The organism is Spirosoma validum (genome assembly GCF_014699035.1).
Taxonomy (GTDB): domain Bacteria; phylum Bacteroidota; class Bacteroidia; order Cytophagales; family Spirosomataceae; genus Spirosoma; species Spirosoma validum.
On record NZ_JACXAA010000001.1, the window covers coordinates 115,343 to 173,013 of the forward strand.

Here is a 57,671-nt window from a genome sequence, read left to right on the forward strand (position 1 = left end):
ACGTTTTCTGGGAAAATTAGACGCGGTTGAAGAAGTTCTATCCGTAGCCGATCTGTTTATTATGCCATCCGAAAATGAAAGTTTCGGTCTGGCAGCTCTGGAAGCGTTAGCTTGTGAAGTTCCGCTCATCACGTCCAATGCCGGCGGTTTGCCTGAGCTAAACTTACAGGGCGTAACAGGCTTTCTCAGCCCCGTAGGCGATGTGGACGATATGGTTAAAAATGCGCTATACGTCCTGGATGATGCGAATCTTCCCACTTTCAAAGAAAATGCACTAGCCAGGGCTAAGGAGTTTGAGCTATCGCGTATTTTGCCCCTCTACGAAGCCCATTATGAACGTGTGCTACAGAGCGTGATGAACAATGTGTAATTTATAATGTATAATGAATTGAATGACTAGTACTGCCATTCAGTGTCTATGATACATTATCCATTCGTTAACTATGAATCCAAACATACCTCAAACAGACCGTAAGCGCGTCGTTATTGTCGGTGCAGGTTTTGGTGGTCTTAAACTGGCTCGCAAGCTATCGCGTCGAAAGGAGTTTCAGGTCGTTTTGATCAATAAACAGAATTACCACGAGTTTCAGCCCCTGTATTACCAGGTAGCCACGGCTGGTCTGGAAGCCAATTCAATTCTGTTTCCGTTACGGTCCGTTTTTGGAAATTGTAAGAATGTTCACATCCGTGTTACCAGTGTAACGGGTATCCGACTGGCCGACAAAGCTGTTGATACGGACCTTGGTCCTGTTACGTACGATTATCTGGTGATGGCTACGGGTGCTGATACCAACTTTTTCAACCAGCAGAATATCATCGAAAAAGCCTTACCGATGAAATCGGTATCTGAGGCCATTGCCTTACGAAACCGGGTTTTGCAGAATTTCGAAGATGCGCTTAGTGTCGAAACGCTGGACGAAAAAGAAGGCTTAATGGACGTAGTGGTCGTAGGCGGTGGACCAACGGGCGTTGAACTTTGCGGTACGCTGGCCGAAATGCGCAAAACAGTTCTGCCGAGAGATTACCCGGAGCTGGATTTCAAGATGATGGACATTTACCTCATCGAATCGGGCGCGGAACTACTCGGGCCCATGTCGGTACAGTCGCAGCAGCATTCACTGGATTATCTGCAAAAACTGGGCGTAAATGTTCGGCTCAATACGCGGGTGAAAGATTTCGATGGACGAACCGTGACGATGAACGACGGCTCGACGCTACGTACTAACAACCTGATCTGGGCAGCAGGCGTCAAAGCTAATCCATTAGCGGGTTTACCGCCCGAAGTCATCGGACGCGGCAACCGGGTATTGGTTAATCGATACAGCCAGGTGCAGGGGTTCACCGACATATTCGCCATTGGCGATGTAGCGATGATGACCGAAGAGAAATGGCCCAACGGACACCCGCAGGTAGCACAGCCAGCTATTCAGCAAGGTAAACATCTGGCCAAAAACCTGTTGCATTGGATCAATAATGAACAACCTGAAGAATTTACGTATCACGATTTAGGCACGATGGCCACGATTGGCCGGGGTCTGGCAGTAGTCGATTTGCCTTATTTAAAATTTCAGGGATTTTTTGCGTGGCTAACATGGTTGTTTGTACACCTGATGTCAATTGTCGGCGTTAAGAACCGGCTGTTCATCTTTTTGAATTGGATGGCTAATTACCTGACATACAACAACTCACTACGTCTGATCATTAAGCCAAAGCTCCCAAAAGGTGATGTAAACGCTATGCAGGAAAAAATAGCTGACCAGGTAGAGGTGAGTAAGACATAACCAAGATAGTAAACTAAATTTACTATACTGATTAATGAACCCATTTTCCTAGTACTTTTGTACTCATAAATTTGATGTTGAGCTGTTTTTAGTATTTATTTGAGCAACCCGTTCGTTACTCTGTCAATACAGATCAACATCAACGTAATTGTATTATTACTTTTTTAATCGATGTACTCCCCTATGGAATCAACCACTGAAAAGCTACAGACTATGGCTGGACACGGTAAAACCCGGCCTAAAAATAGCGGTACTAAAAAGTTGTTCGATAATCCAATATTAGAAGCACTTTCCCGTACGCACATTATGGTGCCTATCTCGATGTGGCTCATTCTGTCAGCCTCTCTGGTATGGTATGCTTTTACCTATACGGACATGGATAACAGCACTATTGGGTTATTATTTTTGGCTGGATTGTTTGTATTTACGTTGTTCGAATACGTTCTGCACCGGTATTTATACCATTTAGCCCCAACAACACCCAAGCGGGCCAAAATTCAGTATACCTTTCACGGCGTTCACCACGAATACCCGAAGGATAAAACCCGGCTGGCGATGCCACCAGCATTAGCCATTTTTGTAGCGGCTTTCTTTTTTGGACTGTTTTTTGTCATGATGGGCGAAGCTGCCTATGCGTTTTTCCCCGGCTTTCTGGTTGGCTATACGGGCTATTTAGCCACGCACTTCATTGTGCATGCCTATGCGCCACCGAAGAATTTCTTTAAGCAGTTGTGGATCAACCATAGCGTTCACCACTATAAAAATCCCGAAAGCAACTACGGCGTATCCTCTCCCATGTGGGACTACATTTTTAAATCGTTCCAGAAATAGCGGTACGTTATTTTGTACCAAAAAGCCCAGCCAAAACTATTTTGGCTGGGCTTTTTGGTACAAAAGAGTCTTTGATGCTATGCTCACTCACCGCGTAGGCGCTTAATCTACTCCACCAGCAGCACAGATTGGGATACTTAAGCCAACCATCGCGGTTATGGGTTATACGTAGCGTGGACTAAAACCTGTGCTACGTTAGCTTTTCGTTGGTCAAATGCCGGGTTGCGTCGCGAATATTCTTCTTTTCCAAATTCTTTTGAAAAGCTTCCGTTAAGTCAACGCCTGTCTGGTTAGCAAGGCAGATGAGCACCCACAGCACATCGGCCAGTTCGTCGCCAAGGTCTTTATTCTTATCGGATTCTTTTTCAGACTGTTCGCCATAGCGTCGGGCAATAATCCGGGCCACTTCACCGACTTCTTCAGTCAGCTGAGCCATGTTGGTCAGTTCATTAAAATACCGGACACCAATGGTTTTGATCCAGTCGTCAACGGTAGTCTGGGCGTCTTTTAAGGTCATATCTAGTCGTCAGTCGATAGCCAGGAGTCTTAGTGTACCATGCCAGGTGTTTACTAACGACCCCTGACTGTCTTATTTTTCCGGCACAAACGTCAGGAAACTGAATTGATTCTCATCAAATGATTCCTGCGCGAGGGTTTGTAGTTGCTCGGCCGTTACGGACTTTATATCATTAAAAATATCGTTCAACGCTTCAACCCGGTTAATGTCGAGCAAACTTTTGGCCATCATCAGCATGAAGCTATTGTTGCTTTCTTCGGCCATGGCCAGTTGCCCGATCAATTGCTCTTTCGTCTGATGAAGTTGTAACGTAGTAAGCGGCTGTTCACGGAGTCGCTTCAGCTCTTTCATGATCAAACTTTGCGCCTTATCAACTTTTTTCGGATCAGTTCCGAAATAAATGCCTAGAAACCCAGTATCTAAGTAAGGGGTATAATTTGCATCAATCGAATAGACCAGGCCATATTTTTCACGCAGATTCAGATTTAGTCGAGAGTTCATGCCTGGCCCGCCGAGCAGGTTAACGAGGATAAAAAACGGTAATCGTCGCGAGTCCGTAAGCCCATAAGCAGGTCGACCAAGCGCACATTGAGCCTGCGTAATAGGACGCTCCACACGTGTCTGACGAGGTAAGTAGTCAGTTGGTTTCTGGCGCTGGCGAGCGGTATGTTGAGCGGGCACGTCGCGAAAATACTTTTCAGCTACTTTCACAACCTGTTTGAACGGCAGTTTGCTAACGGATGCAAAGACAATCCGGCTGGTATCATAATTTTCCAGAATAAACCGTTGCAAATCTTCACGTCGAAACGAGCCAACGGTCTCCGTAGTACCCAGAATATTACCACCGAGCGCATGGTTCGGGAATACCAATTCGTCGAAATCATCCTGAATCGCGTCTTCAGGCGAATCATAATACATCGCCATTTCTTCCAGAATAACCCCCCGTTCGCGTTCAATTTGCTTCTCCGGAAAAACGGAGTGGAACGTAATGTCGGATAGCAATTCAGTTGCTTTTTCAAAGTGAACATCCAGTACCGACGCGTGAAAGCAAACTTTTTCTTTCGTCGTATAGGCATTTAGCTCTCCACCAACCGTTTCCAGCCGTGTGATAATGTGGTAGGATTTTCGTTTCTCCGTACCTTTGAAAGCCATGTGTTCCCAAAAGTGGGCCAGTCCCTGCTGATGCGGCTGCTCGTCGCGGCTACCGATATCAAGCATAATCCCACAATGGGCAATCTGCGTATGCGGTATTTGTTTGTGCGCAATCCGAATTCCGTTGGGCAGGGTATAAACTTCGTAATCTTCCATTCTTAGTGTTTACGCCATAAGCGTACTAATGATAACCGCAACCAATTCGCCCCGGTTCCTGATTATTCAAACCGCTTTCATCGGCGACGTGATTCTCGCCACAGCTCTGCTTGAACAGATCCATGCCGCCTATCCCGATGCCAGACTGGACGTGCTGGTACGTAAAGGTAACGAGGGCTTGCTGGCTAATCATCCATTTTTGAATGACGTGCTGATCTGGCATAAAAAGGGGACCAAATATCGGGATTTATGGCGACTGTTACGTACCGTTCGAGCTCAGAAATATAGTGCCATTCTCAATCTGCAACGCTACGGTACAATGGGTCTACTAACGACGTTATCGGGCGCGAAATACACACTTGGCTTCGATAAAAATCCGTTTTCACGATTCTTTACGCATCGGGTCAGGCATCGATTCGAACCAGGCGTTCATGAAGTAGACCGTAATAAAGAGTTACTAAACGTACTGGAGATAAACGGAGATATTCCTGGCCGACAACCGTTACCTCATCAGTCAGTCGTCCGGCCAAAACTGTATCCTTCATCAGCCGACTACGATGCCATTCGAAACTATCAAAGCCAACCGTACGTGTGCATGGCTCCCATGTCGGTCTGGTTCACGAAGCAGTATCCCGCCGAACGCTGGGTGGAGTTGATTCAGGCTTTACCCAAACAGCTTACAGTTTATTTATTAGGAGCACCAACCGATACGGCAGCCTGCGAAGCCATCCGAACGGCAGCAGAACGTAATGAAACGACAGTGAATCTGGCGGGAAAACTAAGTTTGCTGCAATCGGCAGCACTCCAACAAGGCGCTGTTATGAATTATGTGAATGATTCAGCTCCGCTTCATTTATGCTCAGCCATGAACGCACCCACGACGGCTATCTTCTGCTCAACCGTACCTGAGTTTGGTTTTGGCCCGCTGGCCGATGGATCACGCGTGGTACAAACGCCGGAACAACTTGATTGTAAACCCTGCAACCTTCATGGCCGGAAAGCTTGTCCATTAGGGCATTTCCGCTGTGCCTGGGGAATTCAGGTGGACGAGTTGGCGAAGCTGACTTTATAAAATTCCTTTGGCGGATAAAATTCGATTGTGGTGCATAAGCAATTCGGTCATGGCCCTATATGTCTGCTGCTGCTCGAGTGAAGATTGGTGCATGGTTTCAGTACGTTCTTTGAGACCAACCAAGGCGTCCTCATGTTTATCCAGCCGCTTATCGTTTTCCTGAAGTTTATTAACTATGAGCTGAATTAATTCGCTATGGCGGTCAAACTGTTCGCTGTGTCGTTCGATCTGTTCGCTATGGCGATCAATTCGCTGGAGCGTTTCGGCAAGTAGCTCTAAAATACGTTCTTCATTCTTCATGAGCCAAATGTAACGACCATTTTGTCGAATGCAAAGAAACGAAATACAAACAATTGGTTACTATTGTTTATACTCGGCCTTTCAAGCTTTTCGCTCATAAACTCTTCAAATACGCCAAGCTCTTCGGCACTTGCTGTTCGGCGTCTTTACTCTCATCTTCGAGGTAAAAATGCTCAATTGACGTGTTACGGGCAGCTTTCAGTACAGCTGGCCAGTCGATTTGCCCCGTGCCCAAGACAACGGATTTTTCGTTGGGCATACCGCCTTTATCGCTGTGTTCAACGTCTTTTGCTACGTCTTTCAGGTGAATGAGCCGAAACCGCTTTGGGTATTTTTTCAACAATGCTGCCGGGTCCTGTCCAGGTAAGTAGGTCCAGGTTACGTCCATCTCGTAGCCAACGTACTCAGGGTTCGTTTGTTTCACCAGGTAATCGAACAACGTACCATTCTCATAAGGTTGAAATTCAAACCCATGATTATGGTAGCAAAACATAAATCCCTTGTCGTGCGCCTGTTTACCGAACCGGTTAAATACCTCAGCGGCTTTTTGCATCATCTCTAGTGTTGCGGCAGTTTTGTGTGGTATGGAACCGATACGTATGTAATTAACTCCCAAGGCTTTCGCGTTCTGCAGAATCGAATCAGATTTTTGATCAATAGCATCATAGCTTACACCATAACTGCTGCACTTCAGACCACGCTGATCGAGCAGGGCGCGCAGCTCGGGAGCTGTTTTACCAAACAGACTCGAAAACTCAATATCGGTAATGCCCCAGGCTTTGATCTTATCTAACGTACCAGGAACATCCTTACCAAAACTATCCCGCAACGTATACGAAACGATACCCGGCATTTTCTGAACCAGTTTACCGAATGGTTGTGCCTGACTAACCGACGTAACGATTAGTAATACGATTAACAAAAAGGTTGTACGGATCATATGGATCATATCGAAATAGATTCTGAAGTCAGTAATGGGAACGCTACGTAGCGTCGATACAGTCATAAGGAAACCTTGACCGGTTTTCTACTTTGTCCTTTACTTGCATAGCTGCTACTGTCCCGAATGCCTATTAAGTAATTTATAAGGTAGTGATGGACCGTTCACATATAATTCAACCGCTTACTAAATCATTCTAAATCAAGCCCGATGAAATTTATTAATTTTCGGCTCATGCCATTGATGAGCCGGAACTGGCGTCTGCAGGGTTTACTTAAGCCGTAACAAAGACGTTGTAACATGTTTGCCAGTAGCCGGTGTTTTTTTGGCAATCGTAGTACGTAGTGCTCTCAAAACCGTATAACTATCAGTACGCTTTTGTTATTCGGACGTATCTGTTCTATAATCTTTATCAGTATCCATTTTTTTACCTCATAACTCTCCATTCAATCATGTTTTACAAAGTAAGCCTCTCCATTTCACTATTCGCTTTAACAGCCTTCCTGATTACGGGCTGTCAGGATCACCAAAACCCGGCTCCCCCTACGCCTTCTCTCACATCTACTACGTTAGCAACAGGCTTAAAGGGGCTGATTGGCGTAGAAACGGACAGTCAGGGTCGCGTCTGGATAACAGAATCTGGCTCAGGTCAAAACGATGGCCGGGTTTCGATGGTTGGACCTAACGGAACTGTATACCCAGCGATTACAGGCTTTGATTCAGAAATATTTCAGGGTGAACCAAACGGATTGAATCACCTGCTATTTGCGGATGGCTGGCTGTATATTCTTGGTTCGCACAGCCGCCTATACAAGGTTAACGTATCTGGCTTTAAACCCGGCGATCCGTCTATCCTGGCCTCTAGCCTGGTGGTTGAAGACAAGAAGCAATTTTTGCTTGACTACAAGTTTACCAACGATCCAAGCCATTATTTAAAAGACACCGAGGATACGCACTTGTATAACATGGTTCTTGGCCCCGATGGCGCCTTGTATTTCACAGATGCAGGCACCAACGCCATTATCCGACGATCCAAAACCGGCGACTGGAGCGTAGTAGTCGAAGTTCCGGGCATTGCTAGTCCGCTTGCTCCTCTTCCAGCTTTTGTTGAATCGGTACCAACGGGCATTACGTTTAACGGAAAAGACTTCATCGTCACTACGTTGCTCGGTTTTCCTTTCCCGGCTAATTCGTCAATTATTTACAAAATGAGTACCTCAGGTGTTCTGACCACTTTCCCGATGAAGTTCACCAGTCTGGTCGACGTAGAAAATGATGGAAATGGAGGTATGCTCGTGCTTCAGCACGCCGTGTTTGGCGCAATGGGATTTGCTGACAATACGGGTAAGTTAATTCGGACTAACGGAACGACCAGCACCGAGCTGCTTACTGGTCTGAACAAAGCTACCGATCTAAAAGTAGTTGATAGTCATACTGCCTATCTAACCACGTTAGAGGATGGCAAATCAGGTATATTACGAAAAATCACGTTCTAAGTCAGACCATCACTAGTACTCGTAATCTGATAAAACAAATGAGCCATTGATTGTCAATGGCTCATTTGTTTTATCAGACCTTACTTTTTTATCTGTGCTGTTTCTTCGTATAGACCAATCTACGGTCTACGGCTGTTAGCAGCGATTAATTCAGTATCACCGTTTTTTCTTACCAGAATAGTTGCTTTTAAACTTAGGCTTGCCGGCATTTTCTTTCTTCTGGCTTCCCAGCAGCCGTTCGGCTAAATCCGGGCGATCGAGCTTACTCAGACGATTGCGAATCCAATCTTTATATTCCGGTTTGTACCAGAAGAAATAGCTGTTTTGTGCCTGCTTCTCCTCTCTGGTTTTAGCCGTTTTCACCGGTTTCAGTGTATATGGATGAACGCCCGAGTAATAAATGACTTCGGCCACCGTCATGGGTGTGGGCGTAAAATCCTGTACCTGTTCGAGCTGAAAACCCAAATCTTTGGTTTCTGCGGCTAAGTTAGCCATATCCTGCTCCTCACAGCCCGGATGCGACGAAATAAAGTACGGGACCAGCGGTTGTTTAAGATTATGCTTCTCCTGAATCTGATCGTACTTCTTCTTAAACTGCTTGAAATACTTAAAGGACGGCTTCCGCATAATCCGCAACGTATCGTCGGACGTATGTTCGGGAGCGACCTTTAACCGACCCGATACGTGGCGCGTGGTCAGCTGCTCCAGGTATTCATCGTGGTTACCGTCGGCGTTGTTTTTGTTGAAATCATCGACCAGCAGATCATACCGTACACCCGAACCAACAAAGGCTTTTTTGATAGCCGGATGAGCATCGACCTTCCGATAGATCTCCGTCAACGGTTTGTGCGACGTATCGAGGTTTGAGCAGATAACCGGGTGAATGCAGCTTGGACTCTGGCAACGCGCGCAGATGGACTCGTCTTTGCCCTTCATCTTGTACATGTTCGCCGACGGACCGCCCAGGTCTGAAATGTATCCTTTGAATTCCGGGTGCTTCGTGATTTCGTCTACTTCTTTCAACACCGACTTTTCGCTCCGCGACGCAATAAACTTACCTTGATGGGCCGAAATGGTGCAGAAACTACAGCCTCCAAAACAGCCCCGGTGCATATTGACCGAGAACTTGATCATGTCATAGGCCGGAATCGGTCCCCGCTTTTTGTATTTCGGGTGGGGCATTCGGGTATACGGCAAATCGAACGACTTATCGACTTCAGCCTCGTCCATTGTTTTAAATGGCGGATTAATTACCAGCACCTGATCGCCAACTTTTTGCGTGATCCGGTTGGCCTGCCATTTATTCGACTCAACTTCGACAATCTTAAAATTAGCCGCGTATTTGATTTTATCTTCCAGACAATCCTCGTGACTAGCCAGCTCGACGGTGTTCCAGCTGTTGTAATCGCGCAGATCGGCGCTGGCATCGTGCAGAAAAGCTACCTGATTAATGTTCCGCATCGACGAGAACGGTACGCCTTTCTGTGCCAGTTTTAGAATTTCGCGCAGAGGCTGTTCGCCCATACCGTACACCAGCATGTCGGCCCCGGCATCTACCAAAATAGACGGCAACAGCTTATCCTGCCAGTAGTCGTAGTGCGTAACCCGACGTAACGAAGCCTCGATACCGCCGAGTAGTACCGGCACATCAGGATATAAGGTCTTCAGAATATTCGTGTACACAATGGTAGCATAGTCGGGACGGAAACCCGCTTCGCCACCGGGCGTGTAGGAATCGTTGGAACGAAGGCGTTTGTTGGCCGTATAGTGATTGACCATCGAGTCCATACACCCCGCCGTAACGCCAAAGAAATATTTTGGCTTTCCAAACTTTTTGAAATCGCGCAGATCGTCCTTCCAGTTGGGCTGAGCGATAATGGCCACCCGAAACCCTTCGCTTTCCATGATCCTTCCAATCACAGCGGTTCCAAAGGCAGGATGATCGACATAGGCATCTCCAGATACGAGCACAATATCAACTTCATCCCAGCCTCTTTTTTCGACTTCTTTCATCGTTAGAGGCAACCAGTCTGTCAGGGGTCTTTCAAGCATGAGTACACGAAATTATGTATCAGAAAAACACCGATTTCGATAAATAATTCAATGAATGACAAGGAATCGTGTGTGCTGAACTGGATAAACAAGGATTCTACCCACTGATCGTAACCTGTTTTCAGGGTAACGTAGTGTGGATAGTTAAACCAACTTCTCACAAGTCCGCAACGTAGTAAGCGGCCGTGACCACAAGCCTAATTGCGAACGTATCGTTTCCGCTCACTTCTCCTTTTACTACGTTCAAGTGACCGGTGTCGTGTTTGATCTGGCCTGACTGAATGAAGATAATTACAATAGATACCGTTCACTAATTCATAGCAAACAGAACTACTGATTATTAATAACTTAACACCAATTACTTCTTTTAGCCAAAATCAATAGACAGACCATGCCAACTACCCTTACCCTTACTGATTTTCAACAGGCTGCTGCTCGTTTACGAACGGGCGTAGCCGAGATTAAAGCGGTTACTGAAGTTGAATCCAATGGACGCGGCTTTGATTCGGTCGGGCGAATTATTATCCGCTTCGAACCGCATAAATTTCACGAGTATACGAAAGGTAAGTATGACGGAACGCATCCCAGCCTATCGTTCCCTCAGCGCCGAAAAAATTACCCCGTTGATCTGAATCAATCCTGGGACCTGTATAACATCGCTAAAACGCTGGATTTAACCGCTACACGCCTGGCAACCTCGTTTGGCATGTTTCAAATTATGGGGTCAAATTTCCCATCCTGTGGCTGCAAAACGGTAGGTGAGTTTGTGACAAAAATGTGCAAATCAGAAGCCGTACAACTCGATCTGTTTTGCCGATTACTACTGGATTGGCGGCTGGACGACGAATTACGGAATCATCAGTGGGCAACCTTCGCCAAGTTTTATAATGGAGCCGGCTTCAGGCAGTTGCATTATGATACCAAATTACAGAATGCTTATGCTAAACATCTGTAACCCCCAACAAGTGACTCTCGTATCATTGCTCCAGGTGAAATGAACTTATTTACCCATCCATTCTTTGAAGGGAGTGAGCTTTTCCCGGCTTACGATAACTTCTTTATCCAGGAGCGGCTTAAGCCTCAGTGTTAGTCGATTACCGAAATACGTCTGAACTTGTTCGACGCTCTCAATAGAAATTAAAAACGAGCGACTCACGCGAAAAAACTGATCGGGGTCTAACATTTCCTCCAGTTCATCGAGGCTGTAATCCACAATCATCTTTTTACCGTCCGTCGTTCGGATCTGATTCATCCGATTATCCGTAAAGAAATAAGCAATCTGATGGGTATCGACCGACATCAGTTTCGAGGCATACTGGACCAGAAAACGCTGCCGATATTGTTTCGGCAGCAATTGTTTTTGCAACTCTTTCAACAGATTATCAACCTTCAAAGAGGCTTCGGTACCCTTCGCATGATACATTTTCTGGCTCGTAAACTTGTTGAGGGCAGCCCGTAGCTCGTCTTTTTGGATGGGTTTGAGCAGATAGTCGATGCTATTGACTTTGAACGCCTTTATGGCATACTCGTCATACGACGTAGTGAAGATGACTGGAACGTCAACCTCGATTTTTTCAAAAATCTGAAAACTCTGTCCATCAGCCAGTTCAATATCCATTAAAATCAGATCAGGTGCTGTCTGCTGGTTAAGGCTGTGATCCTGTAGCCAATTTACTGTTTCTCGAACGCTGGTCGTAACGGCCAGCACCATGGCCGCCGGTTCAACAGCAGACAGCGTTTTGATTAGCTTTTTGGCCGCTATGTCTTCATCTTCAACAAGTAAGATCTTCATGGCGAGTTGGTTTGGTGGATGTCAGGAATGAACAAGGGGATTACCGGCAGCGATGAGCGGAATAGTAACTACAAATTCATCAGGGGTCTCGTCAACCAAAATATCGCCTTGATTGAGTAGCCTGAATTTGGTGGCAATGTTGCGGAGACCAATTTGCGTAGAGGGTAACTGCTGAGGTTTCTTTTGCAGGTTGTTTTTTACAATCAACCGAGCCTCTGACTGCGTCATTACGTTGATCGTAAGCGGCTGCGTCTTGTCAATCACATTGTGTTTCACGGCATTCTCGATAAGCAGTTGCAGTGTCAGAGAAGGCAACAGGTACGTTTCATACGGCGGTTCAATAGCCAGATTCAATTGGATATTATCGCCGTAGCGGGTTTTAAGCAGGTGGAAGTACGAACGAATGAACTGAAGCTCCGTGCTCAGGTCGGTTAGCTCATGTTCGTTGGAACGTAGCAGATAACGGTAGACTTTACAGAGCTCATCTAAGAATTCTTCGGCTTTTTCAGTGTCATCTCCAATCAGATACGATAACGTATTCAGACTGTTGAACAGGAAATGGGGATTTACCTGCTGTTTCAGGCTATCCAGTTGAGTTTGCAGATTTTCTTTTTTAAGAATTTCCGCTTCCTTTTCCGATTTAAGTAGCCGATTGAAATAATACACCGCTTCCTGAATGCCTATTATAAGGCCGCTGAAAAGTAAAGCATTGGGTATAGAATTAATGAAAGCCTCAATTGGGTACGCTACATGATACGCTGTACTATTGACAACCTTCATATCTGCCCAATCGATCAGAATAGACGTCAGCCAGCACAATGGCAAACTGATCAGGATGCGAGTGCGTGTTTGGGAAAGGTGCGGATACCGCCGTCGGAGCCAGAGCAGTATCCAGCGGATTACTTCCCAGGTAGCGGTTGAGAGAACCAGAAACTCAGCTGAATATTTAAGCGTAGTGAAATTCAGGGGTCGGGCAAAGAGTCCATACGAATACACGTCGAGCAACCACAGCAGGCTAATGCCGCCAAGGCGAATCCACAGGTCATTATCCGCTTTTATGTAACGCACAGCTAAAAACGATTATCATCCAAAGCTATGCATGAATAATTCGCCTTGAAACGCTCTTCAAACTGATCTGCACAGAAATGAAGCTGAATTGCGTGAACATCGGGCTCAACCGTTTGCCTAACAAAACCAGAGAACTATACCCGGCCGACTTTTAACCGGCAAAAAGTAGGCTGTACCCTTCACTATAATTGCGCCAAACTATTTATACTTGAGAACAACTATTTGTCTTACCCGCAAACGATTTCCCGTTACGTTTTGACGATCAGTAAGTAAGGCAAAAATTAACAGAATTGCACTGGCTTATCGGTAAAAATAGACTATTGTAGACGGTGACTATATAAAGCGAACCGAGTCAAAAGATTTGAACAAATTAGAGTTAATCAATAATGCATTTTTGGTAGTGTTCTTCAAAACGAACGATAAAATTTAGTCAGAAGAAAACCTAAAAACTTACGTTACTTTCCATTTATGTAAATGACGATGAGCGTTGTATACAATTGCTTCTTCTTTTAGAAAATTAATACGGCAAAGCGAGATATTGGCTTTTTCATTAAATTTTAATCAGGCCTTTTTACAGTTCATAAGCGCTTTTTTGCGGTTCATGACCTTCTCTATACCGTTAATACAATTGTTCTTTGAGTAGAGTGCCGTTGCTGTTTACTTTTAGCTTATTGATTTGCAGGTGTACCAAAAAACTTTATTAGTCCACTACCAGTTATGTAATTCTTATCAGTGAAAAGCCATGAGTGTAGTTATTAAACCAACAGTTAGCAACATTATCAATCTTTGGTTCGGAGTAGACACGCCAATTCGCCAATACAAGATTAAACTGAACCCAGATTTGTGGGGAGCTTGCCAGAAAGCGAACCGCGATTTCCGTCCACCCTCCAAAAGAAAGCAGGTTGAACTCTATCGGAAATCGGATAAAGTAGCCTTTGCCAAAGCCGTACAGGAAGAATTGGACCGTGCCAGGGCAAGAGCAATTGCGAACACAGGCAGTCGAGAGTCAGTTATGGCAGTGGCTAATCAGATGCGCTGAATCAGCTCAGCTACTTTGTGAACCTCCCGACCCATAATGTGATCAATGATGGCCTGGGCATGTTCCCGGCCATTTTCGATAAACACTTTCTCGGTATAGATACCCGCTAGAACCGTTCCGCAGACGTATAGACCAGGTACGTTTGTTTCGAACGTTTCTTTGTCATAAACCGGCACCTGGGTTTCAGGGTCGAGATCAATACCACAACGCTGCAAAAGTTCAGCATCGGGTATGTAGCCTGTAAGAATAAATACGAAATCGGCGGGGATATGTGCTTCTTCGCCGGTTTTGATGTTTATAGTCGTTATATGGTGTTCATCGATCTGCGTAACACACGAGTCGAATACGGTTTTTATCCGCCCTTCTTTCACCCGATTTTTCACATCGGGCACCAGCCAGTATTTTACTGTTTTTCGGAAATCTTCGCCCCGATGCACAATCGTTACGTTCACATCATGTCGATACAATTCCAGAGCCGCTTCAACCGCTGAATTTGATGCACCAATAATCACTACGTTCGTAAATGAATATTTGAAAGGTTCGTCGTAATAGTGCGATACGTGAGGCAGGTCTTCGCCCGGAATATTGAGCCAGCGAGGACGCGTAAAATAGCCAGTGGCCATAACCACTTTGTGAGCTTGGTAACGGTCGCCCGTTTTCGTCGTTACAGTAAACACGTCCCCATCTTTTCGCACATCCCAGACTTCCTGAAACAGCTTAAAATTCAGGTGATAATAAGCCGCAGCTTTGCGGTAATACTGGAGGGCTTCGTTACGTCCGGCTTTTACGTCAGAAATAGCGAATGGTAACCCACCAATTTCAATATTTTCGGCTGTTGAGAAAAACCGCATCCGGCGCGGGTACTGCCGAATGGATTCGGTCAGGCTTCCCATTTCCAGAATTAGATGACTCAGACCAGCTTTGGTCGCTTCGATACCAGCAGCTAGTCCACAAGGACCACCGCCAACGATAATAACGTCGTAAAGTTGCATAGGGTAATGCGGGTGAAGACCCGCGAAATAGGCGGGTCTTCACCCGCATTACGTTAAGCTAACAGTTAAAAAGCGGGCAAAGGTTTGATTCGTGTTCCCTTTTTTATCAAATCAGGAATTCGCCGGGTCAACGCGGGGTTTTCCGTATATTTACCTGACGTACTGCCCATCATTACTCCGTGGAAAACCAGTTCCTCACTCTTTTCGCATCGACTGAAGCCGAAGAAGTCACCTTCTTTGCTGATTTAATTCTGCCTATTCCGGTCCCAAGGTTATTCACGTATCGGGTACCGCGCGGTATGGCCGAGATTCTTAAAATTGGCGCTCGGGTAATTGTGCCCTTCGGCAAAAACAATGGTCGTGTCCTGACAGCCATTGTCGCCCGATTGCACAATTCTCCTCCTACAGCCTATCAGGCGCGATACATTAGCGAAGTACTGGATGAATACCCACTGGTTACAGGTTATCAACTGGAGTTGTTCCGATGGATGGCTGAATACTATATGTGCTGCATTGGCGACGTCATGAACGTTGCCCTTCCGTCAGGCCTAAAAATTTCGAGCCAGTCGAAAGTGCAGTTTAATCCCGATTTCGATTACCCCGAACTATTGACCGAATTTGAAGAAACGGTATTAGCCGAACTCAAAAAACACCCGGCCCTGTCGTATGAAGAATTAGGTCGGCTGGCGGGCGCAGGTTCCAACGTACCGGCGTTGATTAAGTCGCTGGTGGGTAAGAAAGCGATCATTGTCTTCGAGGAAGTAAAGGAAAAATACATTCCGAAAATGGTGCGGAAGATTCGCCTGCACCGTACCTACGAAGAGCGAGAGCAGTTATTGGTTCTGTTACAGCGGCTCGAAAAACTGCCTAAACAGCAGGAAGTCGTGATGCGGTATCTCCGGCACGTACCGATGCAGCGCAGTCCGGAACTAAACCAGAAAGGCCTGGACAAAACCATTCTGAATCAGGATGACGAGCTTTCGCAATCTTCCCTGTCGACGCTCATCAAGAATCAGGTATTCGAGACGTTTGAAGTAATCCAGCCTCGTTTTTCGGATAATCTGGCTCCGCAGGGTGAAATTCGACTTACCGATGCGCAACGAGTAGCCTCACAGCAGGTTATGACGCAGTTTGAGCGACAGAACATTGTGCTGTTTCATGGGATTACGGGTAGTGGTAAAACGGAGGTGTATATCGACCTGATTCAGCAGGCCCTCGGCAGCGGTTCTCAGGTTTTATATCTGCTGCCGGAAATTGCCCTGACGACTCAGATTGTAGTACGTCTGCAACGCGTATTTGGCGATAAGATGGGGATTTACCATTCGAAGTTTTCGGATAACGAGCGCGTCGAAGTCTGGAAAGGTGTCGTCTCCGGGCAATATCAGTTTGTGGTGGGTGTTCGGTCATCGGTATTTCTCCCATTCGATAATTTGGGGCTGATTATCGTGGACGAAGAGCATGAAACAAGCTATAAACAACACGATCCGGCTCCTCGCTACCACGCCCGCGACGTAGCGATCATGCTGGCGCACTGGCAGCAGGCCAAGGTATTGCTCGGATCAGCCACGCCCTCACTCGAAACGTATTATCAGGCCAAACAAGGCCGCTATGGATTGGTAGAGTTGTTTCAGCGATTCGGCAATGCTACGTTGCCCAATATCATGCTGGTGAACACTCAGCAGGAAAAGCGACAGAAAACAATGAAAAGTGAATTTTCGTCGGCTCTGCTTGGTGCGCTGGAAATGAATATTGAGCGGAAGGAACAAAGCATTTTGTTTCAGAATCGGCGAGGCTATTCGCCTTACATGCAATGCGAAGATTGTGACTGGACAGCTGAGTGTAATAACTGCGCGGTGAGTCTAACGTATCACCAGCGGGATGCCGAATTGCGCTGCCATTATTGCGGCCATAAAGACCCGGTCCCTCGTATCTGCCCGACCTGTGGTTCTACGAAGGTCAAAACGATTGGCTTTGGGACCGAAAAACTCGAAGACCAACTTCAGATTTTCTTTCCGCAGTCGAGGGTGCTACGTATGGATCTGGATACGACCCGTGCCAAAAATGCTTATCAGCAAATCATTCAGGAATTTGAAGGCGGACAGGTCGATATTCTGGTGGGCACGCAAATGATTACGAAAGGGCTGGACTTCGATAACGTCAGCCTCGTCGGAATTTTCGATGCTGACCGGCTTATTCATTTTCCCGATTTCCGGGCAACGGAGCGCGCTTTTCAGATGATTACGCAGGTCAGCGGGCGGGCAGGACGGCGGGCAGGCAAGCAAGGCACTGTGCTGATTCAAACCAATAATCCGCAGCAACCGATTCTACAGAAAGTCATCGAAAACGATTACAAAGGGCTTTATGAAGAAGAGATTCAGGAACGACAGAATTTCAGCTACCCTCCGTTCGTTCGACTCATTAAGCTAACCGTTCGTCATGCCGATAAAACCATCAGCTACCGGGCCGCCGAACGTCTTTCTGCTGAACTAACGGATGCGTTAGGTAGTAGCCGCGTACTGGGCCCGGAAGAACCTTTAGTCGAACGGATCAGAAACCAGTTCCTGTTCGATATTCTGATCAAGATTGAGCGCGATAAAGTGAATGTAAAGGCCGTAAAAACGCACATTCAGGACCGTATCAACGACATTCTGACCGACAAAGGATTACGACAGGTAAGCATCGTGGCCGATGTAGATTGTTTATAAAAATAAGTTGAACGGACATTTTTCCTGTGAAGAATGTCCGTTCAAACCATACTACGCTGTACTTTAGTCATTGAATAGGCGGCAATCGCAGAAATACTCCTACAGATGCATCTGATGCTTGCAGTTCAGATAAAATAGAGTAGCTGTTGTTGCAGTAAATATGATTCCATAAATCCTGAGAATCTTTCCAGGGTTTGGAATCACTTTTATTGCACGAGGATAATGCCATAACATTACCGTGAACATTACCAGAAGATAATAAAGCAATCCAGATAGTCCCGACATGTTTTTAGCCAAGCAAAGTGAACAATATGGCCTTGAACATCCATTTTTTGCGTCAAATAAAGTTCAGGTACCTGAAGACGATTTTGGCAGGGAAAACCTGACGGGTAAATTGAAACGACAGGCAACGGCTTTCCCCTGCTGCTTACCGGGTATCCAATCAGGCATACTTTTGATAAGACGTACCGCTTCAGCGTCTAACGCCAGGCTGACACTTCTTAATACCTGGACACTATGGATAACTCCTTGTTCACTAACAATAAACGTAACGATCACCATGCCTTCCTGATTGGCTTTTTGAGCAGCCTCGGGATAACGCAGGTTTTTTTTGATGTAATCATTCAGTTCTCTTAGGCCACCCGGATATTGAGGAGTTTCCTCCAGCACTCTATATACTGGACGGTTTGGGGTTGACATGGTGTCCAGTTGATTTTGTTGGGCATGGAGCGGAATCCAAAGAACACTAAACAGTAGCAGACTATACAAGAAAGTGGTCATTACTATAAATTTTTCGGACTAGAGATTTATCAGATAGAACTCATAACATTGAGGCTGTTCAAAATTTCCCAATTTTTGAAAACTGACTGTTTTCAAACAGTTTTTCAGGAAATTATAAACAGTTGGCCTGTAACATTAGCTATCAGGCTTTTCGGATACTAAGAATTTTACTATCGCGTCTGAGTTTAGAACAGAGGAGATGACATTTTATTCGTACAAAACTCTACAGGTTTTCGAGGACCTTAAACGATTCTTCAAGATCATCGGAAACACAGTTACTGTTAAGGCATAGGTAGCTTCCCTAAGAGCGGTGTTTTGCCAAATTACTTTACTGACTATTTCTATCTGCCTGAAGCACTACGAGCTTTTTCGTAGGCATCCACCCTGGCTTTCACTTTCGGTAAAAAATAAACGTGATCATACAATTGTATAACTAGGAATGCAGTGACAATCGCAAGAATTACCATAGCCATGCCTCGATGACGCTTTTTCAATTCTTCCATCGTTTCCTGACGTGGAACGAGTTGGTAAATTACCGCCCAGACGATAGTCAGTGCCAGTAAGCCATACTGAACCAAATCTTTTTCCTCGTTACTTGTCTCCGCTGGTAAAACATGATTGCTAATCATAATCAGAAAGGCCAGTACCCAAAACACATATTTTGAAGCCCGCTTATTTTGAGCTAACCAAACTATCTTTTTCATTACGCAAGTTATTTTTTTAATTATTTGGTTGAGGTATTCCTGTTCGCACCTCCGTAGTGCATATATCGAAGTCCTGATAAGCACTTTCTTTGCAAAAATAATTTTCAACTATGGATTCTATAATCAGCGTTAATGCAGCGGGTACAGCTTCACCCATGGCCGCTGCAGCGGCCATCTTAGTCGCAAAGCTTCTAAAACATCTTTCAAGTGCGATATTAAGGCTTTGGCTACATTTTCCCATAGCGGTCATAGTTGGATCACCTTGATAACCGATGCCGACACCGCCACCACCATCATTAAGAGCTTCGCAATATGTCTCGCCTGTATATCGACATCCGTCTGAATTACACCAGTACCAGTCTATACACATCTGTAAACCATTCGTCTGCGGACCGCCGTTTCCGGGTTCCAACTGTAACCCATCAACGCCACCCGCAGCCAGACGTGCGGAGCCTATGGTATCTGAAGGTGATATTTCTTTACTAACCGCTTTGGTCCGATGCAAAGCAAATTTAATCCAGTTGTCAGGATTTTCCGAATTGCCCACACAAACGATGGATGGGTCTCTATCACCCAGCACGGTGACATACCCGTCCTGAGTCACGCGATAGCCTGCTTCCAGGGTTTGGTCTCCTTTGCGGGCAACCTTGTTCAGACGTGTAATAGATCTGCTAACTGGCTGCCCGGCGGTGTCGAAAGCTACAATCCCAATAAATGCTCTTGATTTTGACTGCTTTTTGACCAGATTTACCACACCGGGTGTAATTGCCAGGGTCGACGCAAAGACCGTTGACCCGGCAGGTATTGATTCACTCAGCGATGACGTTTTCTCCTTTCTGGTTTCCAGAGCGCCGACGACAAAACCAGGCGTGACTACTTTCGCTATAGACGTCCAAAACTGACGTCCGCGTTGGGTTTTGCCAAGTATGGTAGTCGATATACTGACAGAATCACCCGCCTGTACTGGAATACGCCTGATTAATACTTGATCAGGTTGATACCGTTGAGTGGTTTGCATCCGGCCTGAACCAGACGCTGTGGCTTCTGAAAACCGATCAGTCGTCATAAGAGAATCGCCCCCCGGAGTCTGCGCCACGACGGCCAGTGCAGACACCCACAAACTCAGGCTTATCATCACGGTGTGTACTTTTTTTCGCATAGTCTTAATTTTTGTACCCTTTAATCAAATTACCGTGACAAATATCTTCTGCACATGTCTAATCTTGCAGTAACTATCAGAACCAAATAGTTACTGCTGGTTAACGAAATGAAACTTGGCGAAAAAATTAGAGTACTGAGAACGGTGAAGGGCTACTCGCAGGAGGTAATGGCGGAATTACTAAAACTATCCGTTACCGGGTACGGTAAAATCGAACGCGGTGAAACCGAGGTAACTGTAGCACGTATCGGTCAAATTGCCATTATTCTGGATCTAAAGGTAGAAGACATTCTACAGTTCAATGGTACTGATATCCTACCAAAACAGCCTCCTTTCTCCGCCAACAACTCGAACCAAATCAACAACAGCTACTTACTATTGAGGAGATCCTGTCCATTTGTAAAGCCATCTATGAGAGCCGTCTTAGTCTACTTGAACGTGACGTTAGGGAACTGAGGCAGATTCTTTCCGAGAAAACGAACCTGACGGACTAACCTAATTAGTACAGTAAGTCCGATTAAAGCCACATGCAGGACGGTATCAACGACATGCTAACCGGACAAAGGACTGCAACAGGTAAGCATCGTGGCCGATGTAGATTATTTGTGAGTAGGATTATGGACAGGGTACCACGTTCTCGGCAAACCACGCCCGGCATTCCTCTAAACTCGACTGGCCGGAAGCAACTTTGAGAATGAAAGCGGTTAATACGTCATCCTTAATGGATACGTTTATATCAAAACCATTCAGATTTAGAAAAACCAATCCAGCACCTAAACCAGTCCGTTTGTTGCCGTCGGTAAAAATATGGTTGCAGATGATGTTGTAGCAATAAACGGCTGCTTTATCAGCTACAATCGGATATAATGATTCACCAAACATTTCAGCCTGCACTGCCTCAACCAAATAATCAAGATTTTCTTCGTGCAGGAAGTTATGTGGAGGTGTAAAATTGCCGCCATGCGCCCTAATTCCACCTAATCAGTTGCACTTTAGTCAAATAATGGTAAACCATCAGGCCAAGGCTTTAAACGTAGCATCAAACCGGCGGAAGTTACGTTGAATCAGTTTTTCAAACGTATTCTCTGACTGGATTGATTCTTCGTTTAAAATTTCCTTAAATAAAAGTCTGAAGGTTTCAGGTTCTTCGCGAATCAGTTCACGAAGGGCTTCTTTTACAAGACTTTTGTCAATAAATAAGTCCATAATCTTGTCCATTTAATACCTGCGCAAAGGTAATGAGTCTGTGTTTACTATGCTGCAGGATCGCTACCCTTCAGGCCTGTGTAGTAACACAAAAATCCTAAATCTATTCACATGACGAGTTCAGCTACTTAGACAGTTGCCTGACTCATGGTAAAATTTATGTAAAGACCACGGTTTATTAGACCATCCGGTTATTTTTGCATTGGCTAAAGGCAAATTTTGCCCAATTTTTTCCGTCCCTTCATGTCTAAGAAAACCAAGATCGTTGCCACTATCGGCCCGGCTTCCGAAACGAAAGAACAATTGCTGGCATTAGCCCGAGCCGGTGTGAATGTATTCCGGCTCAATTTCTCACACGGTACGCACGAAGACCATCTGATGCGTCTTAACCGCATTCGTGAAATCAATGAGGAATTTAATCTAAACCTTTGCGTATTACAGGACTTACAAGGCCCCAAAATACGTATTGGCAACGTTGAAAATAAAGACGGTGTCATGATTGTTCCTGGTCAGGAGCTGGTCTTTACCAACGATGATATTATCGGTACGTCCCAACGCGTCAGTACGCCTTATAAAGACATGTACAGAGACGTACACCCCGGTGAGCGTATTTTGATGGACGATGGGAAATTAGAAGTCCGCGTGCTTCGTAAGGAAGGGACTGACGTCGTCACCGAAGTGGTTTATGGCGGGTCTATGAAGTCAAAAAAAGGCGTAAACCTGCCAAATACCAAAGTGTCGATGCCCGCCGTGACGGAAAAAGACTGGGCCGACCTGGAATTTGGCCTCGAACACGATGCAGAATGGATTGCCCTCTCGTTCGTCCGGGAAGCCTCTGAAATCATTGAAATTAAAGATTATATCAAATCGAAGGGCAAGAAAAGCCGCGTCATTGCTAAAATCGAAAAGCCAGAAGCGATCCAGAATATTGATTCGATCATTGCAGCAACCGATGGATTGATGGTGGCGCGGGGCGACCTCGGCGTCGAACTTCCTGCAGAGGAAGTTCCGATGATTCAGAAGATGCTGGTAGAAAAGTGTAACAAAGCGGCTAAGCCGGTCATTGTGGCTACGCAGATGCTCGAAAGTATGATCGACGCCCCTCGCCCAACCCGCGCTGAAATTAATGATATTGCCAATTCTGTTATGGATGGTGCCGATGCTGTAATGCTCAGCGCCGAAACAGCATCGGGTAAGTATCCAATTCTGGCCGTTGAAAGCATGGCAAACACCATTCGGCAGGTTGAGACGACTACCGACAAAATTTATTATCGGTATCACGCTCATGTTAACGAAGAGCCAACTCAGAATGTGATTAATGATAACGTAGTGATGAGTGCCTGTCGACTGGCTCGTGATACGAAAGCAAAAGCGATTATTGGTATTACAAACTCGGGTTATACAGCCGTACGGATATCGCATCACCGCCCCAAAGCTGATCTACTGGTTTTCTCAAATGATGCTCAGCTACGTAACACGCTTGGTCTATATTGGGGCGTTCAGGTAATGCCTTACGAACCCGATTTAAGCTTGACGGTCGATCAAACGGTAGAAGGAATCAAGCAAACCCTCATCAGTCAGGGTAAGCTGGCTTCCGGCGATATTTTTATCAATACGCTTAGTATGCCCTTAACACAGGCTCGTCGAACAAATACAGTGAAATTAAGTACGGTAGATTAACCCGCCTGTTCGTTAATTGACTCGGTCTAAATACGAAAAAGCCGCGAACCAAAGGTTTCGCGGCTTTTCTGTTCTCACTGAAAATGAAGATGTTTAAGTTCTTTACTACCAGTATGATATAGTAACTGTATTAAGCTTTTTGTGTTTTCTACTCTTTGTCAGCCTTAGGTTCTTCGATGGCCGATGCTTCCGCCACTTCTGGTTCGTCAGCTTTTACTTCTTCAGCCACTTTCTCAAACACTTCGGGAGCAAACTGACGTAGGATGCCGTACCAGATAATGAGTTTCTTGATATCAGTCGTCCGGACACGTTCCCGATCATACGTTGGAACAACTGACGCCATAAAATCAGCGAGCTGATCGTTCGAACCTTTGGGATCAACGGTCAGCTGATCACCATATTTTTCGTTAATCGCGGTTAATACATTGCCCAGTGGTATAGATTGTTCCTCGCTGTTGTCATCGACGTAAATTGAAATGTCATTCAGAACCGAGACACGGGCTGTTGGACCCATCATGGTTTTGGCTTTTTTATCGTCTAACGACTCGACAATAACGCCCGCCCGACCAGGTTTTAAAATTCGGTAAAGGCCGCTATAACCAGCGACATTGGCAATCTGTTTTAATGCTTCCATAGAGTGATTATGTAAATAGGTAACGTGTGTTTTGTTGAGTGTATTGCCCTTTTAATGAATCAAAGAGTGAAACAATGAAGCGTATACCGTTATTTCCTGTTTTTCCAGTCTTTCACCTGTTCATTTTTTCGCTCGTTAAAATAGTCCTCATTTAAGGGTCGGATAAACGCCAGAATATCTTCCCGGCCAACGGCTGTAACCGCCGACGTGACAAAGAATTGAGGAGCTTCCTCCCAGGATTCGAGTAGTTTAGCCCGGTAGGTTTCGAGCGCTGCCTGTAATTTTACCGAGCTTAGTTTTTCTGTTTTTGTAAAAACGATCACAAATGGCAGCCCTCGTTCGCCTAAGTTGGTCATGAAATCAAGATCAAGCTTTTGCGGTTCGATGCGCGAATCGACCAGTACAAAAATACACAGCAAGTTTGGGCGACTGGTCAGATAGCCATCAATAAGGGCGGCAAATTTTTCCCGTTCGGTCTTGCTGACCTGCGCATAGCCGTAGCCTGGCAAATCGACCAAATACCATTCATTATCGATAATAAAATGGTTAATCAACTGCGTCTTACCTGGTTTTCCCGAAATCTTGGCCAGCGCAGAACGGCCCGTCAGCATATTTATCAACGATGATTTACCGACATTCGAGCGACCGATGAACGCATATTCAGGGCGATCAGGTTTTGGGCATTTGTCCGGATCGGAATTGCTGACGAAAAATTCGGCTTGCTTGACAGGCATCGTAGTAACTGGTATAAAATGGTCGCAAAGTTCGGAAAGATTAAGCAGAATGGCACATAAATACTTATTTGCGATTTTCCGCTACGTCGACTAATTTGCCTAAACAATGCATAGTTTGGAAACGAAAAACGCCTGTCATTACGTTATAATCCCGAAACCATAAAGACTACCGGTATTCCGGTTCAATCATGAAAAAAGTATTCTGGCTGCTCACGATGCTCCTTGTTGGATTTAGCTCCGTATCAAATTATGCTGCTCTCTCCGAACCGGCAGCTCGCAATACCGGTGGTGTTAAGCCCGCATCTACTGATAAGAAAGCCGATGGTATTCAATTTACAGAGGTTTCCTGGCGGGAAATTCTGAAGAAGGCGAAAGCAGAAAAGAAAATAATTTTTCTGGATGCTTATGCGAGTTGGTGCGGCCCCTGCAAAATGCTTCAGAAACAAGTTTTCACGCAAAAAGAGGTTGGTGATTTCTACAACAGCAAGTTTATTAACGTAAAAATGGATATGGAAAAAGGTGAAGGTCCGGCTTTATCGCAGGTTTATCCGCTCGAAGCTTATCCAACCCTGTTATTCATCGATGGTAATGGACGGGTACTGAAAAAATTCATCGGCGCTCCCAAAGCTGAAGAATTAATCGCCATCGGCAAAAGCGTGAAAAGCCAAATTCTATAGTTTAAAATCAGACGATTGTATCGTTATAGGATTCAATACATATTGTAGGGTCGGTTTTTGCCGACCCTTTTTTATGGCCTTTAAGAAATGTATTCTCACAGTTGATGCTTAGTTAATTACCGTCGTGCTGCCTCTAGTGTCTGTCGAATTTGACGGGCCATTGCCCTACTAATCGTTTTACGTTGAAATCGTGTTATGAAATCAACTCTTTCTTCCGTTCGATACGGTACTTTATGCAACTGGCTCGCCAGACTTTCTACGTCACCAGGGGTAAATAAGATACTATTCCTAAGATTTTCACGCACAAATGAAGCCGCGAACCCTGTCACTCCCGCCAGAATAGGTTTATTGGTAGCCCCGTAATCAAATAGTTTGGAAGGCAATACGTGTTTACAGACGCCCAGTTTACTCAGATGCACAAATAAGTAATCCGCTTTCTGGTATTCAACTATCAATTCCTGTCGACCAACTGGCTTTCGCAGGTCAACGTTTCTTATAGTATTATCCCGAATGGCCTTCTCCAGTTTAGAACGAGCATTACCTTCGCCTATAACGACGAAGTGATAACGGTCGCCCAACCGCTGAGCGGCCTGTGGTATAATTTTGTGGAGTGCCTGTCCGTCGCCGATGTTACCAGCGTAAAGAATAATTTTGACCTCACTTTGCTCCTTCATTTTTTGAGACGGCGGAGTTTGCTCACTAGTCAAAAATATATCATCGACCCCATTCGTGAAATAGCTATACGTAGCTTGAGGATAGGCTTTAAAATAAAACTGAAAGCCTTCCGAAACTAGATTGATATGCGTGGCCGAGCGAAATGTAAAGGATTCAACGAAGCGTACTATGGGATTCAGAGCCAGTTGAATAAAGGGGTTTTTATGCAGATCCAAAAGGCCCTTCCGGAATAAATCACGAATATCCAGAAAAAGAGGAGCCCGCATAGAATGCGCTAACGTTGCACCAAGAGAAGCCGTAAAAAGTTTGGAAGAGGAGGCAAAAACCAGGTCATAGGCTTTGCCCTCACTACGTTCATACGTTGCTCGGATGTATGTAAAAAAAGCACGTATCTGAGCAAACTTCCTACCCGAATGCGCTGGCAAAGCTACTCGATCAATCGTAATCCGGCAGTTGTCCTGCAGCTTTTCCTCCCGTTCTTGTGCCCAGGGTCTGTAGGATTGATACCGATTCGGCTGCGTTGTGATTACGTGAACATGACTTCCCTCGGGCAACTGCTGGCACAATTCATTCACTAAAGCAGTATTTCGGAAAGAGCCGGGGCTAAGGTCGGGCTCAAAGTAAAAGGTCAGGTAAAGTATGTTCATGTAGTGAGGTTATGGTGGTTTTTAAGGAATCGGTGAAGAAGACTTCAAGGCACTGCCCCGACCATAGCTGATTAAACCCTTCAGCCATCTTATATCTTGTGACGGATAAAGCGGGTTTAGTTACTGATTTAAACGTCAGTTCAATAGAACCAGCCATCACAATATTATTAACAACTTTCAAGGTGACATTCGGATGAAAATGAAACCGGGCTACTGCAGGCTGCTTCGATAGCCTTTTACTGTTTACGTCCAGCAATTGGTCAACAACAGTCAGTTTAGCGGGTTCAATGGACCAACTTCGTTGATGAATGACACCTAGTTGCTGATACCCATCGTGCCGGGCTGTCAGTGTTCTTTCGGTGTTCTGCACAAGGATCACTTGCGCCCGGCGCCCTACGCGAAAACCAGCCCATACTTCGGATGAATTTATGCTGGCAATTTCGATAGTATTGTGCGCTGCTGTACTACGTTCCCTGGCCCGCCGTTGGCCGATCTGATACGTTGACGTACCACTATCCACAAGTACAGGCTGGTTATCCACATGCAGTATAAACGAAAACGTATCGGCATGCGCATGACCCGGCTGATGATTGGGACCAACTGCACCAACATCAACGAAAAGCTCGTATCGATTTTGACGAAACATACGATAGCCGCTACAGCCAGCGCCTTGTTCTTCGTTGGCAGGCTGTTTGGTAGCCAGAAAATTCATCCGGTCCGCTTTTATACGAAGTTGTGCGCTTGTTGGGGCAACCCTAAAAGCAGCATCGTTCACCATAGGCACGTCACCATTTCGGAAGGTAATGGTAGTGAGCCAGTTGAGCATCAAATCCGCTTTTCGGGTCATGAAAGGAATTAACCACAATTCGGTATGCCATGTATCGTGCTGTAGAGAAAACAGAACGGTTAGCAATCGGTCAAGTAAGATCTGATGATACATTGGGCTACGCTCATCATGACATCCATCTGCCAGAATCTGCGTAGTGAGTTCAGTACAGATCAGTTTTATCGCTTTGGCAAACCATGGTTTATGCTGGAAATACAACGATCCAATGAGTAAGGCAAAACCATTTTCCAGCAAATGATTCCCCGCCAGATGGTATTCCAGGCGACGGCTAAGCAGTTGCGTTTGTGCAAACAAATGAGCGTTTATCGGATCGTCCTGGATTCGATGGCGACTCAGAAATTGTATCCAATTGATGATACGTAACGATGTCGGATACGGCTCCAGTGACTCTTGCAACGAGTTTGTTTGTCCCATAAATGCATGAATCAATTGCAAACCATCAGTAGGCGTTACGTTGGGCTGATTCAGAAAATCGAAGTAGTTGAGATTATACGTCCATAGCTTTCCTTTTTCGGCGTAATTCCAATCAATCTCGCTTTCAAAGTCGACACGCTGGTTTAAAAATGTGAATGCCTGACCTTCCCAACTTATGGGTTTATCAGCCTCAGGAACCACTAGAAAATAGGTTATCGGAGTAGCTTTTTGAAAACGAAGCTTAGGTTGTCGACGACATCTATTCCAGATCTGGTAAATAATCTGCCTTGGCTTTAGATGCCGTACGGTTCGCCAGAAGAGGTCCACTTTATCGATCATTTCTCTGAACGTAAAGACGGCCGATGCACCATGCCGACACCCGCTACGTCGACCCAGCACTTTTCACGCAAACTTCGTAAAGCGGCCAGCGTGGTTTGCGTTGTATTCACAATATCAGCGAATGGAATGAGGGTCTGTGTCAAGATGTTGCTATGGTTCGATTGGGTATGTAGTTGCTCAATCAATCCTTTCATCTGCTCAGTATGACCTTTATTCTGGCGACCTGACATCTGCGAAAAGCCTTTGAATCCATAAGCCGTCAATTGCCGGAAATTGTCCAATACCAGCGTCCGATCCTGTGCATACACTTCTATACGCTCTTTCGAATATGCCTTGCTGCCGTTGCTAAAGTAATTTATTACACCCGTTGAGCCATTCTTGTAACGTAGTAGTAAGGAAGCCGAATCACTCGTTTCAGAGGCCTGATTACCCATTGCGTTCATACACACACTCGTTACCAGGCTTCCGGTCAGAAACGTAATTAAGTCAATAAAATGGCAAGCTTCACCCACGATACGTCCACCCCCAATTGCTCGATCCTGTACCCATGAGTTAGCCGGAATGAAGCCCGCGTTGACCGTTACCACTACGTTCATGGGTATTCGTTCATTAGTCGGTGATGAACGGCTTAAAAGCATTTTCATTTTCTGGCTATACGGCGAAAACCGTCGGTTGAAACCAACCATCACAAAGCGTTCTGCTGTCTGTTGTGCTTCGATAATAGGGAGTAAATCCTGTTCATAGATTGCTAGAGGTTTCTCGACAAATACATGTTTGCCCGCTTTTAATGCTTCGATGGTCAGTTGAGCATGGCTATTATGGCGTGTTGTGATGACGCACAGGTCAATATCCGGGTCGTTAAGAATCTGCCGATAATCAGAGGTGCTTTGTGCAATCCCATGTTTTCTTGCCAGCAACGTAGCGTTCAGTCCGCCCGCGCTGGCAATAGTTTTGAGGTTCGCACCCGAAGCCTTTAGTGCAGGGAGTAAGATAGAACTCGTAAAATTTCCAGCTCCAATGATACCAACTGTGCTGCCACAGGCTGTATACTGATAATCACGTAGGTAAATTATCGGTGAATGATTTACCCGTTCCGGATATGTAAGCAATGAGGCTATTCGCTTCGGCGATTGCATATTGCCATAAAGTTGGTTGTATTCGGCAAGCGGGACCTTCTCCGTAATAAACGGCGTTACGTTCAACTGACCACTGGCTAGTAGTTGAAGAATTGTCTGAAAATTTCGGTTTTCTGTCCAGCGAACATACGCCAGTGGATAGTCTTGGCCCTGCTGTTCGTAAGCCTCGTCGTACCGTCCGGGACCATAGGAGCACGACACTTGGAAAGTTAACTCTTTCTCATAAAAATCGGCCCGATTCAAGTTAAGCCCAACCACACCGACCAGTACGATACGTCCCCGTTTGCGACACATGCGGGCCGCCTGCGTTATGATCTCATCATTTTTCGCTGACGCTGTGATGATTATGCCATCGGCCCCAACCTGATTTGTGAGTGATAAGACAGCTTTAACTGAGTCAGTATTGGCTAATGGATTTAGCGTTATAATGCCCTGCTGATCGGCTAACTGACATTTCGTCTCATCAATATCCATGCCGATGACCCGACATCCATTCAGACGTAACAGTTGAGCCGTCAGCAGACCGATTAAGCCTAGACCGAACACAACAACGGTTTCTCCCAACGTCGGATTCAGTAATCGAATCCCTTGTAAACCAATGGCACTAATAACTGTAAAAGCCGCTTCATCGTCACTAACTTTATCAGGAATTGGCGAAACCAAGTTGCGCGGCACGCATACTACCTCGGCATGAGGCCCGTTTGACGCGACCCGATCACCAACACGTAGGTCTGTTACGCCTTCACCCACAGCCAATACCGCACCGACGTTACAGTAACCGAGTGGCAGCGGTTGATCGAGTTTACGGAAAACGGCTTCCAGCGTCGGCAGCAGCCCATCCGATTGAATCTTCTCCAGTACTTGCTTTACTTTATCAGGCTGCTGACGAGCCTTGGCGATCAGGCTGGCTCGCCCAAATTCAACCAGCATCCGTTCCGTACCCAACGATACCAGCGACCGACGCGTCTGAATCAGTACGTGTCCCCAGCGCACTTGCGAAGTCGGTACATCTTCGAGTCGTGTTTCGCCGGTTTTAAGGTTTTGGATTAGTTGTTTCATTGTTTGCTGTCTGTATTCCTGGGCTGTACCAATCGACCACTGGCGGTTACGCCTTTTTGATACGTATCGGTGTGTTGTGCATTATTTCTGCGATTCTTCCGGCAGTTTGTCCATCCCACAAAGGTGGAACAGAACCCATTTTAGCACGACCTTCCAGAATTTCAGTCAGCTTCTGTCGTACTGTTTCGGGATTCAGATCAGCCAGCAGATGATTTGTGCCAAGCTCAACCGTTACGGGCCGTTCGGTGGAGTTGCGAAAGGTCAGGCACGGAACGTTTAAATAGGTTGTTTCTTCCTGGATACCACCCGAATCGGTGATGATCGCCGTCGCGTGTTCCATCAGGTTCAGGAATTCCAGATAGCCCTGTGGTTCCAGCAATCGCACGTTCGGAATTGCCATCAATCGCATCATCAGACCATTCCGCAGCAAACTAGCTTTTGTGCGTGGGTGCAGCGAGAACAAGACCGTTTTCCGACAAGCTGTTTCTTCCACGATTTTGAGAATGCGGTTCAAGCCTTCTTCGCTGTCCACATTACTCGGCCGGTGCATAGTCATCAATACGTAACTGCCCGAAATTAATCCCATCGCACCAACCGTATCAAGCTCATTCGCTTTCTGCCGATACTGCGCTAACGTGTCAATCATTACGTTGCCGACGAAATGAACTCGCCCGTCGGAAATTCCTTCACGACGAAGATTATGGAGTCCTGCCGGTTCAGTTACGAAAAGCAGCTCGGCAAGGGCATCTGTTATGGTTCGGTTTCGTTCTTCCGGCATTTGCCGATCACCAGACCGTAACCCTGCTTCAACGTGAGCAATACATACACCCGCCTGCGAAGCCGCTAATGCGCAAGCCAACGTACTAGTGACATCACCAACGACAAGAATCCAATCAGGTTGTTCAGTCAACAGGACCTGTTCAAATTTGAGCAGAATATCAGCCGTCTGACGGGTTGGCGTCTCCGGGCAAACGTTGAGTTGATAATCAGGCTGAGGCAGATCGAGCTGGTGGAAGAAAATATCGCTCAGTTGTGTATCGTAATGCTGACCGGTGTGTACAATTTTTGACTCGATAGCCGGATAGGTGCGGAACGCTTTATGCAAGGGAGCAACTTTAATGAAATTAGGCCGGGCACCAACAATGTTCAGGATTTTCATACACTTATACTTACTGAGTCTTAGCCACTTCTTCCCCGCTTCCGACATACCACGACAAACAGATTGTTGACGTATTGATCAGTTAAAAACGGTTTCAAAATTCTTGAGATCGGATCGTGGTTCGAGAAATAAACCCTTTCCAGTACGTCGAATCCGCTAGCCGTCAATTGCTGCCTAAACCGTATTTCCGTCGAACGATTTCGAAGATGAGCAACGTAACGTGGTCGTTTGATCAATCGAAAAAGTATACGTTCAACTCGTCTATATATACTTGTTTCGTTGGGAATAGAGACGATAAAAAGACCGCTTGGTCTCAGCAGATCATTAACTTGTCGGATTATTTCCTCCGCATCAGCTATGTACTCTAACAGACTTGACATGAGGACGATATCCTGGTTGTGGTACGGAACTGAATCGATTAAGGGCAGGGATTGTCTTACATAGTGTACATTAGCCGACGTTTTCTTGCTATTGCAGAGATGGATCATGGCGGCTGATCCATCAATGCCAATCACCTGACAACCTTTCGTACCGAGGTAATTACTAAAAATGCCGGACCCACAACCGAGGTCGATAACCTGATCTGTAGGTTTTACATACCGCCTGAACAGATCCGTCCAAACCTTGAACCGCTCCCGAAACGCTGCGGATGATTCATATTTCTGATCAAAATCAGCAGCGATGTCGTCATGAAAATCAATGGCCTGATTACTACTCATTTGTCTGCCTACTTTTTCAGCTCATTCCGCATGACCACCCGTTCATAAACTTGCTCCCATATTGCTACGTTTGTCATAATGTTGTAGTCACGCTGAACCAACTCGATTGCCCGTTGGCGGTAACCCAGATAGGTTTCTTTCGGCATTGTCAAGAAGGTTTCGATAGCTTGCCTGAGGTTAGCCGGGTCATTACTGGTCCAGAGTCCAACCTGCTCGGTTTCGAGCAATTGCCAGGGCGCTCCGGTCGACGCAATGACCGGTGTGCCCTGCGCCAGCGATTCAATAACGACGTTCCCAAAATTTTCCGAATGAGACGGCAGAATCGTTACGTAGGCATTGGCGTAAAGCTGCTCTTTAGCCACACCATCAACTGAGCCGATAAATAACACCTTGGCTGTCAGATTCAGCTTTTTTACTTGCTGACGCAGTTGTTGAGCGTATACTCTGCCGAAATCGGGCCCAGCAATGCGCAGTGAATAGTTGCTTTTCCGAAAAACGGTCGATGTGCTTAGTGCGTCAAGCAGTCGATCAATGGCTTTGATGGGATGTAGGCGACCGATAAATAGCAAATAAGGATGACTTGTTGACGATGGAGTCATAAGCGTTGGCAACTCCATCATGTTCCGCACGCTAACAATCGGCACGTCCTGCCCGAATTGCCCTCGAATGTGGCTTGCTTCGGCGTCACAAGTTGCATGAAAACAAATCACAGAACTGAGTCGCTTAATGATTTTCAGCAACCATCGTTTCATGCCTGAACCATAGCCTAGTGCTTCCGGGCTCAATTCGCCATGCGGTGACCATACAACCGGTTTTCCCATTAACCGACTCAGGAGCGCCCACATCAGCGACGCCGGATAAAACAGGCTATTGATGTGAACAACGTCGGCCTTCCGAATAACCTTCCAACCGTACCAGATTTGTTTGACAGGCAAATAAAAGTGTGGATTTTTTGTGTAGATCACCCGGCCACAATCCAGCGTTAACCACGCATCTAATTCAATCTCCGGCGGCAAATCCTGCGACGTAGCCACGATGGTTATGTCGTGGCCAACCCGCGTTAGGGCCTTTGCCTGCCAGTAAATTGCATTGCTGGGACCGCCCATCTGTGCGGGATAAAAACAGTCCGCCGATAAGACAATCCTCATGAAACAGACTGAGTTGAAAGTTTGCGTTGGTCGAGCTGTTTATAGAGCCCTACGTATTGCTCAGCTATAGCTTTGGTTGTATAGCGCCGGGCATTTTTCAGACCAGCGTTAACCAATCTTTGTCGATACGTAGCATCATGAATCAACTGAAGAACACCCTGTCGAATAGCAGCAACATCCGTCGGATCAACCAAATGAGCGGCTCCGCCCGCCACCTCACGCATAGGCGATACATCAGACGTAATGACCGGTCGGCCGATGGCGTTGGCTTCGAGAATAGGCATGCCAAAGCCTTCATAAGTCGAAACGAACGTCACGATGTCGCAGTCGATGTAGCCTTGTACTACGTCTGTACGGTCCAGATTAACGTAATTCCGATAGTCGATTCGCCGTTGTTTCAGGTTGTCAATGAGTATTTCTGTCAGTGGACCGATGATTATTAATCGACAGCGGATTCCTTCGATGGCAGCCAGCAGACGAGCCAGATTCTTGTGCGGAGCCGTACCAATCTGGAGCAATACGGGCGGTTCGTTTTGAACAGAAGCGGGCTGATAGGCAAGTGCGGAATCGTAACTATTCGAAACAACAATGGCCTTTCTGGCAATCGGGCCAACGTACTGAATGAGTTCCTGCCGGGTCTTTTCTGAAACGACCGTCACCACAGCCGCCTGCCGAATAGGCAGATAATACCAAAGCAGCCAGAATATCGCGTAACGTAGCGGCCGATTGTGGTTATTTTTCAGGGTAATACAATCATGAATTGTCAATATAGTTCGTGCGCGGGGCAACGCTAACACGGCGTAATGAACATCGCCCGTGACGTGAACTACGTTAGCCTTTAACCTGGCGACGAAACGTAAATTTCGCCAGACACTACGTAGTCCCTGGCTGATAAATGGCAAACTGATAGCCATTGGTAATACGTCCGGCTGTCGCTTAATTTCAGGCAGAAGACTATTGAATACTCCTTCAATACTATAGCCGGTACCGGGACTGCGAAACAGGTAGGTTACGATCATTAGCGTAAGATCGTTTTGCTGGTTTCAGTCATTCCATAGCTCGGCTGACGCGGCTCTGTTTTCCAGAAAAACAACCGGGTTACGAGGTAATACACAAACAGCGTTCGGATGTTGGCGAGAAACGTGATCATGTCAACTTCAATCATTGCCAACGCCAGCGATACAGACGTGCAACTCACAATCAGGGAAAACAATGGGTTGTTGCTGTGCCTGGCCAGCGCGTAGATGCCATAAAATAGCGCGAAAATGAAGCCAGCGTACAGGAAACCGCCAAACCAGCCAAAGTCGATAAAGGCCTCTAAATAAAGCGTTTCACTGATGTCGGTAAGGCGTAACGAATACGAACTCTCGTACAGCGCTTCTTTGGCTAAAACGGATTTTTTATTAATCAAAAAATCACTCGGCGTGGCTAGCAGGATACTAGTCATCAATATCCGTCCTGCCAAAGGTTCGTGTGGTGTCGTTCTGAAAAGATTCACGAACTGCCCGAGCGCAAGTGAACTGTAAGCGCTTCGAACAGACAGATTCATCTTTCTAATGCTGTCGTATTTTTCGTCGTCGGTATTCGTTTTTAAGTTAGTAAGCCCGTCGACAAGATTCATTCGCTGAAGGTTTTGAAACCCATAAACCGACCGCATTTTATGATACGTATCGGCAATTGTCAGGATCACGAACAGGCTTATGCATATGGGCACTATATTTTTAACTATACCCCTACCGGTCAATACGTTAGCATGGCCTAACCCAGCGAACAGAAGTATGAAAAAATAGACTATGCTACGGCGACCAAACAGAAAGAACCAATTCAGCTCGCCCAGAAGCAATATGATGAAGAGCATCCCGGCTACCCAGCGACCGGCCTGAAAATAGCCTCGGGCATAGTAAGCAAGCACAAATGGTAAAACCGAAACAAGCGGAGTTATCAGCGCCAGCAACGGATGAGTCGGTTCTCCTTCAGTTGCCAGATCTTTCCCTCCATATACGACTACGTTGATAGTAAAGAGATATAGCTGGCAAATCAGAATAGCCACAACCAGCATCAGCAAGATACGTTTGTAGTCATGTAAACACGTAGCAATATCCTGATAGACAGAGCCGATCATCCCTGAATGGTGTAGTCGATTGCCCAACAACCAAAAGACAATCGCAAACGTATTGGTATAGGCCTGAGCAAGGGCCAGATCGACTGTGGTTGTGTAGGCATAATCGATCGTGATTTCCCAAATATCGTGCGATACCAATGAAATCGACACAAAGCCAAACAGTACGCCAAACGCACTGGCCAGTACAATAATGACGGCACTTATCAGAAAAAAGTTGACCCGCATTGCTGGCATTTTCAATAGGTTACCCAAGCCGTATAATCCACCAACAAGCGACAGAACACTGGTGCAAATCAGCCAGAAATCCGCCCAACACAGGCGTGTCATTAGCGCACTCAACCAAGCCAGACCCGTATAGCGTATAAATTTTCCTGTATTCGTAGTTATCATAGGCTGCGAAGCGTCAATGTATCGGGTGGCAAGGTTTCATAGCCGTTATATCTTGCGGACAGAAACAACCAGATTGCCAGCAGAAACTGCCCGGCGAAACCTGCTAATGTGGCCAGCGCAGCTCCCAGAATACCAAGTCGGGGAATCAGTAAACTAGTAAACGTAACATTCAGCACCGCGCCTGCTATGTTGTGCCACAATACCAATCGCGTCTGCCCGAAGGCATACCATTTCACCTCCAAAAGATGAATACTCGTCAGGAATAAATAGCCGATTGCTACGATCGGGCCAATAGGAAAAGCAGCCCTGTATCGATTCGACAGGAGCAGTTCGCCAATCCACTCGCGACCTAGATAGAAGAGAAAACAGCCTGTTCCAGCCAGTAGTACGTATTGGGCCAGGTAACGTAGCAACAACGGGTTCGCACTTGCGGAAGGCTGCCCAGTGGCTCGTAAACTTAAGATTTTAGGCGAGAGAAACGTCAGAAACGGAGCCACCAGAATCAGCAATTTAGATCCCAGGCTATAGCCCATAACATATTGACCAACACCAGCGTCGGCCAGGTAAAGTCGAATGAGATAGCGGTCTGCGTAGTTGATAACCCATCCCCAAAACGCCAGACTCAGCAATGGGCCCACATACTGTTTGTATGCCTGGCTTAGCTCGACCAAATCAGTGACTGCTTCTGACAGAAATTCGGCTGTTCGACTAGCCTGATCTAAGTGCCAGTAAGCCAGTATTGAAAACAGACTATTCAGCAAGGCCATAGACTGCCAAACGCCAGTAGACGTTTGCTGATTAAATCCAACGACGAATACGAACAACGTCAGCACATTGCTGATGGCATACGCAATTTGGATCAGCACGTATCGCCGATGCTGGCCTGATACGTTTAGATAGTCGTTCCCCAGTTGATAAATAACCTGTCCAAAGGCAGCCAGCCAGACTAGTCCGAAAACTGAGTTCTGATAATACAGCCCAGCCAGCAAGGCCGCTGTCAGCACTACAGTCAGATAGATCAGCAGGAGAATGCGGCTATAGAAACGAATCACTTGTCTACGCGGAAATCGGGCTAATGCGGTTTTGAAGGACTGGTTTGTTGGCGTCACCAGAAAACCGTGCAACAGTGTCATGGCCGCAACGAGTAAACTATAATCGCCCCACTCAGCTGGTGGAATATAGAGCGCTGTGAGTTTCCCATAAATCAACGCCATCAGAGCTGAAATCGCCTGCCCGACAATCAAAGTCGTCAGCGGTCGCGTGGCGGATATTGTGGGTGAAATAGTGCGATCAATCACCCTTTTCATACGGCAGGTGCGTATAATCCAACTGTACGTAGTAATTCTTCAACACGCTGGTCGAACGTGTGATTCCTCTGAAAATGGTCCTGCTGCTTTGCCGCCAGTTCATGCCGTTCCTTCGCGTGCGCCAGATAATATCGAACTTTATCGATGGCTTCATTCATTGTCTGATACGTTACCTGCTCAGCCGCAACGCCTGAGTATTCTTCTATGGTTGGCTTATAATCGCAAAGCTGAAACGCACCAATGCCATTGATCTCAAAATACTTCTGATTGACGGACGTAACTTCGGCATAGTGAAAATTATTGAAGACAATTTTAGCACCGTATAGCAGCCGATTTTTCTCTGCACCAACCAGGTACTGATGTCGAAACGCCGATCGCACAACCGGGCGTAGGTATTGCCCTTCGGTACCGTATACTGCTACGTTTATCCCCGCCCGCACAAGCTGCTCGAGCATACGAGCACGGTAGGCATACACATTGCCAAATACCAGTACGTCGATGTTGGTCAGCCACTCCGCAACGTATTTCTCGACAGGCGGCTTTTGATGGATGCGCGGGTTAAATCCTTCAGGTAAATAATGGCTGTTCAGTCCCGCTTTGTCCCGCAGAAAATTGACGATATAGGGATCTTTGGAGAAATAATGATCGAAGTCAGCGGCAATGATTTGCTGCTTTTCCAGATTCGAAAGTGCATCGGGGTTGATTTGCACGACAGGAGTTCCGGGCAATTTCGCTTTGACGATCTCGACCAGTATCGGATGAAGATGTCGGTACACAACCAACACTAGATCAGGTTGCAATCGTATAATCCGATCCGCAAGCCGTTGACTGACAGATCGGTCATACGATTCACAAAAACGCGAAGCCCAATAATTGATTTTGGATGAAACAGGCGTAACGTCCGTAACATCAAGAATCGAGGCTACATGCCCCAACGCCTGGAAAGAATCGCTCAGGTGATATTCCAGCGAATCGAATGCCTTACTACCGACAATAACTACACGCATAAAGCTTCTTTTCGGCCAACTACAGTCGCCAGTATTCGACACCGTCTTCTTTTGTTACGTTATATAATGCCTTCAAATCCAGCAGAATTGGTGAACCATTCATCAACGATTTAAAGTACGCTACGTCCAGGGTCCTGTACTCGTCATGCGCCACCGCCACAATAACCGCATCGTATTGATCAGAGGGTTTGTCCATAAGTGTTAACCGATATTCATGCGCTACTTCGTTCGGTGATGCATGCGGATCAACGATATGAACATTGATGGCATACTTCATCAATTCGCGGATCAGATCAGCCACTTTCGAGTTTCGGATGTCTGCAATATTTTCCTTGAATGTCAGCCCCATGACCAGCACTTTCGCCTGACGTGGATTCTTTTCGCGCTGCAGAAGCATTTGGACCAATTTTGTGGCAACGTAAGCGGGCATGCCGTCGTTAATCCGCCGACCTGAGTTGATCACCTGCGGATCATAACCTACCTGACGAGCCTTATATAGCAGATAATAGGGATCGATGCCTATGCAGTGACCACCGACTAAGCCTGGCGTAAAGGGCAGAAAATTCCACTTCGTAGCGGCAGCCCGGATAACCTCCTGTGTATCGATGCCCAGCTTATCGAAGATGATCGCCAGCTCATTCATGAGCGAGATATTCAGATCGCGCTGTACGTTTTCGATCACTTTAGCTGCTTCAGCAACTTTAATGGTCGGGGCGATATAGATTCCCGCCCGGATAATTTTTCCGTAAATCTCCGCAATTGTCTGAGCCGCTTCCTCATCGTTGCCGGATACGACTTTAAGGATATCCGGCAGCGTGTGAATTTTATCACCAGGATTAATGCGCTCCGGCGAATAACCCAGTTTAAAATCCCGGCCTGGTTTTAACCCCGACTGCTTCTTCAAAATCGGCAGGCAGTCATCTTCCGTACAGCCGGGATAAACCGTTGATTCATAGATCACATAATCGCCCGGCTTGAGTGCTCGACCAATAGCTTCCGACGCCCGTTGCAATGGTTTTAAATCCGGAACTTTGTACTCATCGACCGGTGTTGGTACAGCCACAACAAAGAAATGGGCTCCTTTCAAATCGTCGGGATTGGCTGTAAACGTAATGTCAGTTCCATGAAACGCTTCGAGTGATACAGCCTGCGACGGATCTTCGGACCGTTGTAACATAGCCACGCGCTCTGGATCGATATCGTACCCAATCACGCGAAACTGCCGGGCAAATTCGAGCGCTACGGGAAGGCCAACATAGCCTAAGCCAACAACGGCAATTTGCTTTTTTTTCTGTTGAAGGTCGTTTAACAAGGTGGTGAATAAGGTTAAGTGGCTGATGATTGAGTTCTGTAGTACGTATCGGTTTTTCTGAACAACATTATCCTCCGCGCACGATCGCCTGTAATTTGCCTAAAACATCAGCCTGTCGTGCCAATACATACATAACGCCTATAGCAAGCCCAATTCCACCAGAAAGCAGAACGATCAAGGTTCGTTTAGGCGATACCCGTTTGAGTGGCACCTGCGCCGGTTCGAGCACTTTAAAAACGGGCGTTCGCTCCTGCACTTTCAATTTTGCCTGTTCAAATTGACGCGATAGTTCAGTATAGACCGTCTGAGCAATGGTGAGTTCTGCCTCCAAACGCTGTTTCTCCATCGTAGCGGCCTGCACCACGTAGTATTTGTGCTGATCGTTGTAGCGAAACACGTTAAACTGAGCGGTCTGGTAGCGGTGTCGGGATTCATTCAGGCGTTGCGAATAAAACTGTAAATCTTGCCGGGCTTTACCCGTGCGGTAACTTGTTACGTACTGCGTCAGGTAATCCATAGCCAGATGTGCGACGGTTGCAGCCATATTGGCATCGGGCATAAGGGCCGTAATCGAAATGATACCGGAACGCGTATCGAGTTTAGCCGTGACACGCTCACTAATTTCATCGGCTAGATCGCGCTGCCGGGCCGATAATCGCACAGGTCCTCCAGCCTTAGCGTTTATGGGATAAATAACTGGTTCGTTTTTAATAAACGAAAACAAACGTTTCAATGACCATTCGCTGGCTTCAGGCAGTAAAAACTCACCAATTGTAGACCGGTTTCCATTGGTTGTGGTAATGGGTTGGTCGATCAGATACAGAATGAATGGCGTACTCTGCAATACGTTAGGATATAAATCCGGTCGAACAGCGTCGAGCCCTTCAGCTTCCGCAAAATCCATACCGGCAAATCCTGCCACCGAGGCCAATCGCTTGAACATATCCCCTGAGCCATTATTCATTTCGGGCATAATCCGTGCTTCTGACCGAAACTCGGGTTTTAGTAGTAATGCAGTTATTATGCCCACCAGGGCACATACGACTGCTATTAGCAAGGCTTGTACGCGCCCTTGCCAGATCGTTCGCATTACTACGTTAGAGTTGACTGTGGTCCAGCGATTTGCAGGCAAAAGCGGTTCTGTCTGGGTTACCATTCTTTTCGATAACAACCTAATTCGTAAATAAACGTAGTGCCGTCAGGATAACTGCTACGCCCGATGCAATCACGGTCAGCCACGCAGCCCGTTCGGTTGATGAAGCTCGGTTGGGTTCTTTAGCCGGTATAACAGGTACGACAATTTCAGCGCCACGCTCTGGTTTTGGGTACGACCGAATGCCCAGAAACGAGTGCGTTGGTTTGATTTTTCCGTTGGCTGACATGACATATACTTTTCGTTTCAAGGCTTTATTCGTAAATCCACCCGCTTCGTCAACGTAATCGCGAAATGATTTTGCTGGATCAAATTCTACCGTAGCAGGGTTCAAAACTTCACCGCGAATCCTGACGATATCCGGCCGACGAGGTAAGGTAAGTACATCGCCATCTTCCAGCAGCAAATTCCCCGCTACGTCCGGATTACTTAGAATTTTCTGGAGATCGAGCGACACCGCTTCTCCCTTGCGCATAAACCTGGCTGCGAGTAGATAAGCCTCGGGCTTCAGGCCACCGGCGCGATTGATCAGATCTGTAATTCGGTCGGTCGATGTGCGAACGGCGTAAGCCCCCGGATAAAAAACCTCACCCGAAATGCTAACGCCCTTTTGCGCTTCATAGCGGGGCGAGGTTCGCACAAATACCTGATCAAACGGACGTAGCGTTAGTTGAGCATCCATCGAATTGAGTCGCAGATGCTGATCGATGGCGAACGTCATGAGTCGGACGTTTTGATTGCTGACCAGGCCACTCGTGTCGTTTTTGATCCGTCGGGCAATCTCCATACGCGACGAAATGGCCGCGTCGGAAAAGCCTTCCGCCAGCACAATCAGGTTAGCTACCGTCATGCTGTCAACGAAATCGAACGTACCACTTTTATTAACGGCACCCTGAATTGAAACGGTGCGTTTCTGACGTAGTTCGCTTACCGTATTAATGGTCAGGTGGTCCTCTCGCTGAAGGGTTATATCAGCCACTTCACCCCGCAATAGTTTACCCAAATCGACCGATATAATCTCAGGATCAAGATTTTCACGCAATCGCCGAAGTGTAGCCCGGTTTAGAAATGCGTCTTCCCGTAAACCTTCGGCTTTCCGGATCATCTGCCGGATGGTCATCCCCTTCAATAGGGCATACTCGCCCGGACGAAATACTGCTCCACTGACGCTGACTTTGTTTTCAATCCGCTCTAAAATCGATCCAACCACGTAACGGTCGCCTGCCTGCGGTACGAACTGTGTGATATCGGCAGCATTAATTGTCATCAATTGCTGCTCAGTTGGCGTATTCCGACGTAAATGAATAGAAGCTGTATACGCTCGGTCGGTAAAATTTCCGGCAAACGTCAACGCACTTTTGAGCGTCTCGTCCGGCCGTATTTCGTATAGACCGGGCTGTTTTACCTCACCAGCCAGTTCAATACGGGTGTTGTAATGATCGACGAAAATAATATCCTGATCGAGCAGGCGAATGTTGTTTTTCTGATCGGCCCGTAGCAAAAAATCGTAGATGTCCAGGGTTCGGATGAGTCGGTTACCGCGATACACCCGAATGTCTCGAAACGAACCCCGCTCCGGTGATGGCCCACCTGCAGCATACAGGGCATTAAATACCGTTGCCAGCGACGAGAGTGTATATGTACCGGGCCGTACCACCTGCCCCAGCAACGTAACCTTGATACTCCGGACACTCCCAAGCGTCAGTTGAGCTTGTATACCACTAGCAGCTGAATTAAGACCCCGATAAAGTGTTCTTAACCGTCCGACAATACGTTGTTCAGCTTGCTCGATGGTCAACCCATTCACGTAAATGGGTCCCAGGTTTTCGACACGAATACTTCCTTCGGGACTAACTTTGGGTCGGTACGTTTGCTGGGCATTTCCGTAAATATCAATAATCAGTTCGTCATCGGGACCAATGACGTAATTACGCGGTGTTGGAATGCGCAGATTCGGTTCAAACGATAGATGGGCATTGGAAAAGAGTGATGCCCCGAAAATGGGGACTGGCGACGTAGTGACGGCCACTGGCGGAGTTGGTGTGGCGGGTTGTTCGCGAACAACATTCGTTTCTACGGGAACAGCTGGCTTACCCGAAGGCGATGATAACTGATTGATTCGCTGTCGCATCCGGTTCACGTCGGCGGCTGTAAAGCCACGCGACTGTGCCATCGCTTCCATCTGTGCTTCGGTCATGCCGCTGACCTGGGCCTGCTGAACAAATTGCTGAACCTGCTCGTCGGTCAGATTCGTGACCTGCTGGGCCAATACCGCTCTACAGGCAAGTAACCCCAACAAACAAATCGATAAGGTCCGGCAAAGTCGGCCAATTTTTACCACTGGAAAGAAATAAAGTTACGGATAATGTCCTTTAAAAATCAGACGGAGATAAGACGGGCAAGCACAAAAAAAGTCTCCAAATTATTCATTATGGAGACTTAAAATCAATACTATTTTACGTATCAAGGCTATAACCGCTGCATTAACCGAACAACCATTTCATTTTTCCACGCTACAAAATCACCGGCAGAAATGTGTGCCCGTGCCTGTCGAACAAGCCATAAATAGAACGTCAGATTATGCAGGCTGGCAATCTGACCACCTAGTAATTCTTCAGATTTGAATAAATGACGGAGGTAAGCTTTTGAATAGAACGTACTGGCGTATCCACCTAACTCGGGATCAATCGGATTAAAATCGCGGCTCCATTTTTCATTCTTCATGTTCATAATCCCCTGCGTCGTGAACAGCAATCCGTGCCGCGCGTTACGTGTCGGCATGACGCAGTCGAACATGTCGACACCCAGCGCAATGGCTTCCAGAATATTAGCGGGGGTTCCGACACCCATCAGGTAACGTGGCTTATCGGCAGGCAAAATCCCATTGACCAGTTCGATCATGGCGTACATTTCCTCGGCGGGTTCGCCTACGGCCAGGCCACCAATGGCGTTTCCCTCACGCTCTTTACTCGCGATCACCTCCGCCGACTGTCGACGCAGATCGGGATACGTACTACCCTGCACAATGGGGAACAACGTTTGCCGATAGCCATACTGGCCCTCGGTTTCGTCAAATCGGGTGATGCATCGGTCGAGCCAGCGGTGGGTCATTTCCATCGATTTTCGGGCGTATTCGTATTCGCAGGGATAGGGCGTACACTCGTCGAACGCCATGATAATATCAGCACCAATAATTCGCTGAATATCCATGACACCTTCGGGCGTAAATCGGTGATTCGAGCCGTCGATGTGCGATTTGAACGTAACGCCTTCCTCTTTAATCTTGCGCGTATTGGATAGCGAATAGACTTGATAGCCACCCGAATCGGTCAAAATGGGCCGCTGCCAGCCATTAAAGCCATGTAGTCCTCCCGCTTGCTGCAATACATCAAGACCGGGACGCAGATAAAGATGATACGTATTTCCCAGAATAATTTCAGCATTGATGTCGGTTTCGAGCTCGCGCTGGTGAACAGCTTTTACAGTACCCGCCGTACCAACCGGCATAAAAATGGGCGTCTGAATGAGCCCGTGATCTGTTGTCAGCGTTCCCGTTCGGGCCTTCGACAGCGGATCGTGGGCAGTAATCGAAAATGTCATTCTACAAAGATACGAGAAAGGTAGAAGAGGGAGGAAAGGGAAGAAAGGAAGGAAGAAATTAATGATTTCCCTTTTCTCCCATTCTTCCCTTTATTCCCCTTCCTCCTATTCCCTATCTTTACCCCACATTTACCGATCCACCTGTGAGTATAGCGTTACTGATACTCTGGCTGTTAATGGTCAGCATTCAGCTTATTTTTATTCTTTTCGTTTATTCCCGAACGGCTTTCCATCGTCAATCTCACCGGAGCAGTAGCGATTCTCAACCGGGCGTAAGCATCGTCGTATGTGCTCGTAATGAGTTGGAAAATCTGACGGAGTTATTACCTCTGCTAAATGACCAGCAGTATCCAGATTTTGAGGTATTGATCATGGATGATCGCTCGACAGACGGTACTCGTTCGTTTTTAGAGAACGACATCGGCAACCTCAACCACGTTCGGTTTATTCGGATTGACAAGGAACATGAACACGTAACGCCCAAGAAATACGCGCTGACGATTGCGCTTAAAAAGGTTCGCTATCCAACCGTACTGCTTACTGATGCCGACTGTCGCCCGGCCTCAACCAACTGGCTGGCAGGCATGAGTAATTGCTTTAATAACCCTGGCAAAGAAATTGTACTGGGCTTTTCACCCTACGAATACCGACCGGGTTTTCTCAACCTGCTGATTCGGTCGGAAACATTGTTTACGGCGGTGCAGTATATCTCGCTGGCTCTAGCAGGTCGACCGTACATGGGTGTTGGCCGTAATCTAGCTTACCGAACCCAGTTGTTTTTTGCGAACCGGGGATTTTATTCGCACATCAACGTAGTAGGTGGCGACGATGATCTGTTCATGAACGAAGTGGCAACGGGGCGCAATACGGCCGTCTGCCTCGATCCCGATACGGTCACATGGTCGAAGCCGAAAGAAACCTGGGCTGAGTGGCGCTTGCAGAAACAGCGGCATCTGAACGTCGGCAAATATTACAAACCCGGTCATAAGTTTCGCTTAGCTGTACTTACTGGTTCATACGTATTAAGCTGGTTGCTGGCCCTGATCGTCGGGTTGGTTGTTTTAGGTTATGAATTACGTCACCGTTCCTTTACCGGGAACGAATGGCTATTTTTGCAGCTTGGAACGGGCGCGTTTGTTTTTCGGCTATTGGCCTTTTGGGGAATCGTCGGACGCATCAGCTACCGACTGGGGCAGACCATTCACTGGGCCATTATGCCGTTTATCGATTTGCTCTTAGCCATTTACTACGGCCTAATGGGCATGAAAACACTCGTTACCAAACGAAAAAAGCGACTTTACTGGAAGTAACGTATCTACAGCCTCAGTCAGTCAATACGTTACTTAACTACATCGTAAATGAATACTGATCTCATTTTCAAATACTTTCCCAATCTGACCGCTGAACAGCAATCGCGGTTTGCGGCTTTAGAGGACCTTTACCGCGACTGGAATGCCAAAATCAACGTGATTTCGCGACAGGACATTGATGCGTTGTATGAAAAGCATATTCTGCATTCACTCGGCATTGCTAAAGTTGTACAGTTCAAACCCGGCACAGAGGTTCTGGATGTAGGTACAGGGGGCGGTTTTCCCGGAATTCCACTAGCGATTCTGTTCCCGCTGGCCGATTTCCATTTGGTCGACAGTATCGGCAAGAAAATAAAAGTAGTGCAGGAAGTAACGGATGCGTTGGGGCTAACGAACGTAAAAGCCGAACAGGCTCGCGTGGAGCAGTTAAACACAACGTATGATTTTGTCGTAAGCCGGGCCGTTACGCGTCTGAAGCCGTTTCTGGGCTGGGTACGCTACAAAATTCATAAGTCAGGTAACAACGACCGCCCCAATGGTGTTTTGTACCTCAAAGGGGGCGACCTTGCCGAGGAACTGGCCGAAGTGCCTGATCGTTACCGCGTTTACGATCTCTCGGATTATTTCGAGGAGCCTTTTTTTGAAACGAAGAAAGTCATTTACATACCTAAAAAATAACCGGGATTTAACGGATTTAAGCATTAAGCTGATTTTGTTCTTCGCTTTTATAAAAGCTAAATCCTTAAATCAGCTAAATCCCGGTTCAGACATCATGGCAGAAAAATTCCGTAGTAGCAGTTTTAAAGATCCGCTCAATCCCGATGAGGTTGAGTTCAACGACAAAGGCGTTACGTTCCGTACCCGTAAACTGATTGGCGGCACCGACAACTTCGTATTCTATTCCGACATTTCGGGCGTGGAGATTGAGAATGGGGTGTTCTTTGCGAATATCCACGTCATTCCCCGTGCGCGACCGGAGATTGTGATCCGCAATTTCTCCAAAGGTGATGCCCGGCGGATCAAAGAACTGATCCTTCAGAACGTACCGAGTCACCGACCCGACCCGTTACGGTAAAATTTTACCTGTTCGTTGCGGTTGATTGTCATTTGGTTAGAACATTCTGTAGCGATAAATGACATTTTTTCGGGGCTAATACTTGCGTAGTATCGTGTTTCGAGCTACTTTTGCCCCACGATTCCCGAATAGCTCAGTCGGTTAGAGCATCTGACTGTTAATCAGAGGGTCGCTGGTTCGAGCCCAGCTTCGGGAGCAAAAAGCCTCAAAACGTCTGTTTTGGGGCTTTTTTGGTTCTTTCTGTATCACTTTTTGTAAAATCTCGAATATCAACCTAAATCGTACTGTAATATTGGCATGTATTATTAACAAGAAAATACTTTATATATGGTAGTTTAGCCAACTCTTTTTAGTGTATAATACCTCCATGAATCCTAAACAAAAAGAAAAAAAATCCACCCTTAACGCTGAATTTGAAATTCAAGCAAAAAATATTGGCCCTCATATTAATTTATATGAAAATTTCAAAACTCATTCAGTAGAAATATGCCTGTTTGCAAACAATGGAACTGGGAAAACTGTTTTAAGTCGAATATTTAGACTAGCAACAAAAGACAATCCCTCTAAATATGACTCAAATAAATTGTTAACTTTAGGGGAAAATAAAGGTAGTTTTTCATTCTCAGTAAAAAATATATCTAATGGAAGAAACGATTTAATATCTACTATTAATGTTGATTTACAAAGAAATGTCCCTCCTGTCATCACAGGACAAAAAACCTATATATATCATATTTTCAATGAAGATTATGTAAGTGAAAACCTTGCAGCATCTAGATATAAGCCAAACGGCGAAATTAAAGGCTATATTATTGGTAAAGAAAAAATTGATATATCTAAAGAAAAATTAAATCTCGAAAGTTTTACTTATGATCTGAGTGATAGTTATCAGCTTATTGAAGCTGAAATAAAAAAAGCAAGATTTGAACTTAAAGGGTTAGGCATAAATGAAAAAACCTCTGAATTTTCCTATCTCAATATTAATAGTTTAATAGAGTCTGATTTATCATTTTCAGAAGAAGAAACTTACGAAGAATTAAAGAATAAACTTTTTACGCTCAATTCGATTCCTGATAATTTGTCAGATTTATATAATTGCAATTTATCAATATCTACAAATACTCTATTCTTAATACAAGACTATTTGGAAACGCCCTTTAATAAAAGTGCAATAGCAGAAAGTTTTAAGGAAAAGATTAGATCCAAAAGTTTATTCATAGAAGATGGATTGAAAATACTAGGGACTAGCAAAGAAACATGTCCTTTTTGCGAGCAAGATTTAAATGCTTCAGCCCTAGATTTAATAGATAAATATGTCGAGTTTACTATTGATACTGAAAATAAACAAATTAAACATGGAGACAATTTAATAAATTATTTAGAAGATTTAGAAAATCAATTTCAAGCGTTATGTAACGATTTCTTAGTATTAAAGAGTAAATATCAAGAATATAAAAGATACCTTCCTTCTATAGATAATGAATTAATAGATATTCTTTATCCTGATGATGTCAGAGAAAGTATTAATGCAATAAAAAAAATGCTTCATTTAAAAGTATCGGATATATCTAAATCTTATGGTATAAATACTTATGGAGAGCATATTGATTGTATTGATAAATGCGTAATAGAATTTATCAGAATAATAAATATTAACAAGTCACTAGTTAATTTGATCAATTCAAGAAAAGACAATAAAAAAAGTGAAAAACTAGAGCTTAACAGAAAAATCATAAAGGCAAAGTACAATAGCTTAAAAAATTATTTATCTGCGGATGCCAAGAAATGCTATAATTTAAGATTATTCATTGAGCTTTTGGGTGAAGATATAAAAGATAAAGAAGAAAGTGAACGAGTTGACAAAAAAAGTAAAGTAGCGGAAACCTTTCAATATTATTTAAAAACATTTTTTCAAGGTAAATACTATTTTGATGAAAACGAATTTTGCTTGACATATAAGAATAATAAACTGAACCAAAATGCTTCTGATGTACTAAGTGAAGGTGAAAAGACTATTGTAGCTTTTTGCTACTACTTAGCCGATATACATAAAATTGTAAACAATTCTGAGGATTACAAATTGATATTTTTAATTATAGATGATCCAATTTCAAGTTTAGATTTTCATTACGTCTATGCGATAGCCCAAGTGATCAAAAACTTCACTGTTGTGTTTCAAGTAAAATTTGCAAGATATATAATACTTACACACAATTTTGAATTTCTGTCAATTCTCTTGCGAAATAATTTATCCTTCGAGAATTTCATACTTTCATCTGGTAAGATAAAAGCAATGAGAAAAGGATTAGTCATGCCATATGAAGAGCATTTAAATGACATTTATAATGTTGCTCAAGGGAACATGGAACCAAGTCATACTACCCCTAACTCTATTCGTCATATATTGGAAACAATAAATAGATTCGTATCTCCAGATGTGGATTTCCTTGATTTTTATGGGGCAAGTAATATTTTAAACGATTGTCGATTTCTTTACACATTGATGCATGATAATTCACACGGGAATATTAGGGTTCAAAAACCTTATACTGATGAAATGATTGTTGGAGGTTGTAAAACTGTCATAAATTTTATTGAAGCGTCGTTTAAAGGACAGTTGAAAAATTTACAGTAAAACAATAGGTAAAAGGTCTATTCTGCTTATTTAGTAGATAGACCTTTTATCCTCTTAAAAATACTCCTTTTCCTCTGCCTTAAATGGGCCTTCTGACGGCCCTGACAGCAAAAAGCGGCATCAACTCTTTTAGCTTCAAAGCCCCTATTACAGTATACACACTTTTTTTGTAGAAGAAGTTGGTGTATTCTGTGTAGTGCCCCCCCCCTGACTATAGACCATCCTACCTTTTTCTACCTCTTCAAAGCAATAGTTACGAAGTCCGTTTTTACCTTCTATTATTTTATCCTTTGTTTTCATTTTTGTGTACGTGTTAAATCTGTAAAAGTAATTACTTAGCCACGCGGTAGACACCCGATAGCATAGCGATAAACCTCCTGTAGCTCTGTGGAGACATTCATTAATTTTAAAAAGCCCCCTTAAAGCCATTAAAAAGCTTATCAGGTATTATTGCGTGGAGTATTACGCGAAGAAATGACCTGTAATGTGCTCGTTGAAATCCTTAGTATTCGGGTAATAATGTGAGCAGTCCCAGACGTTTATACCTCCCTTTACAAGCCGTTCTAATTCTCTCTTACCTGCTTTATCGTTGTCTAGAAAGGCATTTATTGTAACGTACTTAGAAAGGATCAACAAGGCATCATTTACGAACGATAAGGAGTTTAAAATAATCGTCGGATTACTGAGTTTATGAGCCTTGAAGAACTGGCAGAATGATAGGAAATCAAACACCCCCTCAAACAGATTGATTGCTGTTGAACCTTCAGCGGGTAAATGCGTAAACCACTTAGGGGACGTACTACCTTTGAAGTATCGGTTTCTTAGTTCAAAACCGCCTTTGTCATTGCCGAATCCAACCGCGTAGTATTGTTTCTGACCGATTCGATAATGCACTTCCTGTAAGATAATGCACTTCCTGTAAATAGTAGGAGAGATTTTACTATTTGTAACATAGTAAATGAGCGCTCGGCTCCGTACTAGCTGAATGCTTACAATGTCAATGGTTGACGAGTGGCTAGTTTAAGAGCAGTTCTAATAGTATAGTTGATATTGAGGCAAATAAGTAAAGCTACTGGTAACATTAATAGAGATTATATCAAAAGATTGGTATATCGCTAGACATGAGCGACAGCAGCACCTACGGGCAATTTTTGATTTAGCCAAATCCAAAGAAGTATACTCCATAAATAATTCGATAGGCTCAGTGAAGGTGCCAATGCCCCTATATAAGTGTTTGACAGTTGGCACCATGCCAAATAGAGTACCTCACTCCGCAACTTGTTTTAAGACTGGTTGCCCTAAAAGCACTTTTAACTAAAACATCATTTTAAATGGTCTATATCTGTATTTTGTATATATAAAGTAAACATTAAATCTTGTGCGTCTCCTTATTAATTGTTACAGTTTTTTTGCTATCTATCTTTGTTACAACTATTCGGCCAAATAGCCTACCGACTCTCTTCTAAACAATGGCTTAGCTTATCAATCACCCTCCCTTAAAACCTGACTATGCATGAAATACTATTTACATCTGTTCGCCTTCAAAAGCCTTGTTGAGGACTGAACACCAGAAAGATAAATACCACCTCGAACCCTGAGTTGACTAATTAATAAGGTTGATATACGTTCGGTTCTGAGCTAGTTTCTGCTTTCTGCTCCTCTCTGACAAACGACTCTCTTATAGTCTGGTAATACGAATGAATCAGCTACTTCGCGTTGACTGGGAAGGCTTTTTTGTGCCTCATCTGATAGCTGTACGTATATACTTTCATAAGTACTACCCTGTATATGCGTTTTCCAGCAGAGCTTTCAATCCGTCAAAATGATCTCGCCTGGCACCATCCTGGTTGCCGCTTTTTCTGTTAATACAGCCATTACAGGCATTTTTTACACCAATTACCTTCAATTATTTGTATGAGACAATCTTTATTCTTTTCATTTCCTCTGGTTTACTATCGCACAATACAACTATTTGTGTGGCGGATCATCGGCGTCGGTCAGAACCAGCTTCAGAACACTAGCAAGCATAGTGCTGATGCCCGATCTACGAAGTTCGGATTGCGGATAACTTGGCCCAGCGCACAGTTCTTATTGGTAACCTTACTTGTAGGGTTTATGTCAATGGGAGTCGGCCTTAAGTCTGTATCAGCGCAGACCATCAACGTAGCCAGTATCGATCAGTCGCGCTATCCAACGTACAGTCTGAATGGTTCCTATATGGTGAATGCCCTGGCCAAGCTCACCAGCACAGCCAATTTCGGTGCCGGGGGAACGGTAAACCATAGTCTGAATATTACCCACACCTTTGGCACAGTAGGCTCTATTACAGCAGCTTCGCTGGCTAGCTTTGATGTCCTTTTCATTGGAATGGTAGACGACAACCGGGTCAGCGCTCTTCTAACCCCCTCCGAGACTCAGGCCATTTTTACGTGGTCACAACAGCCAGGGAAGGTTGTGATTCTAGCGGAACAGCCATTCAGTCAACCGTTAACGAATCGATACGGATACGGTTTGTCTAATCAGACCTCAAATCCGACAACGCCAACCGTTGCGGATGCTACGTCGAACGTTAAAATTTTTTCAGGGGTTTTTGGTAGTGCGGTCAACATCAGTCAGGCAGGGACGTCTCAGGGATTTTTTTCCACTGATTGCTCCAGTATCGTATTGGCGAGAAACGCCAGTGGCAATCCATCGATCATACTAGATACCCGGCAAAGGGACGTGTTAGTGGCTGATACCGACTATTTTACCTTCCTGTCCGGTGGTATGACAAACGGAGGTGCAATCAGCTCCGACACTGATAAAGCCTGGGCAAATTTATGGGCCTGGGCAGTCAATGAGGTGATCACTCCTGGAACCAGCACCAATACACCGGTTACGGCATTCACAGTTGCCGCTACGCCTAGTCCCGGCTGCAACACGGGCAGTGGCAGCCTTACGTTTACATCTCCGATAGGAACCGCCAGCAATGGTCAGCCTTTCGAATATTCCGTTGATGGTGGTGTTACGTATCAGGCCAGCCCCATCTTCACCAATTTAGCCGACGGAACCTACAGCATTTATGCACGAGCCGCGAGTACCTGTACAACCTCGGCAGGTGCCACTTCGGGCGGAACGGTCAAAGTAAATGTTGCACCGGTAGTAACAATATCGGCGAATCCAGGACTGATTATTGGCCCTGGCCAATCGACCTCTCTGACCGCATCCGGCGCTACGTCCTACACCTGGTCGACGGGAGGAACTACGGCGGCTATCACTACGTCTACAGCCGGTGTTTATTCGGTAACCGGCACACGAGGAATCTGCTCCGCTACAGCCAGTGTTACCGTGGTTGGTGGAAATCTCACGAATGGTCCCGTCTGTGATAATTTTGTGAGTTCAACCCAGGGATTACCCAGTGACTATGTCAATAAAGTATTTGCCGTGACAGGACCGGGCAGTACGACCGTTTATGCCAATACAAGTGAGGGGCCAGCGATATCGGTCGATGGCGGACAAACGTTCACCAGTTCGTCGATCTTTGCTAACGACTACTTTGGACTGACAGGCCCCGGCGGCACTACACTTTATTTCTCGACCTATAATGGATTATTGATTTCTACGGATGGTGGGCAAACATTTACGACCAAGACGACAGCCGATGGCCTGGGTGATAATTTCGCAGGAAATGTGTTTGCAGTAGGCAGCGCGGTTTATGTCGCAACAGGAGCTGGGCTCAGCATCTCGACCAATGGTGGAAACACATTTACAAATAAAACGACCGCAAATGGACTGGGGAGTAATTCGGTTTCCAGCGTATACGCAGTTGGTAATACAGTTTATGCACTCACTGGGGGTGGGCTCAGTATCTCGACCGACGGCGGAAACACATTTACGAACCAGACAACCGTTGCAGGCTTAGGAAATAATCCGACGACTATCTATGCCGTAGGCAATACCGTCTTCGTTGCTACAAGCAGTGGGTTGAGCATCTCCACTAACGGTGGCCAGACATTTAGCACCCGAACGGTCGCCGATGGGTTAAGCAGTGATTATATAGTTGATTTGCAAGTAATCGGCAACACGGTCTATGCGGCTACCGACAATGGCCTAAGCATTTCAACCAACGGGGGTAACACGTTCACGAACGCAACCAATGGGCTGGGGTCGATTAGACTCGCTGATGTTTATGTGACGGGTAACTCCATTTATTTAGCTCGCCAGGGTGGAGGGGTAGCCTATTGCTCGTCGGCACCAGTAGTCAACCTGGTGCTGACTGCCTCCGCTACACCAAGCCCCGTTTGTGTGAATAGCTCGGTGAACCTATCGGTTACTGCATCGGGTGGCACAGCTCCCTATAGCTATACCTGGGCTGCGCCCGCTGGCACTACCCTGTCGGCTACCAGCGCCAGCGCCGTTTCGGCGACAGCGGTCACGGCGGGCGTGCAAACCTTTACCGTGACGGTGGCCGATGCAGGCGGAACGCTCACCAGCAGCACTACTGTTAGCGTGACAGTGGAAGCGCCACCCACCGTCAGCATCGCAGCTAATCCGGGACTAAGTATCGTTCAGGGGCAATCGACTACCCTGACCGCATCCGGCGCTACGTCCTACACCTGGTCGACGGGGGCAACGACAACGACTGTTTCTACCTCCCTGGCTGGGACCTATTCTGTAACAGGCGTGACTGGCGCCTGCTCAGCAACAGCTAGTGTGACTGTCACGGTGGGTGCCCCAGCCCCTGTCCTGGCTAATTTTGCGGCTAATCCTACATCGGTCTGCGCCGGTCAGCCCGTTAGCTTTTCGGCAAACGTTGCCAATGCGGCAGTTCCTTTTGCCTATACCCTCACCAACGGTAGCGCTACTGTTAGCGGAACCTCTGCCAGCAGTACGATATTTAGCCAAACCTTAACCGCTAGTGGGTCGGGCGTTCAGGCCTTCACGCTAACCGTTAATACCCCTGGCGGTTCAACACAGTCGGTGACCAGCGTAACCCTTAATACTCCGATTACTGCCAGCTTGACAGCGAGTGGTCCGATTACCCAGTCTAATCCTATCGTTACCCTGACCGCTACTCCTGGCGCGAACTCATACATTTTTGGGTCTGGTGCTACTCAGATCAACAACAGCAACCTGGCTATTGTAACGACGGCCGGTGTTTACTCCGTTACGTTGACAGCAGCAGGCGGCTGCTCGTCTACAGCTAGCGTTACAGTCGTATCCGCTGTTGCTGCCTCGCCGGATCTGGCTCTACTGACGTATGTTCGACCTTCCCTGGCTTATGGTACTACGCCCGTCACGGTAGTGGTTGACGTAGTAGAGTTGAAGTCAGTGCCAACGAATGGACTGATTACGGTTAAGATTAACCGGGATGCCAAATACAATCTGACCTTACCGGCCACGGCTACCTCCGTCGGATCACGACCTGTGCAGAATAGCCTTTGGCAATTGAATGATTCAGATCCCAACTACTACGTACTGACCACTACCTCGGTCGTCCCGGCTGGTGATAGACTCTCGTTCGGCTTGACGGGATCGATGACGCCCAACGCTACGTCAGGCAGTTTATCAATTAGCTCAGTAGTCGTTAGTGGTAGTGGCGGAGAAACTAACTTTCTTAATAACATTGATGCCGATCGGATCGATTACTTCCAGCAATAAGCCAGATAGTGGCCTATTTCGCTGAAGGTCCACATCGATGGAAATCCATTCCCGACTGATTTTTTTAGTTGGGAATGGATTTCTATTCATGCTTTATACCCCTAAATATTACTGCTGGCGCGGCATTTGCCAAGAAGCGTTGTTAACAGGCCGTATGCAGTCAATCGCCAGTACGTTGATCGGGTGGAGCCCCACCCCACCAGCAACCACCGCTTGTATCTGATCTGTGGGACTAGTCGGCCAGTCGCCCGCCGGAACTGGGTGCGAATCCGGCAGCAACTCTGGCTGGTCGAGCAAACGGCTGCGGAGCCGCTGGGCGCTCCATCAATTCAGGAAGATGTTGATTACTGGTGCTAACCCCTGGTTACAGCGAACCCTCCTTGTCCATATCAGAGCTAAGCTAATCCGTTTGTATCTGGCTGGCCATGTCAGTGATCGCCTGACAATCCTCCACCGCTATCCAACCAGTTACCGCAGGCGCGTGTCCATGCCCAAGGAGTATAAGGACCATGTTTAAAACGCCCCTTTGAATGCCTTCACTTTTCGCTTATCGGGATAGTAAGTTGGCGAGCTTAATTACTAGTCAACGTTTTTGGTAGACGGATGGATACGGTCGTTCCTTTTTCCGGCCAACTCTGTATATGTATTGAACCAGATTGGTTGGTTAGCAACTCTTGACATAACCGAAGCCCAAGTCCGGTACTAGATTCTCCTACTGTTCCAGTACGAATCTCTGGCGTAGTGAGCACCCGATCAATCTGGTTCGCACTCATGCCTATTCCCGTATCCTCAATTCGAAGTTCCAGGTAGTTACTCCGTTCTTTAGTATACAGGCGAATATAGCCACCCTTAGGTGTAAACTTGGTGGCGTTACTTAATACATTGCGAATGACTGAGTTTAATTGATGTTTATCAGCCAACACAGTCGTCCCATAACTTAGCTGATTCAATACGGTAATTTCTTTATACTGAAGATGCCCGGCTGAGTGGTTAAGTGAATTCGTTACTAAATCCATTAGTTGAATTGGCTCTCTATTAAGTTGAAAACCTTTCAACTGACTGTGCGACCAATCTAGAAGGTTAGTGAGCAGGTCCAGAATTTGGTTTACCTGATTCTCCAATTGTCTGAGTGGCTCAAGTAGGGATGGATTTAATTGAGAAGTCGTCTGCAATCGGTAAAGATCCTGTTTAAGCCGAGCTGTAGGACTGCGTAAATCATGGCTGATTAGAGTAAAAATTTTGTCTTTAGTAGCATTGATCTCAGCCAGTTGCCGAGCCTGTAAACTAATTTTGTCAGTTTGGTGGGACAAAAGCCGATGTATTTTTTTTTGTCGGCGCAAGCTCAAGTAAATAGATCCGGATAGAACCATTAACAGGAGTGATATAACCAAAAAAAAGATACGCTGGTACTGCGCGAGCGCTAGCTTAAGTTGAATAGTATGCTTCGTTTGCTTCTCTAAAGCGATGTTTTTGTTAAGCGTTGCAATTTCTGTTTGTTTATGTTTCAGATTATAGCTAGCCTGAAGCTGGCTGATGGCATTCACTTTTTCCAAGCCAATCAGGCTATCCTTCAGTACCTGAGCCTTTCGAGCAAAGCGCAACGCTTGTTTGTATTCACCCGACTGCTCGAATATAGCGGCCTGTGTTTCGAGAGCTTGTTGTAGATAGTAAGAAGACCGAATTGCCTGAAAAATAAGGGTTGACCGTGTACTATACACGGAAGCTCTTGAGTAGTCCCTAATCGCTAAGTAACACTGGGCCAAACCCATGTAACAATTTCCTAAATACTCCTGGCAATCGATTCGCTGTAAAACCAATAATGCTTTTCTGTAATTAATAATTGCCTGAGCATTGGCGTGTTGAGTTTGTTTAATTTGAGCCAACTGCATAAACCCCACACAAACACCAAGAAGGTATCCAATCTTTAAATGCAGCGAAAGCGCTTGCTTTTGGTACTGTTCAGCCCTAACAAAATCTTTAGTAGCTGTATAATAATGGCTCAGGTTACTTAAAGCAGCAGCCAATTCTTTTTCGCTCCTGCGTCGTTGAGCTAGTTTTTCTGCTTTGAGTAGATATACCAGCGTGGAGTCAGTACGCCCTAGCCGTTCGTAAATGATTGATAACTCGGTTAATAAAGTACCTGTTAGTTTATTTTGTCGTAGTGGATACTTCTCATAAAACTGTTTCAATGTCAAGGCCAATTTCAGTGCATCCTGATAATCGCCGAGGCCTCGAAGAGCTCTAACTATCCTTACTTGAATATTAGTTTTGATACTATCTACCGAGCCACTTCGATGCATTCGCTCGGCCTGACGAAGTGCTGATAATCCCTGTATATAATTGCCACTTGGCTCATTAGCAGCTCCTAGGTTGTAATAAGCCATTACTAGCAAACGTTTGTCCGGCAATGTAGCCGCCAGATCGATGGCTTTCCGAAGAAAATAGATAGCTGAATCTGTCTTGACTGAGGTATAAAATTGCCCTAAATCGTTATATAATTTCGCTCGGCC

48 protein-coding genes and 1 tRNA gene (2 of these 49 running past the window's edge) are annotated in these 57,671 nt (G+C 45.9%); 18 read left to right on the top strand and 31 right to left on the bottom strand.

All coding sequences use genetic code 11. The features are described from left to right. The 3 genes from bshA to IC230_RS00470 form a co-directional block, all read left to right on the top strand. Positions 1–370 carry the end of an N-acetyl-alpha-D-glucosaminyl L-malate synthase BshA gene (gene bshA / locus IC230_RS00460; protein ID WP_191036995.1) on the top strand. 767 nt of this gene lie to the left of the window's left edge, so the window shows 370 of its 1,137 coding nt (coding positions 768–1,137); the start codon falls outside the window, past its left edge; its stop codon occupies positions 368–370. Between the two features lie 73 nt (positions 371–443). Continuing rightward, entirely contained in the window at positions 444–1,781 is a 1,338-nt protein-coding gene (locus tag IC230_RS00465; RefSeq protein ID WP_191036996.1) for an NAD(P)/FAD-dependent oxidoreductase, read from the top strand. Positions 1,782–1,964: 183 nt separating this feature from the next. Further along, positions 1,965–2,612, top strand: coding sequence for a sterol desaturase family protein (locus IC230_RS00470; RefSeq protein ID WP_191036997.1), 648 nt, complete (start codon positions 1,965–1,967; stop codon positions 2,610–2,612). 190 nt (positions 2,613–2,802) lie between these two features. On the opposite strand, the gene IC230_RS00475 is transcribed toward IC230_RS00470, so the two are convergent. Both IC230_RS00475 and IC230_RS00480 read right to left on the bottom strand, forming a co-directional pair. Next, a complete protein-coding gene (locus IC230_RS00475) occupies positions 2,803–3,129 on the bottom strand; it encodes a nucleotide pyrophosphohydrolase (RefSeq protein WP_191036998.1) in 327 nt (108 codons plus the stop codon). Between the two features lie 72 nt (positions 3,130–3,201). Then, positions 3,202–4,437, bottom strand: a complete 1,236-nt coding sequence (locus IC230_RS00480; protein ID WP_191036999.1) for a M16 family metallopeptidase — start codon at positions 4,435–4,437, stop codon at positions 3,202–3,204. Between the two features lie 28 nt (positions 4,438–4,465). Between IC230_RS00480 and IC230_RS00485 the strand changes: the two genes are divergently transcribed. Then, positions 4,466–5,509 carry a glycosyltransferase family 9 protein gene (locus IC230_RS00485; protein WP_191037000.1) on the top strand — a complete coding sequence of 348 codons (1,044 nt, stop codon included), beginning with the start codon at positions 4,466–4,468 and terminating at the stop codon, positions 5,507–5,509. On the opposite strand, the gene IC230_RS00490 is transcribed toward IC230_RS00485, so the two are convergent. After that, positions 5,504–5,809 (bottom strand): hypothetical protein, encoded by a 306-nt coding sequence (locus IC230_RS00490; protein WP_191037001.1) that lies wholly within the window; start codon positions 5,807–5,809, stop codon positions 5,504–5,506. The genes IC230_RS00485 and IC230_RS00490 overlap by 6 nt on opposite strands. A 94-nt stretch (positions 5,810–5,903) precedes the next feature. After that, positions 5,904–6,749: a sugar phosphate isomerase/epimerase family protein gene (locus IC230_RS00495; RefSeq protein WP_191037829.1), complete on the bottom strand. Its 846-nt coding sequence runs from the start codon at positions 6,747–6,749 to the stop codon at positions 5,904–5,906. Between the two features lie 452 nt (positions 6,750–7,201). On the opposite strand from IC230_RS00495, the gene IC230_RS00500 reads away from it, so the two are divergent. Beyond that, positions 7,202–8,245: a ScyD/ScyE family protein gene (locus IC230_RS00500; RefSeq protein ID WP_191037002.1), complete on the top strand. Its 1,044-nt coding sequence runs from the start codon at positions 7,202–7,204 to the stop codon at positions 8,243–8,245. A 156-nt stretch (positions 8,246–8,401) separates the two neighbouring features. On the opposite strand, the gene IC230_RS00505 is transcribed toward IC230_RS00500, so the two are convergent. Next, a complete protein-coding gene (locus tag IC230_RS00505; protein WP_191037003.1) occupies positions 8,402–10,297 on the bottom strand; it encodes a YgiQ family radical SAM protein in 1,896 nt (631 codons plus the stop codon). A 391-nt stretch (positions 10,298–10,688) separates the two neighbouring features. Between IC230_RS00505 and IC230_RS00510 the strand changes: the two genes are divergently transcribed. Beyond that, positions 10,689–11,252 carry an N-acetylmuramidase family protein gene (locus IC230_RS00510; RefSeq protein ID WP_191037004.1) on the top strand — a complete coding sequence of 188 codons (564 nt, stop codon included), beginning with the start codon at positions 10,689–10,691 and terminating at the stop codon, positions 11,250–11,252. Positions 11,253–11,297: 45 nt separating this feature from the next. On the opposite strand, the gene IC230_RS00515 is transcribed toward IC230_RS00510, so the two are convergent. Both IC230_RS00515 and IC230_RS00520 read right to left on the bottom strand, forming a co-directional pair. Then, positions 11,298–12,089: a LytR/AlgR family response regulator transcription factor gene (locus IC230_RS00515; RefSeq protein ID WP_191037005.1), complete on the bottom strand. Its 792-nt coding sequence runs from the start codon at positions 12,087–12,089 to the stop codon at positions 11,298–11,300. A gap of 21 nt (positions 12,090–12,110) precedes the next feature. After that, positions 12,111–13,157 carry a sensor histidine kinase gene (locus tag IC230_RS00520; protein WP_191037006.1) on the bottom strand — a complete coding sequence of 349 codons (1,047 nt, stop codon included), beginning with the start codon at positions 13,155–13,157 and terminating at the stop codon, positions 12,111–12,113. A gap of 742 nt (positions 13,158–13,899) precedes the next feature. On the opposite strand from IC230_RS00520, the gene IC230_RS00525 reads away from it, so the two are divergent. Further along, positions 13,900–14,196 (top strand): hypothetical protein, encoded by a 297-nt coding sequence (locus IC230_RS00525; protein WP_191037007.1) that lies wholly within the window; start codon positions 13,900–13,902, stop codon positions 14,194–14,196. On the opposite strand, the gene IC230_RS00530 is transcribed toward IC230_RS00525, so the two are convergent. After that, positions 14,184–15,188 carry a YpdA family putative bacillithiol disulfide reductase gene (locus tag IC230_RS00530; RefSeq protein WP_191037008.1) on the bottom strand — a complete coding sequence of 335 codons (1,005 nt, stop codon included), beginning with the start codon at positions 15,186–15,188 and terminating at the stop codon, positions 14,184–14,186. The two genes, IC230_RS00525 and IC230_RS00530, sit on opposite strands and share 13 nt — an antisense overlap. 179 nt (positions 15,189–15,367) lie before the next feature. Here IC230_RS00530 and priA point away from each other — a divergent pair, with 179 nt between their 5' ends. Continuing rightward, positions 15,368–17,893 carry a replication restart helicase PriA gene (priA, locus tag IC230_RS00535; protein ID WP_191037009.1) on the top strand — a complete coding sequence of 842 codons (2,526 nt, stop codon included), beginning with the start codon at positions 15,368–15,370 and terminating at the stop codon, positions 17,891–17,893. 348 nt (positions 17,894–18,241) lie between these two features. Here the strand turns inward: priA and IC230_RS00540 are convergent, their stop codons facing one another. From IC230_RS00540 to IC230_RS00550, 3 genes are all read right to left on the bottom strand, one after another. Next, positions 18,242–18,673, bottom strand: a complete 432-nt coding sequence (locus IC230_RS00540) for an energy transducer TonB (protein WP_191037010.1) — start codon at positions 18,671–18,673, stop codon at positions 18,242–18,244. Between the two features lie 341 nt (positions 18,674–19,014). Then, positions 19,015–19,377: a hypothetical protein gene (locus IC230_RS00545; protein WP_191037011.1), complete on the bottom strand. Its 363-nt coding sequence runs from the start codon at positions 19,375–19,377 to the stop codon at positions 19,015–19,017. A gap of 16 nt (positions 19,378–19,393) precedes the next feature. Continuing rightward, a complete protein-coding gene (locus tag IC230_RS00550; RefSeq protein ID WP_191037012.1) occupies positions 19,394–20,536 on the bottom strand; it encodes a hypothetical protein in 1,143 nt (380 codons plus the stop codon). A gap of 108 nt (positions 20,537–20,644) precedes the next feature. Here IC230_RS00550 and IC230_RS00555 point away from each other — a divergent pair, with 108 nt between their 5' ends. Further along, entirely contained in the window at positions 20,645–20,992 is a 348-nt protein-coding gene (locus IC230_RS00555; RefSeq protein WP_191037013.1) for a helix-turn-helix domain-containing protein, read from the top strand. Between the two features lie 159 nt (positions 20,993–21,151). Here IC230_RS00555 and IC230_RS00560 read toward each other — a convergent pair whose 3' ends face one another. Together IC230_RS00560 and IC230_RS00565 are read right to left on the bottom strand one after the other, a co-directional pair. Then, a complete protein-coding gene (locus tag IC230_RS00560) occupies positions 21,152–21,508 on the bottom strand; it encodes a type II toxin-antitoxin system death-on-curing family toxin (protein ID WP_317171762.1) in 357 nt (118 codons plus the stop codon). Between the two features lie 42 nt (positions 21,509–21,550). Then, on the bottom strand, positions 21,551–21,742 hold the full coding sequence (locus IC230_RS00565) for a hypothetical protein (protein WP_191037015.1): 192 nt from the start codon (positions 21,740–21,742) through the stop codon (positions 21,551–21,553). A 243-nt stretch (positions 21,743–21,985) separates the two neighbouring features. Here IC230_RS00565 and pyk point away from each other — a divergent pair, with 243 nt between their 5' ends. Continuing rightward, positions 21,986–23,422: a pyruvate kinase gene (gene pyk, locus IC230_RS00570; protein WP_191037016.1), complete on the top strand. Its 1,437-nt coding sequence runs from the start codon at positions 21,986–21,988 to the stop codon at positions 23,420–23,422. A 148-nt stretch (positions 23,423–23,570) separates the two neighbouring features. Here the strand turns inward: pyk and IC230_RS00575 are convergent, their stop codons facing one another. Together IC230_RS00575 and yihA are read right to left on the bottom strand one after the other, a co-directional pair. After that, on the bottom strand, positions 23,571–24,056 hold the full coding sequence (locus IC230_RS00575) for a DUF5606 family protein (protein WP_191037017.1): 486 nt from the start codon (positions 24,054–24,056) through the stop codon (positions 23,571–23,573). Between the two features lie 89 nt (positions 24,057–24,145). Further along, on the bottom strand, positions 24,146–24,790 hold the full coding sequence (gene yihA, locus IC230_RS00580; RefSeq protein WP_191037018.1) for a ribosome biogenesis GTP-binding protein YihA/YsxC: 645 nt from the start codon (positions 24,788–24,790) through the stop codon (positions 24,146–24,148). 188 nt (positions 24,791–24,978) lie between these two features. Here yihA and IC230_RS00585 point away from each other — a divergent pair, with 188 nt between their 5' ends. Beyond that, positions 24,979–25,467: a thioredoxin family protein gene (locus tag IC230_RS00585; RefSeq protein ID WP_191037019.1), complete on the top strand. Its 489-nt coding sequence runs from the start codon at positions 24,979–24,981 to the stop codon at positions 25,465–25,467. A 116-nt stretch (positions 25,468–25,583) separates the two neighbouring features. Here IC230_RS00585 and IC230_RS00590 read toward each other — a convergent pair whose 3' ends face one another. From IC230_RS00590 to tgt, 14 genes are all read right to left on the bottom strand, one after another. Next, complete coding sequence (locus IC230_RS00590; protein ID WP_191037020.1) at positions 25,584–26,789, bottom strand: glycosyltransferase family 4 protein; 1,206 nt, start codon at positions 26,787–26,789, stop codon at positions 25,584–25,586. Continuing rightward, positions 26,758–28,251, bottom strand: coding sequence for an alginate lyase family protein (locus IC230_RS00595; protein WP_317171729.1), 1,494 nt, complete (start codon positions 28,249–28,251; stop codon positions 26,758–26,760). The genes IC230_RS00590 and IC230_RS00595 overlap by 32 nt, the downstream gene beginning before the upstream one ends. Positions 28,252–28,385: 134 nt before the next feature. Next, the gene (locus IC230_RS00600) at positions 28,386–30,584 is read right to left on the bottom strand and encodes a bi-domain-containing oxidoreductase (RefSeq protein ID WP_191037022.1); all 2,199 of its coding nucleotides are present in this window, start codon (positions 30,582–30,584) and stop codon (positions 28,386–28,388) included. 46 nt (positions 30,585–30,630) lie between these two features. Beyond that, positions 30,631–31,743, bottom strand: coding sequence for a non-hydrolyzing UDP-N-acetylglucosamine 2-epimerase (gene wecB, locus IC230_RS00605; RefSeq protein ID WP_191037023.1), 1,113 nt, complete (start codon positions 31,741–31,743; stop codon positions 30,631–30,633). 20 nt (positions 31,744–31,763) lie between these two features. Continuing rightward, entirely contained in the window at positions 31,764–32,462 is a 699-nt protein-coding gene (locus IC230_RS00610; RefSeq protein ID WP_191037024.1) for a class I SAM-dependent methyltransferase, read from the bottom strand. Between the two features lie 8 nt (positions 32,463–32,470). Then, positions 32,471–33,610, bottom strand: coding sequence for a glycosyltransferase family 4 protein (locus IC230_RS00615; RefSeq protein ID WP_191037025.1), 1,140 nt, complete (start codon positions 33,608–33,610; stop codon positions 32,471–32,473). Continuing rightward, positions 33,607–34,629 carry a glycosyltransferase family 4 protein gene (locus IC230_RS00620; RefSeq protein ID WP_191037026.1) on the bottom strand — a complete coding sequence of 341 codons (1,023 nt, stop codon included), beginning with the start codon at positions 34,627–34,629 and terminating at the stop codon, positions 33,607–33,609. Before IC230_RS00620 ends, IC230_RS00615 begins: the two co-directional genes overlap by 4 nt. Continuing rightward, positions 34,629–36,122 carry a hypothetical protein gene (locus IC230_RS00625; RefSeq protein WP_191037027.1) on the bottom strand — a complete coding sequence of 498 codons (1,494 nt, stop codon included), beginning with the start codon at positions 36,120–36,122 and terminating at the stop codon, positions 34,629–34,631. The genes IC230_RS00620 and IC230_RS00625 overlap by 1 nt, the downstream gene beginning before the upstream one ends. Continuing rightward, on the bottom strand, positions 36,119–37,429 hold the full coding sequence (locus IC230_RS00630) for a lipopolysaccharide biosynthesis protein (RefSeq protein ID WP_191037028.1): 1,311 nt from the start codon (positions 37,427–37,429) through the stop codon (positions 36,119–36,121). The genes IC230_RS00625 and IC230_RS00630 overlap by 4 nt, the downstream gene beginning before the upstream one ends. After that, a complete protein-coding gene (locus tag IC230_RS00635) occupies positions 37,426–38,436 on the bottom strand; it encodes a CgeB family protein (protein WP_191037029.1) in 1,011 nt (336 codons plus the stop codon). The genes IC230_RS00630 and IC230_RS00635 overlap by 4 nt, the downstream gene beginning before the upstream one ends. 19 nt (positions 38,437–38,455) lie before the next feature. Beyond that, on the bottom strand, positions 38,456–39,748 hold the full coding sequence (locus IC230_RS00640) for a nucleotide sugar dehydrogenase (RefSeq protein WP_191037030.1): 1,293 nt from the start codon (positions 39,746–39,748) through the stop codon (positions 38,456–38,458). A 67-nt stretch (positions 39,749–39,815) separates the two neighbouring features. Continuing rightward, positions 39,816–40,838, bottom strand: a complete 1,023-nt coding sequence (locus IC230_RS00645; RefSeq protein ID WP_223860146.1) for a GNVR domain-containing protein — start codon at positions 40,836–40,838, stop codon at positions 39,816–39,818. An 82-nt stretch (positions 40,839–40,920) separates the two neighbouring features. Continuing rightward, the gene (locus IC230_RS00650; RefSeq protein ID WP_317171732.1) at positions 40,921–43,242 is read right to left on the bottom strand and encodes an SLBB domain-containing protein; all 2,322 of its coding nucleotides are present in this window, start codon (positions 43,240–43,242) and stop codon (positions 40,921–40,923) included. 128 nt (positions 43,243–43,370) lie between these two features. Beyond that, a complete protein-coding gene (gene tgt, locus IC230_RS00655; RefSeq protein ID WP_191037032.1) occupies positions 43,371–44,501 on the bottom strand; it encodes a tRNA guanosine(34) transglycosylase Tgt in 1,131 nt (376 codons plus the stop codon). A 143-nt stretch (positions 44,502–44,644) separates the two neighbouring features. Between tgt and IC230_RS00660 the strand changes: the two genes are divergently transcribed. From IC230_RS00660 to IC230_RS00680, 5 genes are all read left to right on the top strand, one after another. Beyond that, positions 44,645–45,811 (top strand): glycosyltransferase, encoded by a 1,167-nt coding sequence (locus IC230_RS00660; RefSeq protein WP_317171733.1) that lies wholly within the window; start codon positions 44,645–44,647, stop codon positions 45,809–45,811. 48 nt (positions 45,812–45,859) lie between these two features. Beyond that, positions 45,860–46,489, top strand: a complete 630-nt coding sequence (rsmG, locus tag IC230_RS00665) for a 16S rRNA (guanine(527)-N(7))-methyltransferase RsmG (RefSeq protein ID WP_191037033.1) — start codon at positions 45,860–45,862, stop codon at positions 46,487–46,489. A 94-nt stretch (positions 46,490–46,583) separates the two neighbouring features. Continuing rightward, positions 46,584–46,886: a PH domain-containing protein gene (locus IC230_RS00670; protein WP_191037034.1), complete on the top strand. Its 303-nt coding sequence runs from the start codon at positions 46,584–46,586 to the stop codon at positions 46,884–46,886. A gap of 122 nt (positions 46,887–47,008) precedes the next feature. Continuing rightward, positions 47,009–47,082 (top strand) — tRNA-Asn (locus IC230_RS00675). A gap of 171 nt (positions 47,083–47,253) precedes the next feature. Then, a complete protein-coding gene (locus tag IC230_RS00680; RefSeq protein ID WP_191037035.1) occupies positions 47,254–49,521 on the top strand; it encodes an AAA family ATPase in 2,268 nt (755 codons plus the stop codon). Between the two features lie 462 nt (positions 49,522–49,983). Here the strand turns inward: IC230_RS00680 and IC230_RS00685 are convergent, their stop codons facing one another. Then, positions 49,984–50,415: a toprim domain-containing protein gene (locus IC230_RS00685; protein WP_191037036.1), complete on the bottom strand. Its 432-nt coding sequence runs from the start codon at positions 50,413–50,415 to the stop codon at positions 49,984–49,986. Positions 50,416–51,435: 1,020 nt separating this feature from the next. On the opposite strand from IC230_RS00685, the gene IC230_RS00690 reads away from it, so the two are divergent. Then, on the top strand, positions 51,436–55,161 hold the full coding sequence (locus tag IC230_RS00690; protein ID WP_191037037.1) for a beta strand repeat-containing protein: 3,726 nt from the start codon (positions 51,436–51,438) through the stop codon (positions 55,159–55,161). Between the two features lie 126 nt (positions 55,162–55,287). Further along, positions 55,288–55,518, top strand: a complete 231-nt coding sequence (locus tag IC230_RS00695) for a LytTR family transcriptional regulator (RefSeq protein ID WP_191037038.1) — start codon at positions 55,288–55,290, stop codon at positions 55,516–55,518. Positions 55,519–55,733: 215 nt separating this feature from the next. Here IC230_RS00695 and IC230_RS00700 read toward each other — a convergent pair whose 3' ends face one another. Continuing rightward, positions 55,734–57,671, bottom strand: partial view of an ATP-binding protein gene (locus IC230_RS00700; protein ID WP_191037039.1) — the 3' portion only. The gene runs 135 nt beyond the window's last position; 1,938 of the gene's 2,073 nt are visible here — the last part of the coding sequence; its start codon lies beyond the right edge, outside the window — the gene reads right to left on this strand; its stop codon occupies positions 55,734–55,736.

What these genes read in the sequence shown, in the direction of transcription:
- IC230_RS00500 (WP_191037002.1), top strand. Translation starts at nt 7,202, where the DNA reads ATGTTTTACAAAGTAAGCCTCTCCATTTCACTATTCGCTTTAACAGCC.
- IC230_RS00490 (WP_191037001.1), bottom strand. Translation starts at nt 5,809, where the DNA reads ATGAAGAATGAAGAACGTATTTTAGAGCTACTTGCCGAAACGCTCCAG.
- IC230_RS00630 (WP_191037028.1), bottom strand. Translation starts at nt 37,429, where the DNA reads ATGAAAAGGGTGATTGATCGCACTATTTCACCCACAATATCCGCCACG.
- IC230_RS00610 (WP_191037024.1), bottom strand. Translation starts at nt 32,462, where the DNA reads ATGAGTAGTAATCAGGCCATTGATTTTCATGACGACATCGCTGCTGAT.
- IC230_RS00505 (WP_191037003.1), bottom strand. Translation starts at nt 10,297, where the DNA reads ATGCTTGAAAGACCCCTGACAGACTGGTTGCCTCTAACGATGAAAGAA.
- yihA (WP_191037018.1), bottom strand. Translation starts at nt 24,790, where the DNA reads ATGCCTGTCAAGCAAGCCGAATTTTTCGTCAGCAATTCCGATCCGGAC.
- IC230_RS00495 (WP_191037829.1), bottom strand. Translation starts at nt 6,749, where the DNA reads ATGATCCGTACAACCTTTTTGTTAATCGTATTACTAATCGTTACGTCG.
- IC230_RS00480 (WP_191036999.1), bottom strand. Translation starts at nt 4,437, where the DNA reads ATGGAAGATTACGAAGTTTATACCCTGCCCAACGGAATTCGGATTGCG.
- IC230_RS00525 (WP_191037007.1), top strand. Translation starts at nt 13,900, where the DNA reads ATGAGTGTAGTTATTAAACCAACAGTTAGCAACATTATCAATCTTTGG.
- IC230_RS00635 (WP_191037029.1), bottom strand. Translation starts at nt 38,436, where the DNA reads ATGCGTGTAGTTATTGTCGGTAGTAAGGCATTCGATTCGCTGGAATAT.
- IC230_RS00550 (WP_191037012.1), bottom strand. Translation starts at nt 20,536, where the DNA reads ATGCGAAAAAAAGTACACACCGTGATGATAAGCCTGAGTTTGTGGGTG.
- IC230_RS00530 (WP_191037008.1), bottom strand. Translation starts at nt 15,188, where the DNA reads ATGCAACTTTACGACGTTATTATCGTTGGCGGTGGTCCTTGTGGACTA.
- IC230_RS00680 (WP_191037035.1), top strand. Translation starts at nt 47,254, where the DNA reads ATGAATCCTAAACAAAAAGAAAAAAAATCCACCCTTAACGCTGAATTT.
- IC230_RS00600 (WP_191037022.1), bottom strand. Translation starts at nt 30,584, where the DNA reads ATGAAACAACTAATCCAAAACCTTAAAACCGGCGAAACACGACTCGAA.
- wecB (WP_191037023.1), bottom strand. Translation starts at nt 31,743, where the DNA reads ATGAAAATCCTGAACATTGTTGGTGCCCGGCCTAATTTCATTAAAGTT.
- IC230_RS00670 (WP_191037034.1), top strand. Translation starts at nt 46,584, where the DNA reads ATGGCAGAAAAATTCCGTAGTAGCAGTTTTAAAGATCCGCTCAATCCC.
- IC230_RS00540 (WP_191037010.1), bottom strand. Translation starts at nt 18,673, where the DNA reads ATGACCACTTTCTTGTATAGTCTGCTACTGTTTAGTGTTCTTTGGATT.
- IC230_RS00475 (WP_191036998.1), bottom strand. Translation starts at nt 3,129, where the DNA reads ATGACCTTAAAAGACGCCCAGACTACCGTTGACGACTGGATCAAAACC.
- IC230_RS00555 (WP_191037013.1), top strand. Translation starts at nt 20,645, where the DNA reads ATGAAACTTGGCGAAAAAATTAGAGTACTGAGAACGGTGAAGGGCTAC.
- IC230_RS00575 (WP_191037017.1), bottom strand. Translation starts at nt 24,056, where the DNA reads ATGGAAGCATTAAAACAGATTGCCAATGTCGCTGGTTATAGCGGCCTT.
- IC230_RS00565 (WP_191037015.1), bottom strand. Translation starts at nt 21,742, where the DNA reads ATGGACTTATTTATTGACAAAAGTCTTGTAAAAGAAGCCCTTCGTGAA.
- IC230_RS00465 (WP_191036996.1), top strand. Translation starts at nt 444, where the DNA reads ATGAATCCAAACATACCTCAAACAGACCGTAAGCGCGTCGTTATTGTC.
- pyk (WP_191037016.1), top strand. Translation starts at nt 21,986, where the DNA reads ATGTCTAAGAAAACCAAGATCGTTGCCACTATCGGCCCGGCTTCCGAA.
- IC230_RS00645 (WP_223860146.1), bottom strand. Translation starts at nt 40,838, where the DNA reads ATGCGAACGATCTGGCAAGGGCGCGTACAAGCCTTGCTAATAGCAGTC.
- IC230_RS00625 (WP_191037027.1), bottom strand. Translation starts at nt 36,122, where the DNA reads ATGATAACTACGAATACAGGAAAATTTATACGCTATACGGGTCTGGCT.
- IC230_RS00485 (WP_191037000.1), top strand. Translation starts at nt 4,466, where the DNA reads ATGATAACCGCAACCAATTCGCCCCGGTTCCTGATTATTCAAACCGCT.
- IC230_RS00585 (WP_191037019.1), top strand. Translation starts at nt 24,979, where the DNA reads ATGAAAAAAGTATTCTGGCTGCTCACGATGCTCCTTGTTGGATTTAGC.
- IC230_RS00515 (WP_191037005.1), bottom strand. Translation starts at nt 12,089, where the DNA reads ATGAAGATCTTACTTGTTGAAGATGAAGACATAGCGGCCAAAAAGCTA.
- IC230_RS00470 (WP_191036997.1), top strand. Translation starts at nt 1,965, where the DNA reads ATGGAATCAACCACTGAAAAGCTACAGACTATGGCTGGACACGGTAAA.
- IC230_RS00620 (WP_191037026.1), bottom strand. Translation starts at nt 34,629, where the DNA reads ATGATCGTAACCTACCTGTTTCGCAGTCCCGGTACCGGCTATAGTATT.
- IC230_RS00590 (WP_191037020.1), bottom strand. Translation starts at nt 26,789, where the DNA reads ATGAACATACTTTACCTGACCTTTTACTTTGAGCCCGACCTTAGCCCC.
- rsmG (WP_191037033.1), top strand. Translation starts at nt 45,860, where the DNA reads ATGAATACTGATCTCATTTTCAAATACTTTCCCAATCTGACCGCTGAA.
- IC230_RS00690 (WP_191037037.1), top strand. Translation starts at nt 51,436, where the DNA reads ATGAGACAATCTTTATTCTTTTCATTTCCTCTGGTTTACTATCGCACA.
- IC230_RS00615 (WP_191037025.1), bottom strand. Translation starts at nt 33,610, where the DNA reads ATGAGGATTGTCTTATCGGCGGACTGTTTTTATCCCGCACAGATGGGC.
- IC230_RS00510 (WP_191037004.1), top strand. Translation starts at nt 10,689, where the DNA reads ATGCCAACTACCCTTACCCTTACTGATTTTCAACAGGCTGCTGCTCGT.
- tgt (WP_191037032.1), bottom strand. Translation starts at nt 44,501, where the DNA reads ATGACATTTTCGATTACTGCCCACGATCCGCTGTCGAAGGCCCGAACG.
- IC230_RS00545 (WP_191037011.1), bottom strand. Translation starts at nt 19,377, where the DNA reads ATGAAAAAGATAGTTTGGTTAGCTCAAAATAAGCGGGCTTCAAAATAT.